The sequence below is a fragment of the Variovorax sp. Soil_C_33 genome (genome assembly GCF_057656935.1).
Window position 1 is genome coordinate 1 of the sequence record NZ_JBDGJK010000023.1, and the last position, 53,788, is coordinate 53,788.

Genomic DNA, 53,788 nt, shown 5'->3' on the forward strand with positions numbered 1-53,788 from the left:
ACCTGCAGCTGGCCGGGGCCGAGTTCGGGGGTCGCGACTTCTTCGACGCGCAGATCGCCGGGGGCGTGGATGACGAGTGCTTCCATACGGGCGCCCTACTTCTTGATCTCGACGGTCGCCAGCAGCGACTTGAAATAGGTCGATTGGCTGTTCATGAAGGCCTGGAACTGTTCGCCATCCATGTAGGCCGGCTGCAGGTTGGCCTTGGTCAAGGCTTCGCGAAACGCGGGGTCCTCGGAGGTCTTGCGCGCCGCCTCGCGCAGGTACCGCACCACCTCGGGCGGCGTGCCCGCGGGCACGCCCAGGCCGCGCCAGGTGCCCAGCACCAGGTCCACGCCCTTCTCCTTGAAGGTCGCGACCTTGTCGTAGGGGGCCGCGAGCCGGCCTTCGGCCATGGACACCAGGACCCGCACTTTGCCGGCTGCCATATGCGAACCGATCTCCGCCGGGCTCACGACGATCGCATCGACATGGCCGCCCGCCAGCGCGAGCACGCTCGGTGCGGCGCCCTGGTAGGGCACGTGGTTGAAGCGCACGCGTGTCTTCTGTTCGACGGCCGCGGCCGCGAGGTGCCAGATGGTGCCGGTGCCGGCGTTGCCCATCGACACGGCGCCATCCTGCCTTTTCGCGGCGGCCAACAGGTCGTCGATCGACTGCCATGGCGAGTCGGCGCGCACGGCGATCAGGCCCGGATCGCCATTGAGCCGCGCAACGGCGATGAAGTCGGCGGTCGTGACCTTGGTCATTCCGAGGTGGGGAATGATCGCCAGCTCGGAGATCAGCACGCCGATCTTGTAGCCGTCGGCTGGCGCGCGCTGCACCTCCGTCATGCCGATGCCACCGCCAGCGCCCGGCTTGTTGGTGACGATGAAGGGCTGCGGCACGTTCTTCTTGGCAGCCTCGGCGAAGAGCCGGGCCATTACGTCCGTGCCGCCGCCCGCCGACGAGGGTACTACCATCTCAATAGGCCGGCTCGGATAGTCCGCGGCCGGCGCGACAGGGGACCACAGCGCCGCCGCGATCGCGGCGATGGCGCCAAGGATGTTTCGGGCATTCACGGTCTTCACTTTCCGGAACGAATACGTTCGACCTCGGCCGTCATTTCCTTGCCCAGTTCGCCTGTTGTCTGGCGATGCTTATCGATCACCGGCTTGAGCTTGTCGCGCATCCGCGCACGTTCCTGCGCCGAGACTTCGGTGATCACCATGCCCCTGCTCTTGAGCGTGTCGAGCGCCTTGGCGTCCAGTTCGCGCGACACCTGGCGCTCGTAGCTCTTCACCTCGTTGGCTGCGTCCGTCAGAACCTTGCGCTCATCGGCCGACAGCTGGTCCCAGAACTTCTTGCTCATCAGCACGAGCAGCGGCGAGTACGCGTGGCGCGTGGTGGAGGCGTACTTCTGGACCTCGTAGAACTTGGTCACCTCGACCGAGATGAACGGGTTCTCCTGGCCGTCGACGGCTTTCTGCTCGAGGGCCGAATACAGCTCGGGGAAAGGCATCGGCACGGCATTGGCGCCCATCGCATTGAAGGACTCGATGAATACCGGGATCTGTTGCACCCGGATCTTCAGTCCCTGGATGTCCTCGAGCTTGGCGATCGGACGCTTGCTGTTGGTCAGGATTCGAAAACCATGGTCCCAGTAGGACAGGCCGACCAGCCCTTTGGCAGGCAGCTTGTCGAGCAGCTTCTTGCCGACCGGGCCGTCCAGTGCGGCATCGACCTCCTTGAAGGTGTCGAACAGGAAGGGCGTGTCGAAGACGCCGAACTCCTTGTCCATGCCGGTCAGGAGGCCCGGCCCCATCATCGACATCTCGATGGTGCCGCCCTGCATCGCCGAGGCGACCACGGCCTCACCGCCGAGCGTGCCGCTGCCGTAGAGCTTGACGTTCAGCTTGCCGCCGCTCTTGCTCGCGACCACCTCGGCAAAGCGCTTGGCGCCGATCCCGTGCGCCGAGTCCGCCGTATTGGCAAAGGCGAACTTGATGTTGCGCTCTTTGATGTCCTGGGCGAAGGCCGTGCCCGCCGCGCCAATACAGGCGCCGGCAACGGTCAACCCAGCAACGACCGCGCGAATGCTTCGTTTCATCGACTGTCTCCTGAATGGAATGTGTAGTTAGAGAACGGAAACCATGCCGCCATCGACGTAGATGATCTGGCCGCTGACGTAATCGGAAGCGCTGGATGCGAGGAAGACGGCCACGCCCACCAGTTCCTCCGGGCGGCCCCAGCGGCCAGCCGGCGTGCGGCCCTTGACCCAGGCATCGAAACTCGGGTTGTCGATCAGGGCCTGGTTCATGTCAGTCAGCATGTAGCCAGGCCCGATGGCGTTGGCTTGGATGTTGTGGCTGGCCCATTCGGCCGTCATGGCGCGCGTCAGCATCTTGATCCCGCCCTTGGCCACGGTGTAGGGCGCGACGGTCGCACGCGCGAGTTCGCTGGTGAGCGAACCGATGTTGATGACCTTGCCGCGGCCGCGCGGGATCATGCGGCGAGCCGCTTCGCGTCCAACCACGAAGGCACTGGTCAGATTGGTCTCGATCACGCGGCGCCAGTCTTCCGTGGCAAGCTCGACCATGGGCTTGCGGAACTGCACGCCGGCGTTGTTCACGAGGATGTCGACCTCGATGCGCGCCGCGTCCAACTGGTCGAACGCGCCGACCACTGCGCCCTCGTTGCAGACGTCGAAGGCGTACGCCTCGACCGCGTAGCCCTTGCTGCGCAGCGCGGCGGCCGAATCGGCCAGCCGTACCGCATCGATGCCATTGAGCACGATTCGTGCGCCAGCGGCGGCAAGGCCCTCGGCGATGGCAAAGCCCAGGCCGCGCGAGGAACCGGTGACGAGCGCGGTGCGGCCCGTCAGGTCGAAGAGTTGGATGGACATGGTCTCTGTTCCTAGGGCGTCTGAAGCGTTCCGTCGGCCAGGCGCGTTTGCGTCCATGTGGTCACGACGTTCTCGCATGGGTACTTCCTGGCCTGTGCTTCGTCGATGTCCACGCCGAGGCCCGGCTTGTCGTTGGCATAGACATAACCGTTCTCGAACGCCGGCAGTCCCGGAAAGACGTCGAGCAGGGCGTCACGCGGTCCCTTGAGTTCCTGGATGACGAAGTTGGGCGGCTCCGTGCCCGACCACTCCTGCACGCCGAAGTTGCGCGCAGCCAGGTCGATGTGGATGTTGGCCGCGTGGCCGAGCGGTGACATGTCGCCCGGCCCGTGCCATGCGGTCCGCACGCCAAACTGCTCGGCAAAGAGCTGCAGCTTCCTGCCGGGCGTTATGCCGCCGATCTGGCTCAGGTGCACGCGGATGTAGTCGATCAATTGCTCGGCGATCAGGGTCTTCCATTCAGACGGGTTGTTGAACAGCTCGCCCTGCGCCAGCGGGATGCGGGTCTTGTCGCGCAGCTGGCGCAACCACTTGCCCTCTTCGAGCGGGATCGCATCCTCGAGGAAGAACAGATCGAACCGCTCCATCTCGCAGGCGAACTGGATCGCCTCGATCGGCTTCAGCCGCTCGTGCACGTCGTGGCAGAGCGAAACATCGAAGCCCACCTTCGCCCGGATGCCTTCGAACAGCTTGATCGTGTCGCGCATGTACGTCCTGCTGTCCAGGTAGATGCCATCCGCCGCGCCCCTCGGCGCCGTCGCGGGGGCGGGCCCGAAGGCGCCGCCGCCGTAGCCGCCGCTCTGACAGCGGATGTGGGTGATGCCCTGCTCCCGATACTTCTGGATGTTGTCGCAGAGCTCAGCCAGGTCCCGGCCATCCGCATGCCGGTAGATGGGTACGCCCTCCCGACACTTGCCCCCGAACAGCTGGTAAAGGGGCATGCCAGCCATCTTCCCCTTGATGTCCCACAGCGCCATGTCGACGCCCGAGATCGCGTTGTTCTCGATCGGTCCGTTGCGCCAGTAGGCGTTCTGGTGCATCAGCTGCCACAACTCCTCGATCGCGCTCACGTCGCGCCCGATCAAGAGGGGGCGGAGGTATTCCTCGACCACGCATTGCACGGCCAGATGCCGGTAGGAGAAGGTGGCGCAGCCGAGCCCGTAAAGGCCGGGCTGGTTGGTCTCCACCTTGACGACGAGGAGGTTGATCCCCTCAGGGGCCGTGAGGATGACTTTGACGTCAGAGACCAGGGTTGCCATGACGCAAAGAATACTGTGATATTTCACAAAGGTTCTTCGTGTTTTCCCTATTGCTTGCCAGTGCCCGGCCTTCCGGCGTTCTCCTAAGGGAACCGCTAAGTCCGGGTTGAAGAATTGCTTGAATATCAGGCTATGCTTCGGCATGGAACGTGCAATGGGCACCGACCCCTCTGACTCACAAGCCGCATGCCTCCAACCACCCGTCCGCGACCGCGCCCGGTCGCAAAGAGCGCTTCGGCTCAGGACTCGTCTCGCCGGCGAAGTTCGGTGAGCCTCTCCGACCTGGCTTATGCGCGCATCGAAGAGCTGCTGGTCTGCTGCGAGCTCAGGCCGGGACTGTTCCTGGCGACGCACGATCTGCAAAGAATGGTCGGCTTCGGTCGTACGCCGGTTCTGCAGGCCGTCAATCGGCTGGCCGCCGATACGCTGGTGCATGTAACCCCACGGCATGGTTTGCAGATCGTGCCGGTCGATCTCACGCGCGATCGCGTTCTGCTGCGGCTTCGACGCGATATGGAGCGTTTCGTGATCCGGTTAGCCACCGAGCGATCCGGTTCTTCACAGCGCAACCAGATGCTGCATCTCAAGCGCCAGTTGGCTGAACACAGGGACGCGATCACTCTCGAGCAGTTCAACGTGGTGGACCGGCGCATCGACCAGCTCTTTCTCGCGGCCGCCGGCGAGCCTTTCGTCGAGAGCACGCTGCGGCCCTTGCACACCATCTTCCGCCGCATCGGCTGGATCTATCACACGCATGCGCAGCGTGGTGCCAACCTGCAGGACACGGTGGATGCGCACATTGCCGTCCTTGATGCAGTCGCCACCGGCAATGTGAATGATGCGATATCTGCATCCGATCGCCTGGTGGACTTTGTCGAAGGAATGTTCGACGTGCTTGAGCGCGAAGTCGAGCCGGCACTTCTGGACTGCCGGCTTGGCGAGCTGGATGAGACATTCTTGCGGTCTGACGCCCCGCTCGACGAAAGAGCAGATACGTAGGCTGCGGACGACTTTTTGCCTTTCAAGCGCGGCGCGAGCATGCTCATGAACGTGAGGGTATTGCCCCTCGTCTGAAACGCCGCATCAGATGGCCAGTTCGAGCAGTCGACCCGACAATGGCGCGCTCGCCAATGTGTCTAACGGCACACTATGACGCGCCGTGGTGATGACCCAATGTTCCCTTTCGCCCGAACGTGCAAAAGCCAGATCAGTCGCGCAGGGCGCGGGACCTTCCACCCAATCGCGCAGATCAACGAGCGCCAGCGACTCGCCGTCGCCCTGAGCTTGATGCAGCTCATGAAATGTCGGATCGACCGCGCCTAGACTGCGCTCAGACCCGCGCCGCGCGGCGCGCGATGGCCCAGGAGTCTTATTGCTGACCGCTTACATCACCCACCCCGACTGCGCACGCCATGAAATGGGCGCCGACCATCCGGAATGTCCGGAACGGCTTTCGGCTATCCACGACCGGCTTCTGATCAGCGGTCTGCTCGACTACATGGTCCCGTACGACGCTCCGCTCGCCACCGATGATCAACTGGGGCGGGCACACTCGCTCGCCCACGTGCGCGAACTCGCTGCGGCTTCGCCGGACGAAGGGCATCACCAGGTTGACCCCGACACCAGCATGAACCGATACACCATGCAGGCCGCACGGCGCGCGGCGGGCGCCTCGGTTCTGGCTTGCGAGCTGGTTCTTTCGGGCAAGGCGCCCGCGGCGTTCTGTTGCGTCCGGCCCCCCGGCCATCATGCCGAGCGCGCTGCCGCCATGGGCTTCTGCTTCTTCAACAACGTGGCCGTCGGCATCCGGCACGCGCTCGATGTGCACGGCCTGCAGCGCGTGGCGCTGATCGACTTCGACGTGCATCACGGCAATGGCAGCGCCGACATCTTCAAGGGCGACGACCGTGTGCTCATGTGTTCCATCTTCGAAAAAGGGATCTATCCTTTCTCGGGCGAGGAAGACGAGGGTCCGAACATGGTCAACGTCGGCCTGCGTTCGCGCTCGGGCAGCGACGCCTTCCGCGCAGCGGTCATCCACCAATGGCTGCCGGCGCTCGAGGCCCTCGCCCCCGAGCTCATCTACATCTCCGCCGGCTTCGATGGCCACCGGGAGGACGACATGGGAAATCTGGCGCTGGTGGAAGGCGACTACACATGGGTGACGCAGCAGATCATGGCCGTCGCGCAGCGCCACTGCCGGGGCCGGGTCATCTCCTGTCTCGAAGGCGGCTATGCGCTGAGCGCGCTGGCGCGCAGTGCCGCGGCGCATGTCAAGGTCCTGATGGGTGCAGACTAAGGTCATGGACAAGCACTACCTCACCCCGCTGCTCGCGCCGGGCTCAGTCGTTGTCTTCGCGGGCCAGGCCGATGACCCGGTCGGCCAGACTTCGCAGTCGCGGGCCGTACGCGAAGCGCTTCGCGCAGACCGGTTTGACGGAACGCTGCAGTTTCTGGACATCCGCACCAGCGGCACGCTGGGGGATCTGGCGCAGACGCGCTCCGATCTCGCGATCATCGCGCTGCCCCCTCAGGAGATCGCCTCTGCACTGGAGGTCGTCGGCCGCATCGGCTGCCGCGCCGCGCTCGTCATCTCCAACGGCATCGCTACCGAGCAGGCTGCGCAACTGCGAAAGATCGCGCGCCGCGACGGCGTTCACCTCCTCGGTCCGAACTCGCTCGGCTTTCAGCGCCCGCCGTTGACGCTCAATGCCAGCACGGCCGGCCCGCTGGCCAAGGCCGGCCCGCTCGCGCTGGTGTCGCAGTCCGGCGCGCTGACGGCGTCGATGCTCGATTGGGCGCGCAAGAACGCGGTCGGGTTCTCCAGCGTCGTGTCGCTCGGCCGCCATACAGCGGTGGACATTGCCCAGGTGCTGGACTTCCTCGCCAACGATGCCGCCACGCACAGCATCATCGTCTACCTCGAAGGGATCTCCAGCGCTCGCCGCTTCATGAGTGCACTGCGGTCGGCCTCGCATGCCAAGCCGGTGGTGGTGCTCAAGGCCGGTCGCAAACCCGCCGGCAACGAAGCTGCGCACACGCACAGTGGCTCGACCGTCGGCAGCGACGATGTCTTCGACGCTGCACTGCGACGCGCCGGTGCGGTGCGGGTGCGCTCGTTCGTCGAACTGTTCTCGGCCGCCAAATGCCTGGCCTCGCGCTATCGCCCGGTCGGCCGGCGCCTGGCCATCGTCACCAATGGCGGCGGCCCGGGTGTTCTGGCGGCGGACTGGGTCAATGAGATCGGCCTACAACTCGGGAAGCTGTCACCCGACTCGCTCAAGACGCTGCAGCCCCGGCTGCCCGCGTCGGCTTCGCTCACCGATCTGATCGACCTTTCGGAGGAAGCCGAGCCCGCTCACTTCCGGGCCGCGGTCGATGCGGCCGCCGCCGACCCGCAGATAGACGGCGTCCTGGCCATCTTCTCGCCTAAGACAGGCGCCGACGCGGTAGCGGCTGCGCGCGTGCTGGCCGATATCCCGCGGCCGATGAGCAAACCGCTGCTGTCATGCTGGATGGGCGACGCCTCGGTCGGCCCCGCACGTGCGGTGCTGGGGGAGGCCACCATCCCGAGCTTCCGCACGCCGGAAGCGGCGGTTGGCGCATTCGGCAACATCGCGGCCTTCTACCGCAACCAGGCGCTGCTCCAGCAGACCCCGCCGCCGCTGTCGGCTCTCGCCAAGCCGGATATCGAGGGTGCGCGGCTGCTGATCGAGAGCGTGCTGGCGGAACGGCGCAAGGTACTGACCGAGATGGAGTCGAAAACCCTGCTGTCATCGTTCCATATCCCGATCACCCGCACCTTGCTGGCGCGCAGCGCCAACGAAGCGATGATGATCGCCACCCAGCTGGGCTTCCCCGTCGCGCTCAAGATCGATTCGCCCGACATCAGCCACAAGTCGGATGTGGAGGGCGTGGCGCTGAACGTCATGAACGGCGCCGGTGCACGCGACACGTACAGCGACATGATGGAACGCGTGGTGCGGCTGGCACCGGATGCGCGCATCAACGGCGTGACCGTTCAGAAGATGGCCACGGCCCGGCGCGGGCGCGAAATCCATGTGGGCCTGGTGACCGACGACCCGTTCGGCCCCGTCATCGTGTTCGGCGCAGGCGGCACCATGATCGAGCTGCTGGACGACCGTGCCATGGAGCTGCCGCCGCTCAACCAGTTCCTGGCGCGCCGGCTGATCGAACGCTCGCGGGTCGCCGAAACCCTGCACGAATGGCGCGGGGCGGCAGCCGTGGACATGGAGGCGCTGGAGCAGGTGCTGCTGCGGGTTTCCGAGATGGTGTGCGAACTTCCCGAACTGCGGGAGATGGACATCAACCCGATCATCGTCGACGAAACGGGCGCAGTGGCGGTCGATGCTCGCATCGTCGTCGACAGCACGCCGCAGGGCGCAAGCGGCCTCATCAACAGCTACCAGCACCTGGCCATCCTGCCCTACCCTGCGCGCTACCAGCGCGAGTGGCCTTTGCCCGGTGGAGGCACCTACACCGTGCGAGCCGTTCATCCCGACGACGCGCAGATGCTTCAAGCCCTGGTGCAGCAGCTCTCGCCCGAAAGCCGCTGGTTCCGGTTTGTTTCGCGCTTCCACGAGTTGCCGCCGTCGATGCTTTCGCGCTTCACCTTGATCGACTACGACCGCGAAATGGCGCTCGTCGCAGTGGTGCGGGAGCGTGGCGTCGCAGACGATGGCGCCGTCCTCGAGACCGAACGTATCGTGGGCGTGTCGCGCTACATCACCAATCCGGATCAATCGAGTTGCGAGTTCTCATTGGTGATTGCAGACGACTACAGCGGCAAGGGACTGGGATCACGCTTGTTGGAGGCGATCATCGATGTGGCCCGCGACAAGGGCCTCTCGGAGATTGATGGGCTGGTGCTGAGCAACAACGCCGACATGTTGAAGCTCGTGAAGCGGTTGGGCTTTTCGATCAAGTCCTTTGCCGAAGATGCGGACTTCAAACTGGTGAGTCGCACCTTGTGACTCAAGTGCGCTGAGCATCAATGCGCCGAGGGCTGCTCCGGATCGGACCGCGCCGGAGTTTGCGCGGCGCTCGGCGATCGCGTCTGCGCGTTGCCGTTTGCGGGATCGAATCGCGAGTTCCGCAGATGCGACGCAGTTCGCGCGGACGCCTTCACCTGCCTTTCGTGCTGCGGTTGCGCGCCCGTGCGAAGTCCAGGCCGGAGCAGACTCGAAGGGGGCGGTCGCTTCTTTCCCCCTGCTTGCCGCACCATGCGCTCGCTGCATGCCTGGCAGTTCGCGGCATCGCGTCGCCATCCAACTTCGCCCTCCGTTCGAACGGCTGGCCCAAACTCTGTAAGCTCGGCCCTGTCCAGATGCACCCAGAGGCATCGATGCGTGCAACGGGATCAGGCCCCTTGGAGATTCGATGAACCCTCGAGAAGCCAAGGGGCGCAACCGGTCGACGCGGCTTGCGCTGCGTCGTAGGTGATGGACGCGGTGGGTACCGTCGAACTCGTCCTTCAAGCGGACTATCGATTTGCGGTCGACTTTGGGCAGCCTGAGGTGCGGTGCTTGTGACCGATGCAAGCCCGCCATTGGGAACCGGAGCTGGTCCTGATTCAGAGAAGCTACTGGTGGCCGCAGTCGCCAACTGCCTGTCTCCAGCCTCCGTTCTCGCTTCGGAAATTCAAGAACCATTCGATCCTCATGCGCACGACAGCCGATGCCAAGCAGTTGCGCAACGCGCAGGGTCGACTGCGCATGGACCGCATTGAGGTGGATATTCATCTTGGCGCTCCGGCTGCGACGATCCGGTTTCTGGACAGGGCGCTTGCGCAGTTCGAGGACTTTTGTGTCGTGACGCAGAGTGTGCGTACTGCAATCCCCGCCCGCGTTCGCGTTTTTGACAGCAGCGGCAGGTTGCTGACAGAGTGAATGAAGGTCGAGGGCTTGAGAAATTGACTGTGGCCACTGGGTGGCGCTTGACAGTCTGTACAAGCCGGGTTGTGAAGGAATGGCGGGCGGTCGCACCTCCACGGGAAACCGAAATTGACAAGCGCCGCCTCATGGACGCGCTCGCGATACGGACTTTCACCACCGTAGAGCACCACTTCGCCGATCTCGAGCCTGTAGACGCGTCCTGCGCGCACGCGGTTGCCAGACCACCGATGCTGCTGATGTCCGAGTGCGCGCGGGTTCTGAGCACTGCTCAGTGAAGGGCGGCGGCGCTCATCGGTGCGGCAAGGCTCTGCATGAAGCTCGTGAGCGCCTCCACCTGCGGAATGTGGATGTCGCGCCGACCCTTCTCGGTGAAGCGGATCACGTCGCCACGCGCCAGTCGGGAGAGCGCACGGTTCACGCTCTCCAGCGTCATGCCGAGGTAGTTGCCGATCTCGGCGCGCGTCATGCGCAGCGTGATCTGGTCGGTGCGCAGGCCGCGCTGTGCGAGCGCGTCGGCCCAGTAGCGCAGGAAACCGGCCACGCGGGCGTCGGCGGGCAAGGTGCACAAGAACAGCATCGAATCGAGATCGCGGGTGAGCTCGCGGCTCATGGCCTCATGCAGCGCGGTCAGCAGCGCGGGCGTGCGAAGGGCTGCCTGCAACAGCGCGTCATAGCGAATGGCCCAGGCGGTCGCCCCCGGTAACGGCGGGTGAATGCTTGGTATCCGGCCGGTATCGACGGCGGCAGGATGACGGATTGTTGACGGCGATCAAGGCCCCGATCGCAGCAGGCAATACCTTCGCTGATGTGAAATCCGTTCTCTCCATTCCATCTCACCGCGGGTCCGCCGGCGAGCCGCTGGCCGCGGAAGAGATCCTGGCGATCTTTGCGGCCGCCCGGCGCCTGCGTGAGGACGCCCGCGCTGGCACGATCGGCAAGCCGCTGCACGGCAAGAACCTGGCGCTGCTCCTCGACACCCCGCCCGGCGAGGAGACGTCGGCACTCCATCGCGCCGCGCAGGAACTGGGCGCCCGGGTTTCCGAGGTCCGATTCGACGATCCGGCTGGCTCGGCGTCGGCAAAGGACAAGCTTCGCGCCCTGGCCCGGATGCTCGGGCGCATGTACGACGCCATCGACTGCGGAACGCTGGCGCCGGCCTCCGTACGTCAGATCGAGCAGGAGGCGGGCGTCCCGGTCTACGAGGGACTGGGCCTAAACCACCACCCGGCAAGGGCGCTGGCGGATCTCATGACGCTCGTCGAGCATCGGCCGGCCCCAGGCGCATCGATCCGGTTCCTCGGCGACCCGACGACGGCGCGGGCACGCGCCTTCCTGCCGGCTGCGCGGGCGATGGGCTTCGAGATGGGTACCGAAGAACGCCCGCAGGCGGGATCGGAGGACGCGACCTTCGTGGTCGATGCGACCAAGGGCCCCCACTGGTCGCTATGCGGGCCAGCCGGCCCGCTGGACGCGCTTCGGTGTTCCGAAAACCATCGCTGCATGATGCAAGCCGAACTGCTCGAGACGATTGTCAAAGTCAATTCGGGCGCGCTCGCGGCGGCACGGACTCTGGGGTCCTCCCGCGCCGGTTCTTGCGCCATATCAGGGCACGAATCCTCGCTCCTTCGATACTGATAGCTCCTTCACCTCGCTCAAGAGCAACGCGCCATGCACAAACGGATTCTGGTTCTCCTCGACGGGAGTCCGGCTTCCAGCAGAAGCTTGGACGAGGCCATCGATATCGCAAGGACCACGAGGGGCCTGCTGCGGCTGCTTCACGTGGTGGATGATCTCTCGCTCGGGCGCAGATCCACCAATAAGGACACCTGGCTGGGTACGCTGCGCAATTGGGGGCGGGAGATCCTTGAAGCAGCCAGAAAAGCTGCCGAGGCTCGCGGCGTGCTTGCGGATGTGATGCTGTACAGCGACTTTGCCACTCCCCTCGCCGACGCTGTTGCATACGAAGCAAGAATGTGGCCGGCAGACCTCATTGTTCTGAGCACGCCTGGGCGTCGCGGGCGCTGGGCGATGGGAAGCGATGCAGAGCGCTTCCTGCGAACGTCAATAATTCCCGTGATGCTGGTTCCCGAGCCGGACGAAGAAGCTGCCGACAAGCGCTCCTCGACAAGGCAACAGGCCGCGCTCGCACCAGCGCTTGCATTCGAGTGACGAGACCGACGGCTGGCTCGACTGTCTCAGCCCCCGGCGTACCGCTTCACCTTCGCTGCCGTCAAGTTGCAGTTCCCGACGGGGCGACACTGCGCGTTGCAACCGCTCGCAGCGTCTGACCTTCGACTGCAAGGCCAAGGCCGAACTTCATCCCCTTCCGGAGCGAACGCCAGGCCATGAGCAGCGCGGCCTTACAACCTTCGATCCTTCTGATGTAGTCCATGATGTCAATCGCCGGCATCTGCAGCGCCTTCTGTCGATCGCGCTCGGGCAATGTGTCGCCCACAAAGTCGATCTGCTTCCATTTGGGAAATCTGCTTCGATTTGGAAAACGGCGTCTCTCGCCCCGGCACGGGCACGAACGGCGAACCTGAGACAGACCGCGCCACCGCTGCGGCCAATGAGTTCACGGCTCGGGTCGTTTCCACAGCCAGATCGCAATCACCGCCATGAGGAGCGGCGCCGCAACCTTCACGACGATCGGCGCGTTGGTGACGAGCAGCAAGGCCGCGCTGAAGATCATCATCCAACTCGCGGCCCACTTCGCGCGGCGCGACACCGCACCCCCCTGTCGCCAGCGCCGGATGGACTCGCCGTAGCGCGGGTGTTCGAGGAGCCAATGCTCCAGCGCAGGCCAGCCGCGTCCGCCCGCCCAGGCGGCCGCCAGCAGAAATGGCACCGTCGGCAGAACGGGTAGAAAGACGCCGAGCAGGCCCAGCGCGACAAGTACCAAGGCCAACACCCGCCAGAACAGCCTTGCGATGGGACCCTCGAGCCGCTTCAACAAGCGAGCCCTCTGAAGCGATCTGCCGGGAACTGCGAAGGAGGCATCTGCGAATGGTAGGTCAATCGCCCCTCGACATTGGCTGCTTGCCCGCCTCGGCGTGCAGCTAAGCGTGACCTGCCGCAGCGCTCACCGATCTGAGATGGCGCGATCCACCCATGGCCGATTCGATCCGCACAGTGGACGCCCGGCAGAAAGCTTGCTTCAGATCAAAGAGGCGGCGGCTTGGCTGCGCTAGGCTGGAGTGCCGGTGCTGAACAGCCCGCAAGGATTCAAGGAGGTGTGGAATGTGCATGGAAATGTTGCCGAAGCTTGCGAACGCGCAGCTTCCATTCACGACCTCCAGCCCGTCCAAGATCGGCAAGGTCCGACTGCTGGACGCGGCGGGCGACGTCAAGGCTTTCATTGCGCCAGTGCACATCGGCCCTGACGACTGCACAAGGCAGGACCAGGCCAAGATCTTTGAGGTCACGGCCCGCGGCTGCCAAGCGCTGAAACCGGGTTCCATCGCGCACGATCTCCCCTTCGAACGCGGCGAGTTCCATCATGCCGAATTCTGACCTCTGTACCGAAGAGGAGGTCGCCCGGCTCGTCCATACCTTCTATGCGAAGCTGCGCAACGACGCGTTGCTCGCTCCGATCTTCGAATCGCGTGTCGCCGACTGGGACCGGCACTTGGCGAAGATGGTGGACTTCTGGTCGTCTGCCTTGAGAGGCACGGCTCGCTACAGGGGCACGCCAATGCCCAAGCATGTTGCATTGCCGGGGCTCACGGCGCAGCTGTTCCACCGCTGGCTCGCACTGTTCCGCGATACCACGCAGGCATTGGGCAACGCAGATCTCCAGGAACGGGCCGACGACCTCGCACACCGCATTGCCGGGAGCCTCTGGTATGGATACCAGGCGCGGCATGGCGCCGATCACCCGGGCATAGGTTGCGAGCTCGCGGCAGAAACGCCACAGTGGAAACACCAGGGAGACCGCACCATGACGCACCCCAGCCTGACCATCATCCGCCACGAACACCGGGCGCTGTCCGCGATGCTGCGCTCGATCACCCTGCTCCTCGGTGAACATCGCCGACGCGGCACGCTGCCCGACTTCGATGCACTGCAGGCCATGCTGTTCTACGTCGACGAGTTCCCGGAAAAGCTGCACCATCCCAAGGAGAGCCGCCTGCTCTTTCCCAAGCTGCGCGGGCGCAACGCGCAGACCGACGCCGTGCTCGATCGCCTTGACCGGGACCATGCGTGGGGCGAGCAGGCGATTCGCGAGCTCGAACACGCGCTGCTCGGATTCCGGATGATGAGCGGGACCGATCAGGGTGAAGCCCGCCGGGACAACTTCGAGACCTTGATGAAGCAGTACGCCGACTTCTATCTCGATCACATGCACGTCGAGGAAGCCGAGATCTTGCCGCTGGCCGAAACCGTGCTCAGCGCCGACGAATGGGCCGAACTCGACGCGGCGTTCCTGATGAACCGCGATCCGCTCGCAGGCTACGAGGCCGATGAGGCCTACCGCCCGCTTTTCAAGAAGATCATCGGCGCGCTGCAGAACTCGGGCGGTGTCGGCTCGGTGCTCGAAGCCTTCGCAGGCGCCGCGCTGCCGACGTTCTCGTCGCGCCATTGACAACACACCATGCGCCCGTGAGGAGATCCCATGGCCCTTCCCCATGCCCAAGCCCTCGACGTGATCGACATCAGACCGCTGGGCGACGAATTGCCCAGGGCCGTCACGACCAGCCTGATCAAGACACCCGCCTTGCAGCTCATGCGCATGGTCTTGCGCGCTGGCGCGGACGTACCGCAGCACAGTGTGTCCGGCGCGATCACCGTGCAGTGCCTGGAAGGCGAAGCGACAGTCAGGACGCACTCGCGCACTTGCCATCTCGCCGCCGGCCGCCTGGTGGTGCTCGAGGGAGGCGAACCGCACGCGGTGCACGCGTTGACAGACGTTTCGCTGCTAGTCACGATCCTCCTGCACGCGGGGCAACCGGCCGTCCCGGGCCAGCGCCTCACCCATTTCCCCGACACCCAAAGCCCACCATGATTTCAAGCTTCGACGACCTGCTGCGTTTTGCGCGCGCACAGGCACAGCCGCAGCGCCTGCTGTTCGTCTTCGCAGCCGCAGGCCTGCCGGACGACGCGACGCCCGAGCAGCGCGAGCGCTTCCAGTCCGGTCAGGGCGGCACGCTCACGCCGCTGATGTGCGTGGACAAGACGCCCGACGAGCTGGGCTCTTTCGAGGCGCTGCGCGAAGAGTCGCAACAGTTCGGCCAGGCCTGGGACCTCGTATTCGCCGCCGCGATGTCGGGCAGCGCGGGCCGCGGGCCGACCCAGCGCCCAGGCCGAAGCGCCGTTGCAGCGCATCGTCGAGTCGATCAAGTCCGGCGGTATCGACGGCTTCATCGCCTTTGACGGCGCAGGCCAGCCCGTGCAGCTCGAATGAGAGCGCGCTGTCGCGCTCCGTCGACTCGGGACGCGTTGACGCCGAGCGAGGGCGCGGCCTCGTGCGGCGTCAACAGCCGAGCCAGCAGCTCGCGCACGCTGCGGATCTGGTCGCCGAACGGCAGCGCGCCCACGCCGCGGAAGAACAAGCCCTTCTTCACGTCGCCGCGCAGGGCGGCAGCCAACTGGGTGTCGATGCAGAACTGGCCCCAGCCGGCCAGCCCGTCGCGCAACCCGCATTGCGCCAGGCAGTCGAAGGCGAGCGTGCAGCGCGGCTTGACGTGCGCCACGCTCTGCAGCTTCACCTCGGCCTTCAGGTAGCCTTTCAGCCACCGGGTTGCCACGGCACGCGCGGGCAGGCCGGCCACGCTGGTGAACTCGACCATGTCCTCCTCGCGCGCCTGCGCCAGCACGCGCTTGAATTCGGGGTGCGCGTCGCACTCTTGCGTGACGGCAAAGGGCGTGCCGAGCTGCACGGCGGCGGCGCCCAGCGCCTGCACGCGCGCGATATCTTCGAAGCGGCGAATGCCTCCGGCCGCGATCAACGGGATCTCCTTCTCGATTCCCGCCGCGCGCAGGAATGCGAGCGATTGCGGGATGACGTTCTCGAAGTCGAAGCGCGGGTCGGCCAGGTCGGCGATCTTCGCGGCGCCGAGGTGGCCGCCAGCGAGCCGCGGGTGTTCGATCACGATCGCGTCGGGCAGGCGCTTCCTGCGCTCCCACTTGCGAACCAGCAGCTGCACGCCGCGCGCATCCGACAGGATAGGCACGAGCAACGCGCGGGGGTGGTCCTGCGCGAGCTCGGGCAGGTCGAGCGGCAAGCCGGCGCCGACCACCACCGCATCGATCCCGCATTCGAGCGCGCGCGTTACCGAGGGAGCGTACTCGCCCACCGCGCGCATCACGTTGATGGCGAGCAGACCGCGCCCGCCCGAGCGCTCGCGCGCGGCACGGATCTCGCGCGCCAGCGCTTCCAGATTGGCTGCGTTGATATCTTCCTTGGCACGGCGCGTGGCGGCCTCTCCCGGCTGCAGGTCGCGCGTGCGCTCCATCAGGTCCGGATGATGGCGGCGCAGGTCGACGGACGAGATCGTGCCCATCGCGCCGAGCGCAGCGACGCTGCCGGCGAGGCGATGCGCCGAGATGCCGACGCCCATGCCGCCCTGGACGATTGGCAGCAGGGTTTGCTCGCCCAGGCGCAGCGGTCTCAGGCCGCATTCGCGCAGCAACGAGATCAGTTGAGCGGCGGCGTCGCCGGTATCAGGGATGGGGTCGAAGTTGGTGGCAGTAGTCATTGCGGCCGCGGCAAAGCGCGTGCGCGCCGCGTGTGTGTTGAACCCCTGCACGGTAGTGCTTCGCTGCGAACGTTGTGTTGACGAAGGTCAACCTTGCACCGCGCCGGCCCCAGTGCTTCGTCAATCTCGTTGAAGATGCTGGTGGCGCTGCCATCGTCGACCGGTGCATGGTCGAACGGCCCGGTTCCGCTGTGGTCGGCGTCGGACGCCGGCACGAAGCTTCCGCTGCGCAGGTCGAAGACATGGACTTCGCCCTCCTCGATCACATAGTGCCAACCGTGCAGCGTTCGATGCAGATCCAGCCAGCCGACGAGTCGACGCGCGTAGGCCTTCGAGACAGCAAGGCCCAAGTGGGAAATGCTGCGTATCGCGTCGCTCAACGGGTGACGAACCGATCTCGGCCTTGTGCCTGGGATCCATAGGGGCAGGCGGGCTCACGAAATCGGTCAGTCATCGGGATCGGCTCCTCGTTCGGATGCAGCTGAATCTTTACGTTGCGCTCGGCTGCCGCATTCTCCGTCTGAAACCGGGTGCATGGTTGATCTGGATCAACTACCAAAGACCCCACAGAACTACGCTGCAGAAACTCAACCTCCGAGGAGACGATTCATGTTCAAGCGCATTCTTGTTGCCACTGATGGTTCCGCGCTGGCGGAAAAGGCCGTCTCGAAAGCCATCGACCTGGCTACGGAACACAAGGCCGAGCTCAGGGCCTTTACCGTGGTGCGACGGCAAGCCAAGAGCTACATGGACGGCAGCATCGCGTTCGAAGCCGAGGAGAGCAACCGCATCGGGTGCCGGCGCGCTGAGCAGGCCAAGACAATGCTCGAGGCGGTCGAGAAGCGCGCCGAAGCATGCGGCGTAAGGGTCAGTACGGCTTCTGTCAAATCGAATCGAGTGGCCGATTCAATCATTGGTGCCGCCAAAAAGCACGGCAGCGATCTCATCGTGATGGCCTCGCACGGACGGAAAGGGCTGACTCGCGCTTTCCTGGGCAGCGAAACCGCGCACGTGCTTGCGAACTCCGACGTGCCCGTGCTCGTGCTGCGCTGACCCTGGTCCGCGCTCTTTCGTGTTAAGCGCCAAAGGCGCGCCGCGCGCTGATCCATTTGCTGCCGACCCGGCCCGAACCCCCTGTGGATGCCCTTGCGAACGAGCGCTCAAGCTGAGGTCTCCGGGACCGTATTGATCCGGACCACCTGCTGCTAGTACGCAGCACGCAGCGTGAGCGCTTCAGATTGCAAGCTCCGCGCACAACTCAACGCCGCCTCCTGACCGTCGCAGCATTCATTGCCTCTACGCCGCATCCGACCCCTCCTGCCAGCGTCTCGCCGGGAGCCGAGTCGCTCGGCGTCATCGTCGTCGTGGGCGCTAGTCCAGATCGTTGTTCAGATGTCTCCTGCCGAGCGGTCCGGCTGCTTATGTTGACAAGCATCAACCAACGACCGGCGCGACGAAGGCACAGTGAAGATCTGCTTTTCCTTGGTTGAACGCAATGATGTCCACTGTCCTGGCTCCGCCCCACGAAACCTCACCGTCTTCGGTCTCGGCCGACGTGCTGGCCCGCTTCGATGTGGCCGGGCCTCGCTACACGTCCTACCCGACGGCAGATCGCTTTGTCGAGGCCTTCGGCCCTGACGACTACGGTGCCGCGGCGCGGCAGCGAAGGCTGGGCATCAGCGCAGTCATGACCCCCGCTTCCCTCTACGTCCACATTCCGTTCTGTGCATCGCTGTGCTACTACTGCGCGTGCAACAAGATCATCACGCGGCATGCCTCCCGTGCGCGTGAGTACCTGCGATACCTAGAGAAGGAGATCGCCCTGCACGCGGCGCAATTGAGCGCACGGACGGCGGTGAGCCAGCTTCACCTTGGCGGCGGGACGCCGACCTTCCTGAGCGATGACGGCCTGACCGACCTGATCCGGATGCTGCGCGAAGCTTTTTCATTCGCGCCGGGCGCCGAATGTTCCATCGAGATCGATCCACGCACGGTCGACGCCGACCGCCTTGCCCACCTGGCCCGCCTGGGCTTCAATCGTTTGAGCTTCGGCGTCCAGGACTTCGACCCCGACGTCCAGCAAGCGGTACATCGCATCCAGCCCGCACAACAAGTATTCGATCTCGTCGCGTCGGCGCGCGAGTTGCAGTTCCAGTCCATCAACGTCGACCTGATCTATGGGCTGCCGCGCCAAAGCGCCGCCTCGTTCGACCGCACATTGGCGCAGATCTGCCAACTGCGTCCGGACCGCATCGCCCTCTATGCCTACGCGCACCTGCCCGAGAGGTTCAAACCGCAGCGCAGGATCGCCGCCGACGAGTTGCCCTACGCGGCCACGAAGATCGAGATGCTGTCGCGCTCCATCGCCGCCCTCACCTCCGCTGGCTATGTCTACATCGGCATGGACCACTTCGCGTTGCCGGACGACAGCCTGGCTGTCGCGAAACGCCAAGGTCGGCTGCACCGCAATTTCCAGGGCTACAGCACGCAGCCGGACTGCGACCTTGTCGCCCTTGGCGTATCGGCAATCGGAAGGGTTGGCGGCACCTACAGCCAGAACGCAAAGACCCTGGAGGAGTACTACGACCACCTCAACCAGGGACGGCTGCCGGTGGTGCGCGGGCTCGCGCTGTCGCGCGACGACGTGCTGCGCCGCGCGGTGATCATGGCCATCATGTGCCAGGGCCACGTCGACTTCGAGTCGATCGACATCGCCCACCTGATCACCTTCCGTGACTACTTCGCGTCCGAACTGACCGCCCTCGGCCAGCTGGAGGCGGACGGCCTGATTTGCCTCACGGACCGCGATCTGACGGTCACCGACAAAGGCTGGTTCTTCGTACGTGCCGTGGCGATGGTCTTTGACCGCTATCTGCAAACGGATCGCAAGCGCGCTCGCTTCTCCCGAATCATCTAGCCACTTCGCCGCATCTCCCCGTGGCCTCAACTGCAACTCGCAATCGTCGACGCCCAGCTTTCTCTCACTGGACATGGTTCACGGGCAGCTCGAGGCGTCTGATCCCCAAGCTCAAGCACCCTTCAGGAGAGACCATCGTGCACAGCACACAAGCATAGCCAGCCCAACCCTTTCGCAGCAGCCCGCCGCGCGCGGCGATGCCCGCTCAAGCGCTCACGACGCGCACCGCTTGTTCGACCAGGGCGCCGGCTCGTGCCGTTCGAGCGCCAAATCCAAGAAGTTCGTCGTATGAAGCGTGATGACGTTGGTTTGAGTTCGTTGCTGCCGGTGCAGCCCATCAGCCGCGACGTGCTGATGGAAAATTACCTCAAGCCCGGAGAGCAGGAGGCCGAGGACCTGTTTGCGCGCGTCGCGCACGGCTGGTGTCGGTCGAGGCCGAAGGGGAACGCGCCCAGTGGCAGGCGCGCTTCCTCGCCAACCTGCGCGCAGGGGCCATCGGGGCCGGGCGCATCATGAGTGACTGCATTCAAGGCCAGGATGAAGCCGGCTACGCCGGCATCTACGAGGCATTGCGCGAGGCCGCTGAGACCATGCGCCGTGGCGGCGGCGTCGGCTATGACTTTTCCCGTATCCGACCACGCGGCGCGGAGGTGCGTGCCACCGCTTCGCTGGCCTCAGGCCCGTGCAGCTACATCGACGTGTTCGACCGGTCCTCCCGCGGCCGGCCATCTGGCCATGATGGAAGCGGTGCAGCCCTTCGTCGACACCGCCATCTCAAAGACGGTCAACGTGCCGGTCGATTGCCCCTATGAGGACTTCTAGAGACTCTACCAGCACGCCTGGACAGCCAACCTGAATGGACTGGCCACCTACCGACCCAACAGCATCCTGGGGTCGGTGCTGGATGTCGCGCCGACAGCGCGCGAGGGCGCGCCCTCGCGCGGACAACGCCGCGGCCGACTCGATTCGCGCGATGATCGAGAGCCGTCCGACGGGTGCCTTGAATGCCAGCGCGGAGAAGATCGAGTACTGGACACAGCAGGGCCGGCAGACGCTCTATTTGGTGGTGTCCTTCCTGCCCCTGGCCGACGGGCGGGAACGGGCCATCGAATTCTTCATGCCCGTCGGCCAGAGCGGCGAATCGCAGCAGTGGATCACCGCGAGCATGCGGCTGCTGTCGCTGGCCGCGCGCGGGGCTTTCTCGAACGCGCGCTCGCCGACATGCGCAAGGTGGCATGGGACCGTGGTCCCGTGCATCTGGGCCATCACGTGAAGGCCGACGGTAGCCAGGTGCCCATGTGGCACGACTCCGAAGTCGGTGCCATCGCGTACGCGATTCAGAAGTTGATCGCCAAGCGAAGCGGCTCCGCGCCGACGGCACCGGACGTTTCGACCCCGACGGGTGCTGCCTCCCCAGCCTTGATGGGCGCCAAGTGCCCGGAATGCGGCGCCCACGCCATGATCCGAAAGGACGGTTGCGACTACTGCACCCAGTGCGGGCACCTCGGGAGTTGCGGATGAATCCGGCCCGGCGGCCGCGACGCTGCTGCGTGTTTCCGCCATCTTGACCTTCCGGCTCGGGCGGACCATGCTGACCCCGCCCTCTTGCGGACCGCTCTCATGCTCATTTGGGGAATTCGACATGCCTCCTGATACGGACGCCTGCGCTACGACGGCCGTCCTGGCCGATCCGCCTGTCACTGAACGGCAGTTGGCAGCACTCCTGCACACGCGCCGCACAGTGCTGCCCAAGCGGCTTGGCACGCCGGGACCTGAGCGGTCCGAACTCGAGCAGATCCTCGGCGCCGCGGCCGCGGCCCCGGATCACGGCGGCCTGGTTCCGTGGCGCTTTGTCGTCGTGCCGCCGCCGCAACGCGGGCGCCTCGCTGATGTATTCGCGCAGTCCCTGCAGCAAGCCACGCCTGACGAGCGGGGCATGGCGCGCGAGAAGGCCTTTCGCGCTCCGGTCCTGATGCTGGCGATCGTGCGGCTGGGCCCCGACAACGAGGAGATTCCGGCCGCCGAGAGGATCGTGTCGGCCGGATGCGCCATCCAGAACATGCTTCTGACCGCGACGGTCCTCGGCTACGGCTCGGCACTGACCTCCGGCAAGGCGCTGCAATCCGCCGGACTGCGCGCGCTGTTCGCTCTGGACCCCCAAGAGGAACCGCTGTGCTTCATCAGCGTGGGTACCGTCCTGGCCCACGTTGCCGGTGCGGCGCGGCCGGACCTTGAGCGCTATGTTTCCGAACTGGTCCCCGCGCCATGACCCGCTCTTCGCGCCTGGCCTCTCTCATCGCATCGCCAGCGGCCGGATTCGAGCAACCCTTCGAGATGATGGAAGCCTGCCACGAGCGCATGCAGCGCACGCTCGGGCTCCTCGCTCGGCTGCGCGCCCATGTCGCGCGTCACGGTGCAGATGCACAGGCACGGCAGGCCGCCCGCGACGTCATGCGCTACTTCGATATGGCCGCGCCGCAGCACCATCTCGACGAGGAGAATCACGTGTTCCCGACCCTGGCCGGGCGCGGCGATCCTTCCATGCTCGCGCTGGTCGCGCGCCTGCAGCAGGACCATCTTCAGATGGAGGCGCGCTGGCGCACGGTGCGCGCGATCCTCGAACAGCTCCAGCGTGCAGAGATCCAGGCGATCCCGGCGGACAGCGCAGCGCAGATCGATGCATTCACGCGCCTTTATGGAGCTCACATCGAAGCCGAAGAGCAGCTCGCCTATCCGGCTGCGGCCGCGCTGCTCGACGATTGCGCGCGCGACGCGATGGGCGCGGAGATGCGGCGTCGCCGCGGTGCGGCCTCCTGACGGCAGCGACAGTGGGCTCGATCGCCCTGCCGCGCGAGGCGCCCCCCTCGATGCCCGTCAAGCCATGGAAGGTTGTTCGGGATCAACAAGTCAACGGTGAAGCCCACGCAGAATGACTCAAAGTCTGCGCAAGCGTGCCCTGGTTGCGGTGCTGCAAGAGCAGCAAAAGCATGGAACGCAGCATGGCCGCCAGGGCCGAGTGTTCCTCGCGAATGATCCTTGACGTGATGTGGGTCATGGCAGTCTCTCCGGTATCGAGTTGCGCGTGACACACGGCCGATCGGATGGACTTGACCTGCCGCAAGTGCGCGCGCTGTAGGCGCAACGATCACTTCCATTAACGCCGCCTTGCTGCCGACAGGCGGTTGGGGGACTCAAAGCTGGCAGCTGCGCGCAGTTTCGGGGGGCGACGCGGAAGTTGACGCGGATCAAATCCCGTGCGGATGGACCTCCGGATACTGGCGGCCCGTCAACCTCATCCCGGACCACCACCATGAACCACATAAAGCCGGAAGATCTGCAGTCCTTCATCGAGCGTCTGGACATCATGAAGCGGTGGGCGCTCAGCGAGCGCGCCCAGCTGAACGGCGAGCGTCCTGCGCACGGGCCAGCCGCGCAGGGCTCCGGGCCCTGCCCTTCGTCGGCTGGGGAAGTCCACGATGTCACGCCCTTCGCTGCCGTCAAAGTTCGTCGGCCATCGCTGCAGGATATCGAACAGGCGCTCCAACGCATCTCGCTGGGGCGCTACGCGCTCTGCCTCGATTGCGAGCGCGTCATCGCGCGCGAACGCATGCTGATCGAACCGGCGGCCATCCGGTGCCACGCCTGTCAGTTCACGCTGCCCCGCTGAACGCTGGAGCATTGCCGCCGCCCCATCGCCCACGGCGCTCGATCTGACGCGCCACATGTTGACCTTCGGGCGCCAAGGCCCGTCTCGCCAACCCTTGACCTCCGTCAAGGCGAGCGCTGTTGCTCCGTCCACAATTCGGCTCCTCATCCAGGGAGGAAACTGAATGCAGCAGGGACGGCAGCTGATCCTTCGCGGCGCCCAGCATCTGCCACCGCTGAAGGCGGCGATCACTGCACGCCTCACCGGCCGCGGCGGCCTGCAGCTGCCCGGGACCGCCATCTAGCGCTCAGGGCGAGGAAGCGTGCTCCACCGCTGCACGCAAGGCCGACCACACGGGGGGCGTGATCTGCGCCTGCACGTCGGCCTTCGCCGGCACGAACCGCGCACTGCGCAGATGGAGGGCGAGCGCAGCGTCCATTGTCTGCACATGCTTCGCATACCAGTCTCTCAGCTGACGCGCCATATCTCGCACCTGCAACAGTCGACCCTCCTCGGCCTGCAGCACACCTTCGCGCATCACCGAGAGCACAACGCGGTGCTGGATCGCGTGATCCTTGTGCGATGCATAGCCGGTCGTCCGCATCCAGATGTCCTCGCGCGCGAAGTGCTCCGCGGCACACTCGACCAGGTTGCGCCAGGCTGACGGCAGCTGGGTGTTGTCGGCCTCGTCCACCAAGTCCAGGAGCGCGATGAACTCCTTGCGGGCCTGGTCCATGAAGGGCAAGTCGAGCAAGAATGCGCCGGATCGGTCCAGGGCAGCCATGTGATCTCCTTAGTAGAAAGACACAAGGCTATCGGCGCTTGGCGAGTGGCCCCTTGATATGGCTCAACGACCGATCAATCGATTCGCCCAAATCACCTGCATGACCTGCAACACCTCTCAACGACCTCCGTGCTCGAGGGCTGGCAGCTCGGTAGGGCCGGTTGCCCGAGCCGGGCGGTCGGTCCTGCGCCAGGTGATGGCGCATGCTGGTCTCGGCCGCCTCACCGGCGGCGTGAGCCTTGTCCACATGAGCCTGGCCGAACGGCGCTTCGCGTGGCGCGGGTGAGCTCCGTGGCGGCAGACCTTGTTGGCCCGGTCGATGATTCCACACCAGAACCAGATTCACCATCACGGCCGACACGATGGAGTAGGCGACACGGCTCGGTTCGACGAGAGTGAATGCGGCAGCAACGATCGCGGCGTCGCACGCCATTTGCACCGCTCCAGCGCTCCAGCCACGCCGCCGCTGCAGAAACAGTGCCAGCACGCCAAATCCACCCAGGCTGGCACCATGACGGAACAGCACGAGCAAACCGACACCGATCAGCAAGCCCCCGACAATCGCTGCGAACAACGGGTGCGCCGAGTGCACGCTGAGAGCTCTGCCCATTCCTTCGACGCCGAGCGACAAACTGGCGACGACGATGATGGTTTTCCAGGTGAATCGCACTCCGAATACGCGCCAGGCGAATGCGATGAACGGCAGGTTCACGATGAGCAAGGTCCAGCCGAGCGGCCAGCCTGTCGCATAGCTCATCAAGAAGGCCAGACCAGGAATGCCGCCAGTCAACAACTGCGCGCTGCGAAGCATGGCAAGCCCCAGGGCAACCAACAGGATCGCGGTCGCGAAACCCTGCGCGTCGTTCAGCAGTGGGTGTGGTCTTGCGACTTGGACTCGCCAGATTTGATCCATGAAGCAGTGTCGCCCGTGCGGTGAACACAGATCTTGCGCCAGGACAAGGTCTTGGGCTGCGGCCATTCCGCGGGCCGTCGCCGATCTGGACCTGTGCCCGAAGACAGACGCTTCGGACTTTGCGAACGACGCTGTGCGGGTGTCCGAGGGAGCTTTGCCGCCGGATCGAAGCGCCGTCATCTTGCCGCAAGCAACTCGCGCAGCCTCCCATAGGCCTGACTCGGCGCTTCACCGAACAATGGATCCGAACCGGATGGAGCCGCCTGGGCGACGATCTCCCAGTCCTGCGCCTTAAGCAGGCGCGCCGCGCGCGGCAAGATGTTCCTTTCCTCGGACGCAAGGTGGTGCCGGTAGTAAACCAGATAAAGTGCTGCCGCCGCTTCCACGGTCGCGCGCAGGATCAGTGCATCGGCGACGATCTCCTGCAGCCGCGTCACAAGCTCCTCGCCGGCGGCGGCGATTGCGCGGTGCTCCTGCAGCAGGCGATTAATAGGGAGCCGCAGCGCCGGATCGCGCTCGATAAGGAGCGCGAATGCGACGTCCTCGCGCGGATGGTGAAAGCGGTCCCCAAACTCCCGCAGATACGAGACGATCTCGAGCATGAGGTCGACATCCGGATCTTCGCCTTCGTGGAACCTGCTGACCTGCTCTTCAAAGACATCGAGGAGCCGCGAGAAGTTGACATGCTCGGCATGCCATAGCGCGATCGGGTTTGCCATACTGAACCTCCGAAATCCGGTGGAATCCAGGGGCAGTCTAGCCAGCCAAGCGCCGAGCTCCATGATCTGTGTCAGGCAAACTGCTTGACACGTGAAGATGCGGCGTTCTCGGCGTTCTCGGCGTTCCCTCGCGGCGTGCCCTCGTGTCGCGCCCGAGCAAACTAGTGATGGATGGGCAAGGCGTTCAGCGGGATGCGCAGATAGGCAACGCCGTTGTCCTCTGCAGGCGGCAGTTGCCCGGCCCGCACGTTGACTTGAATGGACGGAAGGATGAGCGTTGGCACATCAAGCGTCGCGTCGCGGGCCATCCGCATCGACACGAACTCCTCTTCGCTGATGCCATCGCGCGCATGAATGTTGTGGGCGCGCTGCTCAGCGACAGTGGTCTGCCATTGTGGCTGACGCGTCGCCGGCGGATAGTCGTGACAGACATACATCCTCGTCTCAAGCGGTAGGCCCAACAGGCGCCGCATCGAAGCGTAGAGTTGATGCGCATCCCCACCGGGAAAGTCAGCGCGCGCACTACCGACGTCCGGCATGAACAAGGTGTCGCCGACGAACACCGAGCCGTCCACCAGGTAGGCCATGTCAGCCGGCGTATGGCCAGGTACCAGTAGCGCTGTGGCCTCGACCTCACCAATCTTGAACGATTCGCCGTCCTTGAACAGGTGGTCGAACTGACTGCCATCCGGCAGGAAGCCGCGTTCGAGGTTGAAGAGCTTCTTGAACGTTGCCTGCACAGTGCGGATGTTCTCGCCGATGGCGATGCGTCCACCTACCTGATCCTGCAGGTATCGCGCACCAGACAAGTGGTCAGCATGCGCATGAGTCTCCAGAATCCATTCGACCTGAAGCCCCTTGTCTCGGACATAGGCAAGAAGCCGATCGGCCGCGGCGGTGCTCGTGTGCCCAGACTTGAAGTCATAGTCCAGCACCGCGTCAATGAGCGCGGCACGCCTGGTCGCGTGGTCCCAAACGACATAGGAGACCGTCCACGTGTTGGGATCGAAGAAGCCTTGGGTCGTCGTGCGGGTCGTCATCGGGTGCTCCGTCAATGGGCCAATCAATCTATTGACATATATTATATCTACTAATATACTATGTCAACCGCAACCATTCCACTCTGCCCGTGATGCGCACTTCCCTCGTCATCGATCCCGAAGCCCTGCGTGGTGCCGCTGCAAAGGCGGTCGCCGCTCTCAAGGTGCTTGCCAATGAAGACCGCATGCTCCTGCTGTGCCAGCTCTCGCAAGGCGAGATGTGTGTGAGCGCCCTGGAACAGGAACTGGGCATTCACCAGCCGACCTTGTCACAGCAGCTCGGCGTGCTGCGCGGCGAAGGTGTGGTTCAAACGCGCCGCGAGGGCAAGAGCATCTTCTACAGCGTGGCCGACCCGGCGATGCTGAAGATCCTCGAGGTTCTCTATCGTCTTTACTGTCCGAAGGAAAAATGATGTCCATCGACTGGAACCACTTCACGCCGCTCGCCGCGCTGGCCGGGGGCGCGCTTATCGGCATCGCCGCGGCGATGTTCGCGCTGCTCAACGGGCGCGTCGCGGGCATCAGCGGGGTGCTCGGGGGTCTGCTCAGGCCTGCCAAGGGCGACATCGCCTGGCGTGCCGCCTTTGTCCTGGGGCTGGTCGGAGCACCGTTGGTCTACCTGCTGTTTGCGGCTTTGCCCAAGCCACAGATCGACGCAGGGTACGGCGCGCTGATCCTGGCGGGGCTGCTCGTGGGCCTGGGTACGCGCTATGGTTCCGGTTGTACCAGCGGCCACGGTGTCTGCGGCCTCTCTCGCCTATCGCCACGCTCGCTCGTCGCCACGGCCGCCTTCATGGGCGCCGGTTTTGTCACGGTGTTCGTGACGCGTCACCTGCTCGGTATCTGAGGAGATCGTCATGATTGTTTTCGCTTCGCTGCTCGCAGGGGTGGTCTTCGGACTCGGCCTCATCGTGTCCGGCATGGCAAATCCAGCCAAGGTGCTGGGCTTCCTGGACCTCGCAGGCGCATGGGACCCCTCCCTGGCCTTCGTGATGGCGGGAGCGATCGCCGTGGGCATGGTCGCCTTCTTCGTGGCCAGGCGGCGCATGGTGTCGTTCATCGGTGCAGAGATGCGCCTGCCCACCTCGCGCCATATCGACCACCGCCTGGTCGGAGGAAGTGTCCTGTTTGGCGTCGGCTGGGGGGTCGCAGGGTTCTGCCCCGGCCCGGGCCTCGTGTCGCTCGGGATGGGCGAAATCAAGGCACTCGTGTTCGTGGCGGCGATGCTGGCCGGCATGGGTGTGTTCGAGCTCTTGGAGCGTCGCGGACGCGCGCCGGCGACGCGCGCTGCGTGAGGTCGAGCGATGACGAGCATTGCGGCCTGGCTTGCAGCACTGGCCACGGTGGCCATTCTCCTATCCTACGAGGTCGCCCTTGCCATCGGGCACCGTCGAAGACCCGAGCGCCTGTCCCGTACAGCGCATGCGGCGCTGCGCCAGGAATGGTTTGCAGCAATCTCAGCGCAGAAGGGCTCGGAGATCCTCGCGGTGCAGACGCTGCGCAACTCGTTGATGGCGGCCACGATGACCGCCTCGACCGCGGCGCTGGCATTGATGGGCGTTGCAACCCTGGCCGCACCGTCGCTTCATTCGACGATCGGCCAGGGACCCGATTCACCAGCCTTCACAGCGCGTCTGGCGTTGGAACTGGTGCTCATGACACTGCTCTTCGCCTCGCTCGTGTCATCGGCGATGGCGGTGCGCTACTACAACCATGCGGGATTCATCAGCGCGATGCCGGTCGACTCCGAGGCGCGCCGTCGCTGGGGCGATGCCGGCAAGGCCTATGTGCGGCAAGCTGGAATCCTCTACAGCTGGGGGCTCAGGCATCTCGTCCTCATTGCACCTATCCTCGCCTCCATCGTTCACCCGGCAGCAGGTCCTTTTGCAGCGCTCTGTGTTGTTGCGGTGCTGGGCAGCTTCGACCGCTCTGGCAGCAGCAAGGACGGCCTGATGAGCGCCCCTCGGCTCGATGGCTAGGCCGCAATTGGCGCAGCCTGCCATGAGCAAGGTTGCCCCGGTTCCCCAGTTCGCTCACTTCGTCATTGGTCGCTCCATTCATTTCGCGGCGCAGTACAACGCACAGTCCGTCAGCTGTGGTGTTCGCCGCCGATCATGTTTGCCGAACGCACGCGCGACGAAAGGTCGACTTGCAGATCTAACATGGCGATGCTGTCGATGGCCGCAGGAGTTCGGTCAGTTTCGGCCGGCCGTTCGCGGGTAAAGGAAAGAGGCTGCAATGACTGTTTTGCTCGATGAACTCATCCAAGAGCCACGCGTCGCCTATTTCTCGATGGAGATCGCGCTGCGCAACGAGATACCGACCTACAGCGGTGGCCTCGGCGTGCTGGCGGGCGATACGATGCGCAGTGCGGCGGACCTGGAACTTCCCATGATCGGCGTCACGCTCATCAGTCGTACCGGCTACTTCCGCCAGGGAATCATCGGCGGAAGCCAGATCGAAAATCCCGACGTGTGGCAGCCTGAGAGGTGGTGCCGATCCTTGCCGGCCAGGGTGGCGGTGTCCATTGGCGGCCGCGACGTCTGGATCGGCGCCTGGCTGCATATCGTGGAAGGACATGGCGGCGGTGCCATTCCGGTTGTGCTGCTCGACACCGATCTTGCCGACAACAGCCCGGAGGATCGCGAAATCACACACCATCTCTACGGAGGTGATGAAGCCTATCGGCTAAAGCAGGAGATTGTGCTCGGCATCGGCGGCGTACGGATGCTGGGCGCCCTCGGCGTAGAGGTGCGCAAGTACCATCTCAATGAAGGGCACGCAGCTTTCCTCACTCTGGAACTGCTGCGCCGCCACTCGCATACGGCGCAGGAAGCCGGCACCGCTGGATCGCATCACGATACGGCAGCCGTGCGAAGCCGTTGTGTGTTCACGACCCATACGCCGGTGGACGCCGGCCACGACCAGTTCCCGTATGCGCTCGCCGAGCCGTTGCTGGGCGAATTCAACTACGGCGCCGAGCTGCGCGTGCTCGCTGGCGAAGACCGGCTGAACATGACCAGGCTCGCCTTGAACCTGAGCGAGCACGTCAACGGCGTCGCGCGGCGGCACGCGGAAGTCTCTCGCCGCATGTTCCCTGGTTATGAGATCCGAGCCATCACGAACGGAGTGCATCCGTGGACGTGGGCCTGCGACAGCTTTCGGCGGCTCTACGACAGTCGCATGCCACGCTGGTGTCACGAACCAGAACTCCTCATGCGCGCCGATGGCATCGCCGACGAAGAGATTCGCGCGGCACACGCTGAAGCCAAGGCCGCGCTTGCCGACGAGATCGTCCGCTCACGCGGCCGTGCCCCCGATCCCGAGGTGGCTACCATTGGTTTCGGGCGGCGCATGACGCAGTACAAGCGACCGGACCTGCTCTTCTCGGATCTCGATCGCTTGCGCGCAATCGCCCGGCGGCATCCATTCCAGATCGTGCTCGCCGGTAAGGCGCATCCCCGCGACAGCAGCGGCAAGGAGCTGATCCAGCGCCTGCACGAATACGCGAGGCAGCTGCAGGGCGTCGTCCCGGTCGCGTTCCTCGTTGGCTACGACATGCGCATCGCACGCCTGCTCGTCTCAGGAGTCGATCTTTGGCTGAACACGCCACAGCGCCCGCTTGAAGCCTCAGGCACCAGCGGGATGAAGGCGGCCTTGAACGGCGTGCCGAACCTCAGCGTCCTGGATGGCTGGTGGCTCGAAGGGTGGATTGAAGGCGTCACCGGGTGGGCAATCGGTGGCGACAGCGACGGCGACGACGCGAGCGACAGGAGCTCTCTTTATGACCAGCTCGAGAACGTGGTGCTTCCGCTCTATTACAACGATTCTGCGGGATGGACAAAGGTGATGAAAGGCGCGATTTCACGCAACGCCTCGTACTTCAACAGCCACCGAATGATGCGTCGCTACGCCTCGGAGGCTTACCTGCGGTGAGTCAAACTTCATCAAGCATCCGGCGGACCTGCAGCCTGGTGTGCCATGAGAGGCATCAGTTTGCCCACCGCCAGTTCAGGATCTCTGGCATGTCCTCGCCGCGGGAAGTGATCCAAGCGCGGTGCGCCATCAGACGGTCGCGCAGGTGCTGCTTCACATGGCCCGCGGCATCCCGAATCCGTGGCACGCGGTCGATCGCATCGGCCGCCAGGTGAAAGCGGTCCAGCCGGTTCAGCACCGTCATGTCGAACGGCGTCGTTGTCGTACCCTCTTCCTGGTAGCCGTGCACGTGGAAGTTGTCGTGGTTGGTGCGTTTGTAGGTGAGCCGGTGAATCAGCCACGGGTACCCGTGGAAGGCGAAGATCACCGGCTTGTCTTCCGTGAAGATGGAGTCGAACTCGGAATCGGCCAGCCCGTGCGGGTGCGCAGACGGAGACTGGAGAGCCATGAGGTTGACCACGTTGACCACGCGGACCTTCAAATCAGGCAACTGCTGCCGGAGCAGATCGACCGCGGCAAGCGTCTCCAGGGTCGGCACGTCGCCGGCGCAGGCCATGACCACATCGGGCGTTTCGCCCTCGTCGTTGCTGGCCCAGGTCCAGATGCCCATGCCGACGCTGCAATGCCGAATCGCGGATGCCATGTCCAGCCATTGGGACTCGCGCTGCTTGCCGGCCACGATCACGTTCACATAGTTGCGGCTTCGCAGGCAGTGGTCGACGACCGACAGCAATGTGTTCGCATCGGGCGGCAGGTAGATGCGCACCACCTCGGCTTTCTTGCTGGTGACGTGGTCGATGAACCCCGGGTCCTGGTGACTGAAGCCGTTGTGGTCCTGTTGCCAGACGTGGCTGGTCAGCAGGTAGTTGAGTGACGCGACCGGCCGCCGCCACGGGATCTGGCGCGACACCTTCAGCCACTTCGCGTGCTGGTTGAACATGGAATCGATGATGTGGATGAAGGCCTCGTAGCATGAGAACAAGCCGTGGCGCCCGGTGAGCAGATAGCCTTCGAGCCAGCCTTGGCACAGGTGCTCGCTGAGCACCTCCATGACACGCCCGTCCGGCGCGACATGGTCATCGCTTGGGAGAATTTCGGCGGTCGACGTGCGTTTGCTGACTTCGAAGATCGCGCCCAAGCGGTTTGAAGTCGTTTCGTCCGGTCCCATCACCCGAAAATTGCCGTCATGCGCGTTGAGCCGCATCACGTCGCGCAGGAATTCACCTGCGACGCGTGTGGCCTCGGCCATCACGGCGCCCGGGGTGGACACGGCAACCGCGTAGTCACGGAAGTCCGGCAGCCGCAGGTCTTTGAGCAGCAGGCCGCCATTGGCGTGCGGATTGGCGCTCATGCGGCGCCTTCCGAGGGGCGCGAGATCCGCAATATCTGCACGCAACGCGCCGTCTGCATCGAACAGTTCCTCGGGCCGGTAGCTGCGCATCCAGTCCTCAAGCAGGCCGACGTGCGCCGGCTTGTCGGCAAACCCGGTCAGCGGCACCTGATGTGCGCGCTGCGTGCCTTCGATGGGCACCCCGTCCACCACTTTCGGCCCTGTCCAGCCTTTGGGCGAGCGCAGAACGATCATCGGCCAGTGGTGGCGCCGGCCGAAGCCGTCGGCGCGCGCTTCCACCTGAATGGCGTGAATCACGTCGAGCGAGGCATCGAGCGCGGCGGCCATCATCCGGTGCATCGCTTCGGGCTCGTGCCCCGAAACGAAATGAGGCTCGTAGCCGTAGCCGCGCATGAGTTGGGTCAACTCCTCGTCGCCAATTCGCGCGAGCACCGTGGGGCCGGCGATCTTGTAGCCGTTGAGATGCAGGATCGGCAGCACCGCGCCGTCATGCGCCGGGTTCAGGAACTTGTTCGAATGCCAGCTCGCGGCCAGGGCGCCGGTTTCCGCCTCGCCGTCACCCACCACGCAGCAGGCCAGCAGCTCCGGGTTGTCGAAGACAGCGCCGTAAGCGTGCAGCAACGAGTAGCCGAGCTCGCCGCCCTCGTGGATCGAGCCCGGTGTTTCGGCCCCCACGTGACTCGAAATGCCACCGGGAAATGAGAACTGCTTGAAGAGGCGCTTCATCCCCTCCGCGTCCTGCCCTACGTTCGGATAGACCTCGCTGTAGGTACCTTCCAGCCAGGTATTGGCCACGACGCCCGGGCCGCCATGACCGGGCCCCGCGACGAAGATCGCATCCAGATCGCGCGCCCTGATCGCGCGGTTCATATGTGCGTAGATGAAGTTCAGGCCCGGCGTCGTACCCCAATGGCCGAGCAGGCGTGGCTTGATGTGCTCCAGCGCGAGCGGTTCACGCAACAACGGATTGTCCATCAGGTAGATCTGGCCCACGGAAAGATAGTTCGCGGCCCGCCACCACGCATCCAGGAGGGAAAGGTCGTCGGCCGGATGGCGGCTGGTCGTGTGAGATCTCATACGCACCTCGTCAGTTACTCGCCTGATATTCATGCCCGGGCCATGGCGCAGGCTTGCGGCAGATCAAGGCGCGGCGCTCCAGCGTTCGGATCGCGCGGTTTGAGGCCGAACGATCTCTCTTCGCTATCCACCGCTCTTTCCGGCTCGCAGCCTCAGCGAGTTGGCGATCACGCTGACTGACGACAATGCCATCGCCGCTGCAGCCACGACCGGCGACAACAGAAGACCGAAGAACGGATACAGAACACCTGCAGCGATCGGAATGCCGGCAACGTTGTAGGCGAATGACAAGAAGAGGTTCTGGCGGATGTTCCTCATCGTCGCCTTGGAAAGCAGGCGAGCCCGAACGATGCCCATCAGATCGCCCTTCAGCAGCGTTACGCCGGAACTTTCCATAGCCACGTCGGTGCCGGTCCCCATCGCGATACCGACGTCTGCCGCGGCCAGGGCGGGTGCGTCGTTGACCCCATCGCCCGCCATGGCGACCACTCTACCCTCCGCCTTCAGCCGCTGGACAACAGAGGCCTTGTCCTCAGGAAACACGTCCGCGATGACTTCGTCGATGTCCAGCTCTCGCCCCACGGCCTCTGCCGTCGTCTTGCCATCGCCGGTCAGCATGACGATGCGCACGCCCGCATCGCGCAGGGCCTTCAGGGCCTGCGGCGTTGTGGCCTTGATGGGGTCGGCGATGGCGACGAAACCGGCAAGACGACCATCGAGTCCCACGAAGATGACCGTCGCCGACCTCGAACGCTGGGACTCTGCCTGCGCGGCCAGCGGGGCCGCATCGATGCCCTGCTCTGCGAGAAACTTGGCGCTCCCACAAACCACGCGTGAACCGTCGACGACCCCGACCACGCCCTTGCCGACGGGCGAGTCGAAGTCGCTCACGGACGACAGCGTCAGCTTGCGGTCCCGGGCTTCGGCCACGATGGCGGCGGCCAGCGGATGCTCGCTCGCACGCTCGACGCTCGCGAGCTTCTGCATCACCGCGGCCGCATCGAACCCGGCCGCCGGCGCGACGTCGACGACCTTCGGGCGGCCAACGGTTAAGGTACCTGTCTTGTCGACCACCAGCGTGTCGACCTTCTCCATGCGCTCAAGCGCCTCCGCATCCCGGATGAGCACGCCTTGTTGGGCGCCGCGGCCCACGCCCACCATGATCGACATCGGCGTCGCCAGGCCCAGCGCACACGGGCAGGCAATGATGAGCACCGCCACAGCCGCAATGAGCGCATAGGAGAACGCTGGGCTCGGACCCCAGACGAGCCAGGCGATGAATGTCAGCGCAGCGACCGCCATCACCGCCGGAACGAACCACCCTGCCACTTGGTCGGCCATGCGCTGAATCGGCGCGCGGCTTCTCTGCGCGGCAGCCACCATGTGGACGATTTGCGAGAGCAACGTGTCGGCGCCCACCTTCTGCGCGCGCATGACGAAACCACCGGTCTGGTTGAGCGTTCCCGCGGTGACCTTGGAGCCAGGCGCTTTTGCGACCGGCATCGGCTCCCCGGTGACCATCGACTCGTCGACCGTGCCCCTGCCCTGCGTCAGCTCGCCGTCGACCGGCACACCTTCTCGCCCGGGCGAACGCGCAGGAGCTCACCGACCTGGACGATGTCGAGCTGAACCGTCTCGTCGGAGCCATCCTGCTTCACTCGAACGGCCGTCTTGGGAGCAAGGTCGAGCAAGGCGCGAATGGCCCCCGAGGTCTTCTCGCGAGCGCGCAGCTCCAGGACTTGCCCCAGCAACACCAGCACTGTGATCACCGCCGCTGCCTCGAAGTAGATGGCCACGGCACCATCCTGCAGGCGAAACTGCGAAGGAAACAGCTGTGGCGCGAGCGTGCCGGCGATGCTGTAGACCCAGGCCGCGCCGGTCCCGAGCGCGATGAGGGTGAACATGTTCAGGCTTCGGTTCTTGACGGAGATCCATGCGCGCACGAAGAAGGGCCAACCGGCCCACAGCACCACCGGCGTTCCGAACAGCAGCTGCACCCAGTTCGAGGTCTGCTGTCCGGTCAGGTGATGGATATCGACCAGGTGCGCGCCCATCTCCAGCACGAGCACCGGGAGGGTGAGCACCAGGCCGCCCCAGAAGCGCCGCATCATGTCGCACAGCTCGGGGCTGTCGCCCGCCTGTGCCGTGGCCAGCACCGGCTCGAGCGCCATACCGCAGATGGGACAGTTCCCCGGCCCTATCTGGCGCACTTGCGGATGCATGGGACACGTGTACTCGACGTCCTTTGCGTCCGCCTTTGGCGTCATCGTCGATGGAGAAGGCGCTCTGCCTGGGTGCGCGCCGTGATCGTGATGGCCCAGACGTGCTGCGTGGTCGTGAGCGTGGTGCGCGTAGAGGTCGGCCGAGGTGTCGGAGGTCGATGGCATGTTTTCTTCCCGCAGGTTTGATGCAGTCTGTGCCTTCCCACGGGGGGGGAAAGTCAAGCCGCTCCTGAGCGCTTGCTTCAGCCCGAAGGTGGCGCAACGAGCAGGTAAGCGACCCATCCGAGAGTTGCCAGCAAGCCAACCCAACATGCCCAGAACAGGCTGAGCTCCCACCATTGCAGTTGGCGTTCGCCGACCTCCAGCCGATGCTTGAGCGTCATACCGGCGCCATGCAGCAGCACGCCGGTGCCGAACAAGGGCAGCGCAAATCGCTGCATCGGCATCGGCGCGAGCAACCCCAAACCCAGTCCAAGGGCGACAGCGCCGATGCCAGACAGCAGCTCGGCACTCTTGATGCGAGCCGAAACGCTAGGCATTCCGATGGCGAGCACGCCCCCATGAGGGAAGAAAGCGCGGTGTCACCGCTGCGTACACCCGCCAGGGGTCTCCGAACTCGTGCTCCGAATCGCGCTCTTCGGACATCGCCAGCCGAACGTACATCACGACCAGGACCGGGAACATGGCGAGCGTCAGCACCGTCGGCCACTGAAGCAGAAATCCGAACATGATGAGAACGAACGCAACGTACTGCGGATGCCGGATGAAGCGATATGGGCCGGCTGTCGCGAGTTCGTGTCGCCGCTGCGCGTAATACAACACCTGCCACGCCTTGGACAACAGCGCGAAGCCGGCGAAGATGGCTACGAAGCTCAGGATATGCAACACGCCGCTGTGCGGATTGCCGTGCTGGCCGGTGAACAGCCACCACAGGTGTCCCGCCTCGTGCCCGAACAGGTTGACATTGGGAAACTTGACGCTGAGCCAGCCGGACAACAGGAAAATCGTCAGCGGGAAGCCGTACATCTCTGCAAAGAGCGCCACGATGAAGGCCGAGTACGCACCGAAGCTCCTCCAGTCCCGAAGCGTGGTCGGCTTGAAGAAGCTGTAGGCGAATCCCACGAAGACGAAGGAGTTCAGCAATACCAGGCCCCAGAGGCCGTAGTCATTGTTGGCGCTGTTCATTGTCCTGCTCCCGTGGGGTGTGGCCTCGAGAATGCCCGCCCTGGCGGTGCCCGTGATGCATGAAGACGTGCATCAACGGACAGGCAAGCACGAGAAGGAACGGAAGCACCCCGAGCAAGTGCGCCCGGTGCTCCGTGTACAGGAAGAAGCCGCCGACGAGTGCGACGACAAGCAGGGCGATTCCGCCGGGCGAGCGCCAGAATGCCGGCGATCCGTTGCTTCGCGCATCCATCTCAATGCCTCCACGACCGAGGACGCTACCTGGCTGCCGGAGGCTTTGCCGCTTCCCGGTCCATCATCATCTGCATCATCATTTCCATCATGTCCATGCGGCGCTCCATCATGTTCTTCTGCATGGGCGGGTCCGCCGGCATCGAGGACTTGCCACCTGCTTGCCCCGGCATGCTGCTCCTCATCTGGCCCATCATGTTCATGCCGCCCTGCATCGCGCTCATATGGTCCTTCATCAGCGCCGAACGCTCGGCGGGCGTCTTGGCGGCCTTCATCTTCTGATGCATGTCCTGCATCAGCTTCATTTGCTCGTCGACCTTGGCGGTGTCGGCCTTCGCTGCGGTGGTTGCGGGGTGATGCGCGGCATGTTCATCAGCCTTTTTGGCTCCCGCGCCTGGGAACGATGAACAACCGGCAAGCGACATCAGCGCTGCGGTGATCAGGATCATCTTCTTCATTTCAGTTCCTTTCGATGCGAATGCAAAATCGGCGGCAATCGCTTAAGAGCATGCTCGCTGCAGTTGCTTGCTTCCTTGACGAATATCAATCGCGCGGCCTGATGCAACGCTGTGCGGAGCTTCCGCTCGCCACCGCCCGGATCAATTGCCGGACGCTTAACATCTGGATTTCGCCAACGAAATGCCCATCAACTACGCCAGACGCCTTACAGGTCGAAAACGAACCGCGAATGCGAATCGCCACCTGGGTTTCGCATTGGCATTCGTGGCCGGGGCCATCAATGCCGGCGGGTTCCTGGCCGTACAGCAGTACACCTCTCACATGACGGGCATCGTCTCCTCGATGGCCGACAACCTTGTCCTGGGCGTATACGACGTGGTGCTCAGCGGGGCGGGTGGGCTGTTGTCGTTCCTCGCAGGCGCTGCAAGCTCCGCGGTCATGGTCAACTACGCCCGGCGCCGCCGAATGCACAGCGAGTACGCGCTGCCGCTGTTGACGGAGGCCTCCTTGCTGATCTGCTTCGGCGTCCTTGGCGCCCGACTGTCCGACATGCGGGGCCTTTTTGTTCCAGTGACGGTGATGCTTCTCTGTTTCATCATGGGACTGCAGAACGCGGTGATCACCAAGCTGTCGCACGCCGAAATTCGAACCACCCACCTCACCGGCATCGTGACCGACATCGGCATCGAGCTTGGGAAGTTGTTCTATCGAAATGCCGCCGGCCCGCCCTCGCATCTGCGCGTCATTGCCAACCGAGACCGCCTGCGCGTTCTCACGCTTCTCGCTGTCTTCTTTTTTGCCGGTGGTGTGCTTGGCGCTGTCGGCTTCAAGTACGTCGGCTACGTCTCGACCGTGCCTCTCGCCCTGGTACTGCTGGGGCTTGCAATCGTTCCGGCGGCCGACGATCTGACGACTCTTGCGCGCCGCTGGGGCCGCGCGGCCAGGTCGCGAAAGAGGAACTGATTGACGCCTCTTCACGCGAGCGCTGGCGACTCGTGCAAGGCGTCCTGGGCATCGGACTTCCTACTTCACCAGCCAGTTCGGCAGGGCAACCCGAGGGTCGGGGCAAGCAGCGCACCGATCGCTTACCGCCGACAGGGCGCGATGGAAGTGCGCTCTCCCTCCGAGGCGGTCCAGTCGCATCGCCCGCGGCGACGGACGACTTCCGGGCCCACCGGTCGATGGACGACGTCAACTGGCTGCGCCCAACCCGATCGGTGCAGGCACTGCGTTGACAATGCGCGTGAAGAGCGCGTGGTAGTCCGCTTCGGGTTCGCATCCGGTCAACGGATCCCGGTTGGCGCTGAATGCCTCGTCGAGGTCCGCCCAATCGTCATCGGTGAGCACCCTTTCGGCTAATGGCAGTACCTCCCTCTCTTCCATCGCCATGTGCGCAAGATAGAAATCAACATAGCGCTCTGCCGCCTGCTCGAAGGCCTGCCGGCGTGGCTCGCCGATCATCTCGAAGCCGAGCAAGGCGTGTTCGAGCTCGCGGATTCTTCGCTCGCCACGCGCATGGTCGTCGTCCAGGCGATCGAGAAGTTCACGCGAAAGCGGCGTCCGCGCACGCAGCTTCGGAAACAACAACTCCGACTCCTTGCGATGGTGCCGTTTCTCGGGAAACTCGTCGACATAGAACAGCATCGCGCGCAGCGCGCCGAAGTCAGGCAGCGTACCTTGCCGCCGATGCTGCGCCAAGAGCAACAGAACGGAGCGCAGCATGGCCGACAGGGCCGAATGCTCATCACGGATGATTCGGGTGGTGGTGTGGACCATACAAATTCCAGTTGGAAAACTCTAGCCTCCCATGTCGGTCGTAGCGCGGCCTTGCTGCAGATCAAATGAACGTCGCTTTGGCCTGCGCATGATCCGGCGCGTGGCCCCAATGCGCCCAGATGGCGAAGCGAAGTGCTGGACTGCTCATGTATCGTCGCAGTGACGGCGTGCTCGAGGTGCTGCTGGTGCACCCCGTTGGGCCGTTCTGGGCGTGGCGCGACGAGGGCGCCTGGTCCTTTCCGAAGCGCGAGTACGACAGTGACGTCGAGAGCGCCCTTGACGCCGCCAAACGGGAGTTCGCCGAGGAGACCGGCTTTGTGCGCGGCACGCGCCACTTGAGCCTGGGAGAGGCTCGCCAGCGTAGCGGCAAGCTCGTGTCGGCCTGGTCCTTCGAAGACGATTGCGATCCCGAGGCGCGCTCGAATCCGGCAGCTTCGAGCTCGAATGGCCGCCGCGATCGGGCAAGCTCAGGACGTGCGCGAAAGCAGACCGGACTGCCTGGTGGTTCACGACGGCTGCAGCACGCAAAAACATCCTTCCCGGGCTGGTCGTTTTCATCGACCGCCTGGAAGCGCTCAGCGTGTAAGCCCGACGGGCGGTGTCACCGGCACGAAGGTGGTGATCGAACCGCGCCTGATCAGCAGGGCCACGGTCTCGCCCTGGCGGATCGATTCAAGCGCTCGGTCCAGATCGCTGATGCCGGAGACGCCGACATCGTTGACGGCCAGGATCACGTCGCCGAGGCGAAGACCTGCCCGCTGGGCGGATCCCGAGGTGGATCTCACATAGAGTCCCGGCTCGAGCAGCCCGCCCGCCTGCTTGGCTGTGCGCTCGACCAGGTCGAGCCCAAGACGCGGTTCGCGCCCGTCCCGGGAGGCGACGCGCTGCGGAAGATCGGGTGCGCTTTGCGCAACGGTGAGTTGCACCGTTAGCGGCGCCTTGCGCCGCCAGATGTTCAGCGTGATCGAAGTGTCTGGGCGGGCAGCCGCCACGCGTTGCTGGATCTCCGGGTAGGTCATGGCCGTGTTGCCGTCGACGCCCAGCACGACATCACCGCTGCGAAGGCCCGCATTCGCCGCCGGTCCGCCGGTATCGACACGCACAATCAGTGCCCCCAACGGAGCATCGAGCCCGAACGCGAGCGCAAGATCCGCGGTGAGCGCCTGAGTCCGGGCGCCAATCTGCCCGCGCGTCACGCGACCCGTCGACCGGAGATCGGCGGCAACCCGCATGGCCGTGTCGATCGGCAAGCTGAACGACACCCCCAGATATCCGCCACTATCCGAATAGATCATCGAGTTCATCCCGACGACTTCGCCGCGCTTGTTAAATAGAGGCCCCCCCGAATTGCCGGGATTGAGCGCGACGTCGGTCTGGATCATGGGCTCGCCGGTGCCGCCCGGCAGGAAGCGCGGATTGGCGCTCACCAAGCCGGCGGTCACGCTTTGCTCGAATCCGAATGGCGCTCCCAGCGCTGCCACCCATTCTCCGGCGCACAGGCGCGCGCTGCTGCCGATGGCAGCGACCGGCAGGTTCGTCGCGGCGATCCTCAGGAGCGCCACGTCTGTGCGCCGGTCGAGCCCGACGACGTCGGCCGGCCAACGACGCTGCCCCCCGACGAGGACCGATGTCTCCTGGGCCCCGCGCACCACGTGCGCGCTAGTCAGCACGTACCCATCAGCGCTCACGACAATGCCCGACGCAGACGCGCGCTCCGATCCCGGTCGGGATCGGGCCAGCATCCCGTTCTCATCGTTGTCGCCCCACTCTGTGCCTTGCCCGATCGCCAGCACGCTCACCACAGCCGGTGCCTGCCGTGCCACCGCCGCCACGAAGTCGGCACCCTGCCTCGGCGCGTCGACCTGGTCAAGACAGGGGCCATCGCGAGACCACGCATGCGTGGTGCCCAGAAACGCCAGTGCACCGAGCATCGCCGCCACGACACCGCGTGCGAACGGCTTGCGCAGCATCTCAGCGCACCAGCAGGACCGGCACCGTGCATTGCGCCAACACCTTCGTGGCGACAGAGCCGAGCACGAGATTCTTCAACGCACCGGCGCCGTGCGAGCCCATGACCAGCAGATCGAACTTGCCAGCTTGCGCGTACGCGGCGATCTCGTCGGCCGGATGGCCCACCTTGTGAACGAAGGAAGCCTCGATACCGTGCTCCGAGAGGAACGCCCGAATCGGCTCAAGCACCAGCCGCGCGTCATCTTCGTAGTAGCCATGAACGAGCTCAGGCCCCGCGAAGGCAGCCGCCCGGTGTGGTACAGGGAGAACCGAATAGAAAACCGTATAGGTATGACCTGCGCCCAGCCCATCCTTGTGCGCTGCCAGGTAGGAGAGCATGCGCTTCGTGTAGTCGCTGCCATCCACCGCGAGAAGAATCTTCATGATGTTCCTTCGATTGAAAGTCTCGGATCGCCTGATGTTCGTCGCGAGTTCATCGATCTCCTTTGCGCCAAATCAATATGTGCAGCGCCACCATTCCGATACTGACCGCCCCAACCTGCACCGAAGGAGCGCGTCATGTACCAGCAGATCCTTGTTCCCATCGACGGCAGTCCGACATCTCGCCGCGGCCTGGACGAAGCCATTCGCGTCGCCAAACTCACGCACGGACGGCTGCGGCTGCTCCATGTGATCGACGAACTGTCCTTCGCCCTTGCCATGGACGCCTACGCCGGATATGCCGGCGACTGGCTGAACGTGCTGCGCGAGAACGGCAAGCGCCTCCTCGATGAGGCCGCGGCCACCACACAGGCCGCCGGCATCGAAGCCGACGAGGTGTTGTGCGACAGTTTTGCGGGCTCGGTCCACGAGGTGGTCAATGCCGAAGCCGCCAAGTGGCCCGCAGACTTGATCGTCCTCGGCACCCACGGCCGCCGCGGGGTTGGCCGCGCCGTCATGGGCAGTAGCGCGGAGCACATCCTGCGCTATGCCTGCGTGCCGGTTCTGCTGGTCCGTGCGCCGGAGAGCGAATCGAAGGCCGATGCGATTCAGGCGCCAACGCATGTCAGCTTGCCGACCGGCGCCCTGGCCTTCGAGTGACTGGCCGCGCGCGTCGCCTCACCATCACACGAAGGACGGGTCATGTATCAGCGCATTCTTGTTCCCATCGATAGCAGTCCGCCATCCAATCGTGGACTCGAGGAGGCCATCCGCGTCGCCAAGCTGACCGGTGGACGGCTTCGCCTGATCCCTGTGGTCGATGAGCTTTCCATGGAGCTTTACACCTCGGCCCGTGCGGGCGGGTGGCTGGATGCGCTGCGCGCCAGCGGCGAGCGGATCCTCGAAAGAGCCAAGGCCGATGCACTGGGAAACGGCGTCGAGGTCGACACCGTGCTGCACAGCGACTTCTCCGGCCCGCTCGACCAAAAGGTGGCGTCCGAAGCAAGGAGATGGCCCGCAGACCTGATCGTCCTCGGCACTCATGGCCCGAGGAATCGGGCGCTGGATGTTGGGCAGCGATGCGCAGCGCATTCTGCGCACCTCGACGGCGCCCGTCCTGCTGGTGCGTGCGCAGGAGATCGATTCGTCGGCAGCGCGGGACCCGAATCGGGAACTTGCGGGCCGCTCGCCCGCCGCGGCGTTCGAATCGTGAGACGCGCGGTTCACGCAATGTTTCCTACGGATGCACTGCGTTGACGGTACCGTTAAGCGGGCGATCTAGATTGAGGCCGTGCCGGATCGCTTGTCTACCCTCTTCCAGCAGCAGCGAGGCGCACCAAGGAGAATGTGATGAACGCCTCGCATGCATCCAGCGGCTACGAACTGCGCTTCCAGCCACTCTTCGCCGGCCGACGCGCCTACGCCTTTCCGTGCGACCCGACAGGCCATGTGGACATGGATTCGCTCGGCGAGCGAATGCTGAACAACTATCTCTATGCGCGCGCCATGATCGGACGCGAACTTTCGTGGCCGGACGTGATTCCGAGCCTTCCAAACTGAGCGCCACCGCCAGCGGGAACTGGCGCCCCAGCCTCTCCACGCCGAATGAGAGTCCGGTACACCCCGACTCCGGTGCGCCGCCGGCTTGACTCATGGGGACAGCGCAAGCCAACGCGCGCTCAGTGCGACCGTATCCACCGGCTCGTCCGTGATGACCTCAAGCGCGAGAGCACACTCGCCCGGATCCAGTGGCTCGTGGGTGGCGAGCTGCCGCTCCAGCACGGCCAGGGTCGCCTCCGACGCATCGCGTCCCTCGGCTTCACGCGCCACCACCCGCCGCCGCAGCTGCGTATCGGCCGCGCGGCAACGAAGAATCGAAAACGGCACACGCAGCTCAGCCGCCAGCGCCCGGAACGCCAGCCGCTCGTCGCGACGCAGGAAGGCCGCGTCGACGATCACCGGGTAGCCGGCCTGCAGCGCTGCGCGCGCGCACTCGGCCAGCCGGGCCAAGGTGCGCCGCGTCGCATCCTGCGTGTAGATCTCGGCACCCTGCTCGGCTGAACGTTGCTGCGCCCCGAGCCCGAAGAGGCGTTTGCGCTCGACATCTGACCGGATGCGGATCGCGCCGGCGGCCGCGAGCAGCGCCGCGGCCATGGTCGACTTTCCCGAGCCCGACAGCCCGTGCGTGATCATCAGGCGCGGCGCGGCGCCTGAGGTCTGCTGTTCCGCACAGGCCAGGTAGTCCGGCTCGAGAGGCGGCGCAGCATCAGCGCCGGCGCGCACACGCAGCCGGCCGACCAGCGCACGCACCAGGGCTCTATACACCTCGTAGAAGCGCAACACCGGCACACCGGCGTAGTCGCCGCTGTGCTGCAGGTACGCGTCGAGAAAGCGGAACGCGAGATCCTTTCGACCATGCGCCTTGAGGTCCATCGTGAGGAAGGCGACGTCGCTCATCACGTCGATCCAACGCAGAGCAGGATCGAATTCGATGCAGTCGAAGGCGGTCAGGTGGTCATCGACCAGCACCACATTGGCCAGATGAAGATCGCCGTGGCATTCGCGCACCGCACCGCTGCGCTGCCGCGCAAACCAGGCCGTGCGCAACGCCTTCCTTTGCTCGAAAATCCATGCCTGCAGATTCCTTGTGCGCTTCGCGCCATCATCGGCGCGCAGACGTGCCAAGGCATCGACTGCCGAGCGCCCCACCCGGGTCGGAGCACCGAACGCGGACGCCGGCGCCGCAACCTGTGCCTGGGCGTGGAAGGCGGCCAGCCGCTGCGCAAACTGTTCAAGACGGCCATCCGCCAGCCGCCCGGCCGGCAGCAAGCGTTGCAGCAATGCATCCTCGGGAAAGCGCCGCATGCAGACGACGAAGTCGATGGCTTCGCCTTCACCCAGGCGCGGAGCCTGCCTGGTGCCGGTCACCGGCACCACGCCGAGGTACAGCGAAGGCGCAAGCCGCCGGTTGAGGCGCACTTCCTCCTCGCAATAATGCTTGCGTGCCGCGAGCGTGCTGAAGTCGAGGAAACCCAAGGAGACAGGCCTTTTCAGCTTGTAGGCCACCTGCGCGGTCAGCAGCACCCAGGAGATGTGGGTCTCCACCAGCGCGACCGCTTGGCCGGTGTCCGACCGCAGGCGATCGCGCAGGGCCGTCACCAGCGTACGGTCTGCCGCGACGGCCGCGGAATCCGTCAACTTCATGCCCACAGTCTCCATGGCCTGGGTCCACTCGTTCCGAGCGCGGGATCGGACGAGACTACTTCGCCTTGCGCTTCTTGCCGCGTCTGGCCTTCTCCTTGACCTGCTGCTGGTTGGCCTTGTGCAACAACTGCTTCTTGAACTCCCCGACCGCCGACCGGTCATGCGCGTAGCTGACGACTCGGTAGACATGGCGGGCGACGTTGCCGCTTCCCACATTGCAGACCACCGTGTCATTCTCGCCGTCGAAATCGGGGGCCTCCTGGCCGAGCCAGTCGTGGTTTTCTATGGTGGTTTCGATGCGGCAATCGGCCGGCAGCCCGATGCCCATCCTCCTGAGAAACTCCCGCGGCCTGCCGAGATAGGCCTTGAATTCCAGGGGCGTGCACTCCCAGAAATGGGCATTGAAGGGTTCTGCCCGAAGGATCTTGGACCGGGCGGAGAAATCGACGATCTTTGTGGGCATGCTCAGACTCCTGGACGGCGTGGAGGAACAAGACGGAGGCGGTCGCCCCGATGACAAGCTGTTAGCTCAACGTCGACGCGGGAAAGTCTCATCGCCCAGTTTCTGCGCAACACCGGATGGCAGGCTTGACGCGCATCAAGATCCACATCGATCGCGACTACGCCGCATCGGGCTCGTCGCATCAGGCTGGCCGCTTGAGGCAGCCAGATTCTCGACCGTCGTTGCCAGCCGCTGCGCTACCCGCCACCCCGCCAGGCCAGTCTGAGGGCCATCACCGCGCGCAAGGCCGGCATTGCGCGGAATGCAGCTGCGCGTTGTCCATCGCAACACCTGGGCGCCCCCCGAGCGCTGGCTAGCGCAGCAGCCTCGCCTCACACCTGGGCCGTCGCGGGCGCTGACGCTGCGCGGCTTGGTTCGGCATCTGGCTGATGGGCGTTGACCACCAGTACGGGGACCGGTGAGATGCGCAGGACCTGTTCCGCATCGCTGCCCAGCAGCACGCGCCCGACGCCATGGCGACCGTGCGTGCCGATCACGATGAGCTCGGCGTTCCACGCCCTCGCCTGCTCGACGACGAGTTCCGATACGCGACCCGCAAGCGAGGTGAAAAGCACCGTTTCCGCCTTGATCCCGGCGCGCTCCGCAAGCTCCCTCCCCTGCCGGAGAACCTGCTCGCCGGCTGCTTCCATCAACGGGACCACGTCCGAACTGTAGACCGCGAAGGTCTCGAAGCCGGTCACATACTTCAATTCGTCCACGACGTGCACGAGCCTCAGTGTCGCGCCCGTGAGCTTGGCCAGGCGAAGAGCCTCATCCAGGCCACGCAGAGAGGTCGGGCTGCCATCGACGGGAACCAGAATACGTTGGTACATGACTATCCTTCGAGTGAGACGGTAAAAGTTCGCTCAATTTCAGCGGCCGGAGGCCCTTCGACCTTGCTGCACGTCAACTCAGGGCGCGTTGCCGCACGCGCCTAGTTCAATGCGCCATCAAGACCGGAAAGGTCATGTGCGCGAGGATCTGCTGCGTGACGCCGCCAAGCACCACCTCGCGCAGGCGCGAGTGCTCATAGCCGCCCATCACCATCAGGTCGGCGCCGAGATCGCAGGCCCGCGAAAGCAGCGCGGCTGCGATGTCGATCTCGATCACGTCCTCCTCGGCCGTTGCTTTGACGCCGTGCCGCTGGAGCCACTGGAGTGTTTCGGCAACAAGCAATCGCGCCGGCTCGTGAGGCTGACCGAGTCTGCGGCAGAAAACGAGCTTCACCTGGCGCGCCTTGGCCAGCAGCGGCAACGCAGCGCGCATCGCCACCCCCGACGCGCGGGATCCATCCCACGCGACGAACACGTTCCTCGCTTCCGGCTGGGCGATTCCCGCGTAGGGAACGACCAGCACAGGACGGCCGGCCTGCAGCATCACGCGCGGCACGAGGCCGTGCGCCGGTGTGTCCGACCTCGCCGAGCGATCCTCCTGGCCTAGCACAATCAGGTCGCTCGAGCGACCATGCTGCACGATGGCATCGACTGCCGTCCCATCGGTCAGTCGAATCTCGTGCGACACGGGATTCGGCCCGGACACCCGGACCTTGAAACTTTCACTGATCGCTTCCGCGCGCCGGCGCAGATGGTCCGCCGATTCGGCGATGAAGTCGGTGACACCCGTCGGGATCGCATCCGCGGGAATGACGCCGTCATACAAACCCGTCGGCACGAGGCCTATCAGGTGACTGCCGTGCGCCCTGGCGAGCCCCGCCGCGAGCGCGACGCGGGCGGAACACCTGTCCGTGTGGTCCAGGTGAACCAGGATGGTCTTGAAGTCCATAGGTCATCCTTTCGAAGAAGTTCGCATCCTCGACCACCTCACCTCCAATCAACTTGACGGCGATCAAATGCGCAGCACGCCCAGATCGATGGCTCGAACACTGGAAGCTTGATCCAGCGCAACAACCTGCGCGCCACAACGATGGAATATGTCAAGCATTCGGGGCGAAACAGGAAGGCGCCCATGTCGCTCACTCGACATGACAGCCGAACCCTCCCTTTTGTTCGCTCCTTGGCTTCAAGACTGAAGGAGACCCAGCGATGTGCATGAATCTCTTGGGGAAGCTCGCCGGGGCGAAGCTCCCCCTCACCATTTCCGACAAAGCCCTGATTGACCGGTTGCGGGTGCTTGACGCCATGGGATACGTCAAGGCATTCATTCCAGCCGTCCACGTCGATTGCGACAACTGCGCGCGCCAGGATCCCGCCATCGCCTTGGAGGTCACGCCACGCGGTCGAAAGGCGTTGGGCGATGAGCAGGATCGGGAGGCGACGCAGGTGCAGCAGCCGGCGCGGATGCCGCCGCAGGAGGAGCGCTCGCGCGGCGCCCATCTGGCCTGGTGGCACGGCGGCAGGAGACTTCGATCCGGCACCTGACGAGGGGCAACGAGTGGCGCCGACTGCGTCGCGCTCATGCCTTGATTCAGCGCAGGGCATCGGCACTGATTGACTCCTACATTGATTGCGCATCAACGCAGCGGAGATCGCATGACCAAGGTTCTTGTCGTCATCTATTCCTATACGGGCACGTCCCGTCGCGTGGCGCAGCTACTGCGCGACGGGCAAGGCTGGGAAGTCGCCGAGATCGCGGAAGTGCGGCCGCGCAGCGGCGCCTTGGGGAACATGCGCTGTCTGCTCGATTCCCTGTTCCGACGGTGTCCGGCGATTCGGTATGACGGCCCGCTGCCCAGGGGGTTCGATACGGTGGTGCTGGTGTCTCCCGTCTGGGGACAGCAACTTGCCGGACCGATGCGCAGCTTCGTCACGAGGCGGCGCGATCATCTTCCCGATGTGGCCGTGGTGTCGGTCATGGGCGGCAGCGGTGCGCCCAATGCCATTGCCGAGATCGGCCGGATCATCGGTCGCGCTCCCATCCTGAGCATCGCGCTCACCACGCGAGAGGTCCAAGACGGCAGCTGCGCCGAGCGCCTGCAGAGGTTCGGCACAGCGATAAGGCTCTCCAGTGTGCAACGCAATGGACGCACAGCCGCTCACGCGCACGATCATCGTGTCACCTCAGGCCCTCCGATGGGCGCGATCGAACCCGGCCCGGCAACCCCAACTCCTCGAGATACTCCATGTACGGCTTCACCATCACGCTGAGCCATACCCCTTTCGACGAGGTCGTGGCCAAGGTCATTGACGCGCTCAGGGGCGAAGGCTTCGGCGTTCTCAGCGACATCGACATGCAGCGCACGATGAAGGACAAGCTCGACATCGACACGCGCCCGTATCGCATCCTTGGCGCCTGCCACCCGCGGCTCGCGCACCGGGCCCTGCAAGCCGAGCCCGACATCGGTCTGCTGCTGCCCTGCAATGTGGTGGTGCGCGAGGATGGGCCTGAACGCGTGATCGTCGGTTTCCTGAATCCGCAGACCATGGTCGGGCTGACAAGCGCCAAGGAGATCCAGGCGATCGCCGACGATGCAGAGCAGCGCCTGCGTCGCGCAGGCGCACGCCTGAGCGCCTAGAAAATTGATCTGGCGCAAAGGTCCAGGCGAACTCCCGGCCAAGAATGGATCGCTCGCCGGCATGGCCGGCGGCGAGCACCCTTCTGATGCGGCCGACAAGGAACACCTCATGTACCAAAACATCCTGGTCCCCCTGGACGGCAGTGAAACTGCGCAGCGCGGCTTGCGCGAAGCGATACGGCTCGCCGCCGATCAGAAGGGGAAACTGCGTCTGCTACATGTCATCGACAACCTGCCGATGCTGATGGATATGGCGGCAGCTTCCAGCTTCGACGCAACGATGCGCGAAGTTCGTGCGTATGGCGAGGCGCTGCTGGCCAAGAGCCGCAAGACCGCCACCGAGGCAGGCGTGGAGGCCGAAACCGTCCTGCGCGAAGTCATGCAGGGCCGCGTCGCAAATGTCGTGGTGGACGAGGCCGGGAAATCCGGTTGCGACCTGATCGTCATGGGCACCCACGGACGCCGCGGCTTCAGCCGCCTGGCCCTGGGCAGCGATGCAGACCTGGTGGTACGCAACAGCCCCGTGCCAGTTCTCCTAGTGCGCAACGAGCCCGTCGACGCCTGAGCCAGCGGTCCCCGTGCTTCGGATCACCGCCCTTCTTGGCGCCGCCGGACTCGCGCTCGTTCTCGGCGCGTGTGCCGCGAGCCCTGGGCAAACGCCTGGAGCAAGCGCCGGCGTCGATGTCGCCGCGCCGGTCGCGCCTGGCTTCTCGGCGCTCGTGGCGAGCCGCAGCGCCACCGTGGTGGACATCAATACCCTGCGCATCGGGCGCGACGAAGGTCGCGACGATATCGAGCTGGAATTCGCTCCCGAGAACGATTTCGCCGACCGGCTGGCCTGGCCGCTGCCTGCGAGCGTGCGGCTTAGCGAGATCCGCGACCTCGCCTCGGGCGTGATTCTCACGAGCGACGGACTGATTCTCACCAGCGCGCACGTGATCGCCAATGTCGACGAGGCGCAGGTCCGCCTCGACGACGGCCGTCGCTTCTCGGCCCGCGTGGTCGGTGTCGACAGGCGCACCGACGTCGGGCTGCTGAAGATCGACGCCGCCGGCCTGCCGGCCGCGGTCATCGGCGACTCCTCACATCTGGCGCCGGGCGACTGGGTGGCCGCGATCGGTGCGCCGTTCGGATTCCACAGCAGCGTGACGACGGGCGTGGTCAGCGCCACGAACCGCTTCATCGGCGGCGGCGGCGAGGTTCCCTTCATCCAGACCGACGTCGCCATCAATCCCGGCAGTTCAGGCAGTCCCTTGTTCAACGGCCGCGGCGAGGTCGTCGCCATCAACTCGATGATCTACAGCGGAAGCGGCGGCTACATGGGCCTGTCCTTTGCCGTACCGATCAACCTGGCGATGAGGATCGTTACCCAGCTGCGCAAGGACGGCGTGGTTCAGCGCGCGCAACTCGGCGCCGAGTTCCAGGAAATTACGCCCGCGCTGGCGCAGTCTTTCGCGCTGCCCGACGTGGCCGGCGCCCTGGTGGTGCGGGTGAACGCAGACAGCCCCGCCCAGGCGGCTGGCCTGCTCCGAGGCGACATCGTCAGGGCGCTTGACGGCGTGCGGATCGTGCATTTCTCCGAGTTGCTGCAGCAAGTATCGAACCGGCCAGCCGGCGCCCAAACCAGACTGGATGTGTGGCGCCATGGAGCAAAGCGCACGCTCTGGGCCATCCTTGGCCACCAGGCCCCGATCAGGACTTTCGCGCGCGACGACGTCGAGCGTGAACGCAGCGGCGCCCTGGGGCTGAGCCTGAGCGAAATTCCGGCAGCACTGCGCCACCAGCTGCGTATCGACGGCGGCTTGCTGGTCCGCGAAGCCACCGGCGCTGCACGCAGCGAAGGCATCCGCTCAGGCGACCTTATCGTCGCCATCAACGACACTCGGCTCGAGGGCGTCGACGATTTCGCCCGCGCGCTGGCGCGGATGCCGCCCGGCCAGACGATCGCGCTGCTGGTCATGCGCGACAGAAGGCTGGCCTACGTGCCTGTCCAGCTCCCCGCGCAGCGCCAACGCAGCCAGCCGTTGCGTTGAGAGACCTCAGGCGGCCCGACTTCCCAGATCGTGCAGCCGCTCGATCCATTGCGCGCGGCGGCCGGCGTCCATCGTTTCGACGGCGCCGACCAGTGTGTTGCGCACCGGCGCGACTCCGACGAAGCCGAGGATGCTGCGCTTCAGTGCCTTGAGGCTATGGGCACGGAAGTACCAGCGATAGAGGGTGGCCGGCATCCCCATCGTGATCACGATTCGAGCGCTGCGACCGCTCAGCGGCCTGCCGGGCCTGGTCTCCCCATCGGCGAACAAGCCGACAGCCGGCCGCATGATCTGCTCAAGAAAACCCTTCAGAAGCGCCGGCATGCCACCGAGCCAGAGCGGGAAGAAGAAGACAAGATGCTCGGCATTCTTGATGGCCAACTGGGGAGCCATCAGACTCTGCGGCAGCTTGCCTTTGTCCCAGTCGCTCTTGCTGCGCAACAGCGGAAAGTCGAGCTGGCCGACATCAATCGTCTCGACCACATGCCCCGCGCTGCGAGCCCCTCGCGCATACGCCTCGCTCAAGGCATGGCACAGATGGGAGGAGGAGCCATCGGGATGGCCCTGAATGATGAGGATGCGTTTCGCCATCTGCAATGCCTCGCGCCGCCGGGCCGGTTCACCGCCGCTCTCGCGCGGCTCTGTCGCGGCTCCCGTGTGCCGCCGGGACCAGCACGCCCACCGTATTGGATGCCGGCGTGAAGCCATAGAAGCTGTCGTTCAGGTGCCGCGTGACCTCAAGCACATCCTCTTCACTCCAATCCAGCGCCGCCACCGCTTGCCAGCGCCGCACCTGCAGCTTGAGGCTGTTCCAGTCGGTGGCCAGCTTCTTGTCGCGCCAGTGCACCTGCGTGGTGTGGCATGCAATGCAGTGGGTTGCGTAGAGCAGCTCGCCGCGCGATTGAGCGCTTGCAGCGGGCGCGCCGGCCAGAGCGCCGGCCAGCACGCACGCTGCCAGCAGCGCCGATGCGGGGCTTCTTGTTCCCGTCATGGCACGCCGCTCAATGCGCCTCCGACAACTGGTCCAGGATGGCCGGGTTCTCCAGCGTGGAGATGTCCTGGGTGATGGCCTCGCCCTTCGCCACCGAACGCAGCAGGCGGCGCATGATCTTGCCGCTGCGCGTCTTCGGCAGGTTGTCGGCGAAGCGGATGTCCTTGGGCTTGGCGATCGGCCCGATCTCCTTGCCGACCCAGTTACGCAACTCGGTGGCCAGCTTCCTCGCCTCTTCGCCCGTCGGCCTCGGGCGCTTCAGCACGACGAAAGCGCAGATGGCCTCACCGCTCGTATCGTCCGGCCGGCCAACCACCGCCGCCTCGGCAACGAGATCGGTGCACGACACCAGCGCCGACTCGATTTCCATCGTTCCCATGCGATGGCCGCTGACGTTCAGCACGTCGTCGATGCGCCCTCCGATCGTGAAGTAGCCGGTCTCGGGATCGCGCGCCGCGCCGTCGCCCGCAAGGTAGTAGCCGCGCAGCTCGGACGGGTAGTAGCTTGCTCGGTAGCGCGCGTCGTCGCCCCAGATCGTGCGGATCATGCCGGGCCAGGGCTTCTGGATGACAAGGAGGCCGCTCTGCCCGTTCGGCAGGTCGGCGCCGGTCTCGTCGACGATCGCCGCCATGATGCCGGGAAACGGCAGCGTGCAGGAGCCCGGCACCAGCGCCGTGGCGCCCGGCAGCGGGGTGATCATCTGGCCGCCGGTTTCGGTCTGCCACCAGGTGTCGACAATCGGACAGCGGCCGCCCCCCACGTGCTTGTGATACCACTCCCAGGCCGCCGGGTTGATCGGCTCGCCGACCGACCCGAGGATGCGAAGGCTCGTCAGGTCGTGCCTGTCCGGATGCACGGCGGCGTTAGCCTCCGCCGCCTTGATCAGCGAACGGATGGCGGTCGGCGCGGTATAGAAAACCGTCACCTTGTGCCGCTCGATCATCTTCCAGAAGCGGGCGGCATCGGGATAGGTCGGCACGCCTTCGAACACCACTTCGGTCGCGCCGACGGCCAGCGGCCCATAAGTGATGTAGGTGTGGCCGGTGACCCAGCCGATGTCGGCCGTGCACCAGAACACATCGTCGTCGTGGATGTCGAAGGTCCACTTCATTGTCGCCGCGGCCTGCACCAGGTAGCCGCCGCTGCTGTGCTGCACGCCCTTGGGCTTGCCGGTGGAGCCCGAGGTGTAGAGCAGGAACAGCGGGTGCTCGGCACCTACCCATTCGGGTTCGCAGGTGTCGGACTGCGCATCCATGATCTCGTGCATCCACAGGTCGCGCGCCTGCCAGGCGATCGCGCCGCCGGTGCGGCGGTAGACGATCACCTCGCGCACCGTCTCGCAGCCGCCGAGCGCCAGGGCTTCATCGGCCAGCGCCTTCAACGGCAGTGCCTTCCCTCCGCGCATCTGCTCATCGGCGGTGACCAGGACCACCGCACCGGTATCGGCAATGCGGTCGCGCAGCGAATGCGCCGAAAAGCCGCCGAAGACCACGGAATGCACCGCCCCCAGCCGCGCGCAGGCCTGCATGGCCACCACGGCCTCGACCGACATCGGCATATAGATGACCACGCGGTCACCCTTCTTCACGCCCAGGCTCTTCAGCCCATTGGCCATGCGGCAGGTCCGCGCCAGCATTTCAGCGTAGCTCGTGCGCGTGACCTTGCCGTCGTCGGCTTCAAAGATGATCGCGGTCTTCTCGCCCAGGCCGGCGGCGACCTGCCGGTCCAGGCAGTTGTACGAGACGTTCAAAGTGCCGTCACCGAACCATTCGTAATGCGGCGCCTTCGTGCTGTCGAGCACCGTCGTGAAGGGTGTCCTCCACTGCACGAACTCGCGCGCCAGGCGCGCCCAGTAGCCCTCATAGTCGGCTTGCGCCTCGGCCACGAGCGCGTCGTAGGCGGCGCGCCCCGCGACGTGGGCCGAACGCGCCAGGGCCTCGGGCGGCGGATATTGCTTGGAATGCTGGGCGTTGTCCTGCGTACTCATGCGTAACTCCTGTTGGATTCGGGCGGGTCCCGCATCGTCGACGACATGGCGATCGCAAACCTTGCGCTAGCGCAACTGCACGTGCCGTCGCACAGCGTCCAATCGCCGAAGCCATCCCCACCCCCTTCGAGGAGACCCCCATGGAAGACAACCTGGTCGCACGCATCGCCGGCCACCCCCAATACCAGGAGTTGAGGGC

The 53,788-nt window shown here is 65.0% G+C and carries 59 protein-coding genes and 7 pseudogenes (1 of these 66 cut by a window edge); 34 read left to right on the top strand and 32 right to left on the bottom strand.

Annotated elements, in window-relative coordinates; genetic code table 11:
* Positions 1 to 95: 95 nt before the first annotated feature.
* From AC3A6B_RS26730 to AC3A6B_RS26745, 4 genes are read right to left on the bottom strand one after another with little or no spacing between them, the layout of a single operon-like run.
* The gene (locus tag AC3A6B_RS26730) at positions 96 to 1,058 is read right to left on the bottom strand and encodes a tripartite tricarboxylate transporter substrate binding protein (RefSeq protein WP_487839671.1); all 963 of its coding nucleotides are present in this window, start codon (positions 1,056 to 1,058) and stop codon (positions 96 to 98) included.
* A 5-nt stretch (positions 1,059 to 1,063) separates the two neighbouring features.
* Positions 1,064 to 2,086, bottom strand: coding sequence for a TRAP transporter substrate-binding protein (locus AC3A6B_RS26735; protein WP_487839672.1), 1,023 nt, complete (start codon positions 2,084 to 2,086; stop codon positions 1,064 to 1,066).
* 27 nt (positions 2,087 to 2,113) lie between these two features.
* Positions 2,114 to 2,881: an SDR family oxidoreductase gene (locus AC3A6B_RS26740; RefSeq protein ID WP_487839673.1), complete on the bottom strand. Its 768-nt coding sequence runs from the start codon at positions 2,879 to 2,881 to the stop codon at positions 2,114 to 2,116.
* Positions 2,882 to 2,892: 11 nt separating this feature from the next.
* Positions 2,893 to 4,140, bottom strand: a complete 1,248-nt coding sequence (locus AC3A6B_RS26745; RefSeq protein WP_487839751.1) for an enolase C-terminal domain-like protein — start codon at positions 4,138 to 4,140, stop codon at positions 2,893 to 2,895.
* Between the two features lie 267 nt (positions 4,141 to 4,407).
* Here AC3A6B_RS26745 and AC3A6B_RS26750 point away from each other — a divergent pair, with 267 nt between their 5' ends.
* From AC3A6B_RS26750 to AC3A6B_RS26765, 4 genes are all read left to right on the top strand, one after another.
* Entirely contained in the window at positions 4,408 to 5,139 is a 732-nt protein-coding gene (locus tag AC3A6B_RS26750) for a GntR family transcriptional regulator (protein ID WP_487839674.1), read from the top strand.
* A 373-nt stretch (positions 5,140 to 5,512) separates the two neighbouring features.
* Positions 5,513 to 6,439, top strand: coding sequence for a histone deacetylase family protein (locus AC3A6B_RS26755; protein WP_487839675.1), 927 nt, complete (start codon positions 5,513 to 5,515; stop codon positions 6,437 to 6,439).
* A gap of 4 nt (positions 6,440 to 6,443) precedes the next feature.
* Entirely contained in the window at positions 6,444 to 9,134 is a 2,691-nt protein-coding gene (locus AC3A6B_RS26760; protein ID WP_487839676.1) for a bifunctional acetate--CoA ligase family protein/GNAT family N-acetyltransferase, read from the top strand.
* A gap of 687 nt (positions 9,135 to 9,821) precedes the next feature.
* Positions 9,822 to 10,049, top strand: a complete 228-nt coding sequence (locus AC3A6B_RS26765) for a hypothetical protein (RefSeq protein ID WP_487839677.1) — start codon at positions 9,822 to 9,824, stop codon at positions 10,047 to 10,049.
* Positions 10,050 to 10,323: 274 nt separating this feature from the next.
* Here AC3A6B_RS26765 and AC3A6B_RS26770 read toward each other — a convergent pair whose 3' ends face one another.
* On the bottom strand, positions 10,324 to 10,716 hold the full coding sequence (locus tag AC3A6B_RS26770; RefSeq protein ID WP_487839678.1) for a Crp/Fnr family transcriptional regulator: 393 nt from the start codon (positions 10,714 to 10,716) through the stop codon (positions 10,324 to 10,326).
* A 98-nt stretch (positions 10,717 to 10,814) separates the two neighbouring features.
* On the opposite strand from AC3A6B_RS26770, the gene AC3A6B_RS26775 reads away from it, so the two are divergent.
* Both AC3A6B_RS26775 and AC3A6B_RS26780 read left to right on the top strand, forming a co-directional pair.
* Entirely contained in the window at positions 10,815 to 11,690 is an 876-nt protein-coding gene (locus AC3A6B_RS26775) for a Rossmann-fold NAD(P)-binding domain-containing protein (RefSeq protein WP_487839679.1), read from the top strand.
* A gap of 33 nt (positions 11,691 to 11,723) precedes the next feature.
* On the top strand, positions 11,724 to 12,224 hold the full coding sequence (locus AC3A6B_RS26780; RefSeq protein ID WP_487839680.1) for a universal stress protein: 501 nt from the start codon (positions 11,724 to 11,726) through the stop codon (positions 12,222 to 12,224).
* Positions 12,225 to 12,285: 61 nt separating this feature from the next.
* Here the strand turns inward: AC3A6B_RS26780 and AC3A6B_RS26785 are convergent, their stop codons facing one another.
* Positions 12,286 to 12,510, bottom strand: coding sequence for a hypothetical protein (locus AC3A6B_RS26785; protein ID WP_487839681.1), 225 nt, complete (start codon positions 12,508 to 12,510; stop codon positions 12,286 to 12,288).
* A 120-nt stretch (positions 12,511 to 12,630) separates the two neighbouring features.
* A complete protein-coding gene (locus AC3A6B_RS26790; RefSeq protein WP_487839682.1) occupies positions 12,631 to 13,011 on the bottom strand; it encodes a YbaN family protein in 381 nt (126 codons plus the stop codon).
* A 290-nt stretch (positions 13,012 to 13,301) separates the two neighbouring features.
* Here AC3A6B_RS26790 and AC3A6B_RS26795 point away from each other — a divergent pair, with 290 nt between their 5' ends.
* From AC3A6B_RS26795 to AC3A6B_RS26815, 5 genes and pseudogenes are all read left to right on the top strand, one after another.
* On the top strand, positions 13,302 to 13,568 hold the full coding sequence (locus AC3A6B_RS26795) for a hypothetical protein (protein ID WP_487839683.1): 267 nt from the start codon (positions 13,302 to 13,304) through the stop codon (positions 13,566 to 13,568).
* Positions 13,555 to 13,929, top strand: a pseudogene (locus tag AC3A6B_RS26800) (group III truncated hemoglobin); the annotation flags it as partial. The gene AC3A6B_RS26795 and the pseudogene AC3A6B_RS26800, both read left to right, overlap by 14 nt.
* A 96-nt stretch (positions 13,930 to 14,025) precedes the next feature.
* Positions 14,026 to 14,640, top strand: a pseudogene (locus AC3A6B_RS26805) (hemerythrin domain-containing protein); the annotation flags it as partial.
* A gap of 30 nt (positions 14,641 to 14,670) precedes the next feature.
* Positions 14,671 to 15,060 carry a cupin domain-containing protein gene (locus AC3A6B_RS26810; protein ID WP_487839684.1) on the top strand — a complete coding sequence of 130 codons (390 nt, stop codon included), beginning with the start codon at positions 14,671 to 14,673 and terminating at the stop codon, positions 15,058 to 15,060.
* Positions 15,057 to 15,459, top strand: a pseudogene (locus AC3A6B_RS26815) (ribonucleotide reductase subunit alpha). Before AC3A6B_RS26810 ends, AC3A6B_RS26815 begins: the two are co-directional and overlap by 4 nt.
* Here the strand turns inward: AC3A6B_RS26815 and AC3A6B_RS26820 are convergent.
* Both AC3A6B_RS26820 and AC3A6B_RS26825 read right to left on the bottom strand, forming a co-directional pair.
* Positions 15,416 to 16,753, bottom strand: coding sequence for an NAD(P)H-dependent flavin oxidoreductase (locus AC3A6B_RS26820; protein ID WP_487839685.1), 1,338 nt, complete (start codon positions 16,751 to 16,753; stop codon positions 15,416 to 15,418). The pseudogene AC3A6B_RS26815 and the gene AC3A6B_RS26820 overlap by 44 nt on opposite strands.
* A gap of 149 nt (positions 16,754 to 16,902) precedes the next feature.
* Positions 16,903 to 17,040, bottom strand: a pseudogene (locus AC3A6B_RS26825) (carbonic anhydrase); the annotation flags it as partial.
* A 322-nt stretch (positions 17,041 to 17,362) separates the two neighbouring features.
* Here AC3A6B_RS26825 and AC3A6B_RS26830 point away from each other — a divergent pair.
* Positions 17,363 to 17,806 carry a universal stress protein gene (locus tag AC3A6B_RS26830; protein WP_487839686.1) on the top strand — a complete coding sequence of 148 codons (444 nt, stop codon included), beginning with the start codon at positions 17,363 to 17,365 and terminating at the stop codon, positions 17,804 to 17,806.
* A gap of 445 nt (positions 17,807 to 18,251) precedes the next feature.
* A complete protein-coding gene (hemN, locus tag AC3A6B_RS26835) occupies positions 18,252 to 19,670 on the top strand; it encodes an oxygen-independent coproporphyrinogen III oxidase (protein WP_487839752.1) in 1,419 nt (472 codons plus the stop codon).
* Between the two features lie 213 nt (positions 19,671 to 19,883).
* Here hemN and AC3A6B_RS26840 read toward each other — a convergent pair whose 3' ends face one another.
* The gene (locus AC3A6B_RS26840; protein WP_487839687.1) at positions 19,884 to 20,087 is read right to left on the bottom strand and encodes a hypothetical protein; all 204 of its coding nucleotides are present in this window, start codon (positions 20,085 to 20,087) and stop codon (positions 19,884 to 19,886) included.
* 173 nt (positions 20,088 to 20,260) lie between these two features.
* Here AC3A6B_RS26840 and AC3A6B_RS26845 point away from each other — a divergent pair, with 173 nt between their 5' ends.
* The 4 genes and pseudogenes from AC3A6B_RS26845 (at position 20,261) to AC3A6B_RS26860 (ending at position 22,487) form a co-directional block, all read left to right on the top strand.
* Positions 20,261 to 20,482, top strand: a complete 222-nt coding sequence (locus tag AC3A6B_RS26845) for a hypothetical protein (RefSeq protein WP_487839753.1) — start codon at positions 20,261 to 20,263, stop codon at positions 20,480 to 20,482.
* Positions 20,385 to 21,191, top strand: a pseudogene (locus AC3A6B_RS26850) (adenosylcobalamin-dependent ribonucleoside-diphosphate reductase); the annotation flags it as partial. The gene AC3A6B_RS26845 and the pseudogene AC3A6B_RS26850, both read left to right, overlap by 98 nt.
* Before the next feature lie 190 nt (positions 21,192 to 21,381).
* Positions 21,382 to 21,939, top strand: a complete 558-nt coding sequence (locus tag AC3A6B_RS26855) for a nitroreductase family protein (RefSeq protein WP_487839688.1) — start codon at positions 21,382 to 21,384, stop codon at positions 21,937 to 21,939.
* Complete coding sequence (locus AC3A6B_RS26860) at positions 21,936 to 22,487, top strand: hemerythrin domain-containing protein (RefSeq protein WP_487839689.1); 552 nt, start codon at positions 21,936 to 21,938, stop codon at positions 22,485 to 22,487. Before AC3A6B_RS26855 ends, AC3A6B_RS26860 begins: the two co-directional genes overlap by 4 nt.
* A gap of 82 nt (positions 22,488 to 22,569) precedes the next feature.
* Here AC3A6B_RS26860 and AC3A6B_RS26865 read toward each other — a convergent pair whose 3' ends face one another.
* Positions 22,570 to 22,725, bottom strand: coding sequence for a hypothetical protein (locus AC3A6B_RS26865; protein ID WP_487839690.1), 156 nt, complete (start codon positions 22,723 to 22,725; stop codon positions 22,570 to 22,572).
* A 255-nt stretch (positions 22,726 to 22,980) separates the two neighbouring features.
* Between AC3A6B_RS26865 and AC3A6B_RS26870 the strand changes: the two genes are divergently transcribed.
* Positions 22,981 to 23,337, top strand: a complete 357-nt coding sequence (locus AC3A6B_RS26870) for a TraR/DksA family transcriptional regulator (protein WP_487839691.1) — start codon at positions 22,981 to 22,983, stop codon at positions 23,335 to 23,337.
* A 286-nt stretch (positions 23,338 to 23,623) separates the two neighbouring features.
* Here the strand turns inward: AC3A6B_RS26870 and AC3A6B_RS26875 are convergent, their stop codons facing one another.
* The 4 genes from AC3A6B_RS26875 to AC3A6B_RS26890 form a co-directional block, all read right to left on the bottom strand.
* Complete coding sequence (locus AC3A6B_RS26875) at positions 23,624 to 24,100, bottom strand: bacteriohemerythrin (protein WP_487839692.1); 477 nt, start codon at positions 24,098 to 24,100, stop codon at positions 23,624 to 23,626.
* Positions 24,101 to 24,128: 28 nt separating this feature from the next.
* The gene (locus tag AC3A6B_RS26880) at positions 24,129 to 25,013 is read right to left on the bottom strand and encodes a YitT family protein (protein WP_487839693.1); all 885 of its coding nucleotides are present in this window, start codon (positions 25,011 to 25,013) and stop codon (positions 24,129 to 24,131) included.
* Between the two features lie 176 nt (positions 25,014 to 25,189).
* On the bottom strand, positions 25,190 to 25,732 hold the full coding sequence (locus AC3A6B_RS26885; protein WP_487839694.1) for a hemerythrin domain-containing protein: 543 nt from the start codon (positions 25,730 to 25,732) through the stop codon (positions 25,190 to 25,192).
* A 161-nt stretch (positions 25,733 to 25,893) separates the two neighbouring features.
* Positions 25,894 to 26,772: an MBL fold metallo-hydrolase gene (locus tag AC3A6B_RS26890; protein WP_487839695.1), complete on the bottom strand. Its 879-nt coding sequence runs from the start codon at positions 26,770 to 26,772 to the stop codon at positions 25,894 to 25,896.
* A gap of 92 nt (positions 26,773 to 26,864) precedes the next feature.
* Between AC3A6B_RS26890 and AC3A6B_RS26895 the strand changes: the two genes are divergently transcribed.
* Genes AC3A6B_RS26895 through AC3A6B_RS26910 form a run of 4 tightly spaced genes read left to right on the top strand, consistent with a single transcriptional unit; the run spans position 26,865 to position 28,751 of the window.
* Positions 26,865 to 27,185 carry a metalloregulator ArsR/SmtB family transcription factor gene (locus AC3A6B_RS26895; RefSeq protein ID WP_487839696.1) on the top strand — a complete coding sequence of 107 codons (321 nt, stop codon included), beginning with the start codon at positions 26,865 to 26,867 and terminating at the stop codon, positions 27,183 to 27,185.
* Positions 27,185 to 27,619: a YeeE/YedE family protein gene (locus tag AC3A6B_RS26900; protein WP_487839697.1), complete on the top strand. Its 435-nt coding sequence runs from the start codon at positions 27,185 to 27,187 to the stop codon at positions 27,617 to 27,619. The genes AC3A6B_RS26895 and AC3A6B_RS26900 overlap by 1 nt, the downstream gene beginning before the upstream one ends.
* A 10-nt stretch (positions 27,620 to 27,629) precedes the next feature.
* Entirely contained in the window at positions 27,630 to 28,067 is a 438-nt protein-coding gene (locus AC3A6B_RS26905; RefSeq protein WP_487839698.1) for a DUF6691 family protein, read from the top strand.
* A 9-nt stretch (positions 28,068 to 28,076) separates the two neighbouring features.
* Positions 28,077 to 28,751 (top strand): DUF599 domain-containing protein, encoded by a 675-nt coding sequence (locus AC3A6B_RS26910; RefSeq protein ID WP_487839699.1) that lies wholly within the window; start codon positions 28,077 to 28,079, stop codon positions 28,749 to 28,751.
* A 110-nt stretch (positions 28,752 to 28,861) separates the two neighbouring features.
* On the opposite strand, the gene AC3A6B_RS26915 is transcribed toward AC3A6B_RS26910, so the two are convergent.
* A complete protein-coding gene (locus AC3A6B_RS26915) occupies positions 28,862 to 29,011 on the bottom strand; it encodes a hypothetical protein (RefSeq protein ID WP_487839700.1) in 150 nt (49 codons plus the stop codon).
* On the opposite strand from AC3A6B_RS26915, the gene glgP reads away from it, so the two are divergent.
* Positions 29,011 to 30,708, top strand: coding sequence for an alpha-glucan family phosphorylase (glgP, locus tag AC3A6B_RS26920; RefSeq protein WP_487839701.1), 1,698 nt, complete (start codon positions 29,011 to 29,013; stop codon positions 30,706 to 30,708). The two genes, AC3A6B_RS26915 and glgP, sit on opposite strands and share 1 nt — an antisense overlap.
* 55 nt (positions 30,709 to 30,763) lie before the next feature.
* Here glgP and AC3A6B_RS26925 read toward each other — a convergent pair whose 3' ends face one another.
* The 6 genes and pseudogenes from AC3A6B_RS26925 to AC3A6B_RS26950 form a co-directional block, all read right to left on the bottom strand.
* Positions 30,764 to 33,136, bottom strand: coding sequence for a phosphoketolase family protein (locus AC3A6B_RS26925; RefSeq protein ID WP_487839702.1), 2,373 nt, complete (start codon positions 33,134 to 33,136; stop codon positions 30,764 to 30,766).
* A gap of 123 nt (positions 33,137 to 33,259) precedes the next feature.
* Positions 33,260 to 35,403, bottom strand: a pseudogene (locus AC3A6B_RS26930) (copper-transporting P-type ATPase).
* 197 nt (positions 35,404 to 35,600) lie between these two features.
* Positions 35,601 to 35,912 carry a hypothetical protein gene (locus AC3A6B_RS26935; protein ID WP_487839703.1) on the bottom strand — a complete coding sequence of 104 codons (312 nt, stop codon included), beginning with the start codon at positions 35,910 to 35,912 and terminating at the stop codon, positions 35,601 to 35,603.
* Positions 35,890 to 36,543 carry a methyltransferase family protein gene (locus tag AC3A6B_RS26940; protein WP_487839704.1) on the bottom strand — a complete coding sequence of 218 codons (654 nt, stop codon included), beginning with the start codon at positions 36,541 to 36,543 and terminating at the stop codon, positions 35,890 to 35,892. The genes AC3A6B_RS26935 and AC3A6B_RS26940 overlap by 23 nt, the downstream gene beginning before the upstream one ends.
* Positions 36,524 to 36,775: a DUF2933 domain-containing protein gene (locus tag AC3A6B_RS26945; protein ID WP_487839705.1), complete on the bottom strand. Its 252-nt coding sequence runs from the start codon at positions 36,773 to 36,775 to the stop codon at positions 36,524 to 36,526. The genes AC3A6B_RS26940 and AC3A6B_RS26945 overlap by 20 nt, the downstream gene beginning before the upstream one ends.
* Before the next feature lie 25 nt (positions 36,776 to 36,800).
* Positions 36,801 to 37,232: a hypothetical protein gene (locus tag AC3A6B_RS26950; RefSeq protein ID WP_487839706.1), complete on the bottom strand. Its 432-nt coding sequence runs from the start codon at positions 37,230 to 37,232 to the stop codon at positions 36,801 to 36,803.
* Between the two features lie 181 nt (positions 37,233 to 37,413).
* Here AC3A6B_RS26950 and AC3A6B_RS26955 point away from each other — a divergent pair, with 181 nt between their 5' ends.
* A complete protein-coding gene (locus AC3A6B_RS26955; RefSeq protein ID WP_487839707.1) occupies positions 37,414 to 38,196 on the top strand; it encodes a YoaK family protein in 783 nt (260 codons plus the stop codon).
* A gap of 228 nt (positions 38,197 to 38,424) precedes the next feature.
* Here the strand turns inward: AC3A6B_RS26955 and AC3A6B_RS26960 are convergent, their stop codons facing one another.
* A complete protein-coding gene (locus AC3A6B_RS26960; protein WP_487839708.1) occupies positions 38,425 to 39,009 on the bottom strand; it encodes a hemerythrin domain-containing protein in 585 nt (194 codons plus the stop codon).
* 146 nt (positions 39,010 to 39,155) lie between these two features.
* Here AC3A6B_RS26960 and AC3A6B_RS26965 point away from each other — a divergent pair.
* A pseudogene (locus tag AC3A6B_RS26965) lies at positions 39,156 to 39,296 on the top strand (hypothetical protein); the annotation flags it as partial.
* 288 nt (positions 39,297 to 39,584) lie between these two features.
* Here AC3A6B_RS26965 and AC3A6B_RS26970 read toward each other — a convergent pair.
* A complete protein-coding gene (locus AC3A6B_RS26970; RefSeq protein ID WP_487839709.1) occupies positions 39,585 to 40,979 on the bottom strand; it encodes a trypsin-like peptidase domain-containing protein in 1,395 nt (464 codons plus the stop codon).
* Between the two features lies 1 nt (position 40,980).
* The gene (locus AC3A6B_RS26975) at positions 40,981 to 41,403 is read right to left on the bottom strand and encodes a universal stress protein (protein WP_487839710.1); all 423 of its coding nucleotides are present in this window, start codon (positions 41,401 to 41,403) and stop codon (positions 40,981 to 40,983) included.
* A gap of 135 nt (positions 41,404 to 41,538) precedes the next feature.
* Between AC3A6B_RS26975 and AC3A6B_RS26980 the strand changes: the two genes are divergently transcribed.
* The 3 genes from AC3A6B_RS26980 (at position 41,539) to AC3A6B_RS26990 (ending at position 42,960) form a co-directional block, all read left to right on the top strand.
* Positions 41,539 to 42,060, top strand: a complete 522-nt coding sequence (locus tag AC3A6B_RS26980) for a universal stress protein (RefSeq protein WP_487839711.1) — start codon at positions 41,539 to 41,541, stop codon at positions 42,058 to 42,060.
* A 42-nt stretch (positions 42,061 to 42,102) separates the two neighbouring features.
* Positions 42,103 to 42,657 carry a universal stress protein gene (locus AC3A6B_RS26985; protein WP_487839712.1) on the top strand — a complete coding sequence of 185 codons (555 nt, stop codon included), beginning with the start codon at positions 42,103 to 42,105 and terminating at the stop codon, positions 42,655 to 42,657.
* Positions 42,658 to 42,750: 93 nt separating this feature from the next.
* Entirely contained in the window at positions 42,751 to 42,960 is a 210-nt protein-coding gene (locus AC3A6B_RS26990) for a hypothetical protein (RefSeq protein WP_487839713.1), read from the top strand.
* A 90-nt stretch (positions 42,961 to 43,050) separates the two neighbouring features.
* Here the strand turns inward: AC3A6B_RS26990 and AC3A6B_RS26995 are convergent, their stop codons facing one another.
* From AC3A6B_RS26995 to AC3A6B_RS27010, 4 genes are all read right to left on the bottom strand, one after another.
* Positions 43,051 to 44,604, bottom strand: a complete 1,554-nt coding sequence (locus AC3A6B_RS26995) for a bifunctional aminoglycoside phosphotransferase/ATP-binding protein (protein WP_487839714.1) — start codon at positions 44,602 to 44,604, stop codon at positions 43,051 to 43,053.
* Between the two features lie 55 nt (positions 44,605 to 44,659).
* Positions 44,660 to 45,067, bottom strand: coding sequence for a hypothetical protein (locus AC3A6B_RS27000; RefSeq protein WP_487839715.1), 408 nt, complete (start codon positions 45,065 to 45,067; stop codon positions 44,660 to 44,662).
* 371 nt (positions 45,068 to 45,438) lie between these two features.
* Positions 45,439 to 45,939: a universal stress protein gene (locus AC3A6B_RS27005; RefSeq protein WP_487839716.1), complete on the bottom strand. Its 501-nt coding sequence runs from the start codon at positions 45,937 to 45,939 to the stop codon at positions 45,439 to 45,441.
* 106 nt (positions 45,940 to 46,045) lie between these two features.
* A complete protein-coding gene (locus tag AC3A6B_RS27010; protein ID WP_487839717.1) occupies positions 46,046 to 46,888 on the bottom strand; it encodes a universal stress protein in 843 nt (280 codons plus the stop codon).
* Positions 46,889 to 47,148: 260 nt separating this feature from the next.
* Between AC3A6B_RS27010 and AC3A6B_RS27015 the strand changes: the two genes are divergently transcribed.
* From AC3A6B_RS27015 to AC3A6B_RS27035, 5 genes are all read left to right on the top strand, one after another.
* Positions 47,149 to 47,484, top strand: coding sequence for a hypothetical protein (locus AC3A6B_RS27015; protein ID WP_487839718.1), 336 nt, complete (start codon positions 47,149 to 47,151; stop codon positions 47,482 to 47,484).
* A 111-nt stretch (positions 47,485 to 47,595) separates the two neighbouring features.
* The gene (locus AC3A6B_RS27020) at positions 47,596 to 48,210 is read left to right on the top strand and encodes a flavodoxin family protein (protein WP_487839719.1); all 615 of its coding nucleotides are present in this window, start codon (positions 47,596 to 47,598) and stop codon (positions 48,208 to 48,210) included.
* Positions 48,186 to 48,578 (top strand): DUF302 domain-containing protein, encoded by a 393-nt coding sequence (locus AC3A6B_RS27025; protein WP_487839720.1) that lies wholly within the window; start codon positions 48,186 to 48,188, stop codon positions 48,576 to 48,578. Before AC3A6B_RS27020 ends, AC3A6B_RS27025 begins: the two co-directional genes overlap by 25 nt.
* Positions 48,579 to 48,687: 109 nt before the next feature.
* Complete coding sequence (locus AC3A6B_RS27030) at positions 48,688 to 49,143, top strand: universal stress protein (RefSeq protein ID WP_487839721.1); 456 nt, start codon at positions 48,688 to 48,690, stop codon at positions 49,141 to 49,143.
* A gap of 13 nt (positions 49,144 to 49,156) precedes the next feature.
* Positions 49,157 to 50,611 carry a trypsin-like peptidase domain-containing protein gene (locus AC3A6B_RS27035; protein ID WP_487839722.1) on the top strand — a complete coding sequence of 485 codons (1,455 nt, stop codon included), beginning with the start codon at positions 49,157 to 49,159 and terminating at the stop codon, positions 50,609 to 50,611.
* A 6-nt stretch (positions 50,612 to 50,617) separates the two neighbouring features.
* Here AC3A6B_RS27035 and AC3A6B_RS27040 read toward each other — a convergent pair whose 3' ends face one another.
* From AC3A6B_RS27040 to acs, 3 genes are read right to left on the bottom strand one after another with little or no spacing between them, the layout of a single operon-like run.
* Positions 50,618 to 51,202: an NAD(P)H-dependent oxidoreductase gene (locus AC3A6B_RS27040; protein WP_487839723.1), complete on the bottom strand. Its 585-nt coding sequence runs from the start codon at positions 51,200 to 51,202 to the stop codon at positions 50,618 to 50,620.
* A gap of 28 nt (positions 51,203 to 51,230) precedes the next feature.
* On the bottom strand, positions 51,231 to 51,602 hold the full coding sequence (locus AC3A6B_RS27045) for a cytochrome C (protein ID WP_487839724.1): 372 nt from the start codon (positions 51,600 to 51,602) through the stop codon (positions 51,231 to 51,233).
* Between the two features lie 10 nt (positions 51,603 to 51,612).
* A complete protein-coding gene (gene acs / locus AC3A6B_RS27050) occupies positions 51,613 to 53,589 on the bottom strand; it encodes an acetate--CoA ligase (protein ID WP_487839725.1) in 1,977 nt (658 codons plus the stop codon).
* Between the two features lie 140 nt (positions 53,590 to 53,729).
* On the opposite strand from acs, the gene AC3A6B_RS27055 reads away from it, so the two are divergent.
* Positions 53,730 to 53,788: the start of a DUF485 domain-containing protein gene (locus AC3A6B_RS27055; RefSeq protein ID WP_487839726.1), read on the top strand. 250 nt of this gene lie beyond the right edge of the window; 59 of the gene's 309 nt are visible here — the first part of the coding sequence; it begins with the start codon at positions 53,730 to 53,732; its stop codon lies off the right edge, out of view.

Coding starts and splice junctions, on each gene's coding strand:
- AC3A6B_RS27025 (WP_487839720.1), top strand. CDS start 48,186: ATGTACGGCTTCACCATCACGCTGAGCCATACCCCTTTCGACGAGGTC.
- AC3A6B_RS27045 (WP_487839724.1), bottom strand. CDS start 51,602: ATGACGGGAACAAGAAGCCCCGCATCGGCGCTGCTGGCAGCGTGCGTG.
- AC3A6B_RS26865 (WP_487839690.1), bottom strand. CDS start 22,725: ATGACCCACATCACGTCAAGGATCATTCGCGAGGAACACTCGGCCCTG.
- AC3A6B_RS26955 (WP_487839707.1), top strand. CDS start 37,414: ATGCCCATCAACTACGCCAGACGCCTTACAGGTCGAAAACGAACCGCG.
- AC3A6B_RS26960 (WP_487839708.1), bottom strand. CDS start 39,009: ATGGTCCACACCACCACCCGAATCATCCGTGATGAGCATTCGGCCCTG.
- glgP (WP_487839701.1), top strand. CDS start 29,011: ATGACTGTTTTGCTCGATGAACTCATCCAAGAGCCACGCGTCGCCTAT.
- AC3A6B_RS26995 (WP_487839714.1), bottom strand. CDS start 44,604: ATGAAGTTGACGGATTCCGCGGCCGTCGCGGCAGACCGTACGCTGGTG.
- AC3A6B_RS26895 (WP_487839696.1), top strand. CDS start 26,865: ATGCGCACTTCCCTCGTCATCGATCCCGAAGCCCTGCGTGGTGCCGCT.
- AC3A6B_RS26885 (WP_487839694.1), bottom strand. CDS start 25,732: ATGGCAAACCCGATCGCGCTATGGCATGCCGAGCATGTCAACTTCTCG.
- AC3A6B_RS27040 (WP_487839723.1), bottom strand. CDS start 51,202: ATGGCGAAACGCATCCTCATCATTCAGGGCCATCCCGATGGCTCCTCC.
- AC3A6B_RS26845 (WP_487839753.1), top strand. CDS start 20,261: ATGCGCCGTGGCGGCGGCGTCGGCTATGACTTTTCCCGTATCCGACCA.
- AC3A6B_RS26925 (WP_487839702.1), bottom strand. CDS start 33,136: ATGAGATCTCACACGACCAGCCGCCATCCGGCCGACGACCTTTCCCTC.
- AC3A6B_RS27005 (WP_487839716.1), bottom strand. CDS start 45,939: ATGTACCAACGTATTCTGGTTCCCGTCGATGGCAGCCCGACCTCTCTG.
- AC3A6B_RS26990 (WP_487839713.1), top strand. CDS start 42,751: ATGAACGCCTCGCATGCATCCAGCGGCTACGAACTGCGCTTCCAGCCA.
- AC3A6B_RS26950 (WP_487839706.1), bottom strand. CDS start 37,232: ATGAAGAAGATGATCCTGATCACCGCAGCGCTGATGTCGCTTGCCGGT.
- hemN (WP_487839752.1), top strand. CDS start 18,252: ATGTCCACTGTCCTGGCTCCGCCCCACGAAACCTCACCGTCTTCGGTC.
- AC3A6B_RS26910 (WP_487839699.1), top strand. CDS start 28,077: ATGACGAGCATTGCGGCCTGGCTTGCAGCACTGGCCACGGTGGCCATT.
- AC3A6B_RS27000 (WP_487839715.1), bottom strand. CDS start 45,067: ATGCCCACAAAGATCGTCGATTTCTCCGCCCGGTCCAAGATCCTTCGG.
- AC3A6B_RS26905 (WP_487839698.1), top strand. CDS start 27,630: ATGATTGTTTTCGCTTCGCTGCTCGCAGGGGTGGTCTTCGGACTCGGC.
- AC3A6B_RS26780 (WP_487839680.1), top strand. CDS start 11,724: ATGCACAAACGGATTCTGGTTCTCCTCGACGGGAGTCCGGCTTCCAGC.
- AC3A6B_RS26975 (WP_487839710.1), bottom strand. CDS start 41,403: ATGAAGATTCTTCTCGCGGTGGATGGCAGCGACTACACGAAGCGCATG.
- AC3A6B_RS26735 (WP_487839672.1), bottom strand. CDS start 2,086: ATGAAACGAAGCATTCGCGCGGTCGTTGCTGGGTTGACCGTTGCCGGC.
- AC3A6B_RS26940 (WP_487839704.1), bottom strand. CDS start 36,543: ATGAACAGCGCCAACAATGACTACGGCCTCTGGGGCCTGGTATTGCTG.
- AC3A6B_RS26760 (WP_487839676.1), top strand. CDS start 6,444: ATGGACAAGCACTACCTCACCCCGCTGCTCGCGCCGGGCTCAGTCGTT.
- AC3A6B_RS26745 (WP_487839751.1), bottom strand. CDS start 4,140: ATGGCAACCCTGGTCTCTGACGTCAAAGTCATCCTCACGGCCCCTGAG.
- AC3A6B_RS26890 (WP_487839695.1), bottom strand. CDS start 26,772: ATGACGACCCGCACGACGACCCAAGGCTTCTTCGATCCCAACACGTGG.
- AC3A6B_RS26875 (WP_487839692.1), bottom strand. CDS start 24,100: ATGGCTGCCCTGGACCGATCCGGCGCATTCTTGCTCGACTTGCCCTTC.
- AC3A6B_RS27020 (WP_487839719.1), top strand. CDS start 47,596: ATGACCAAGGTTCTTGTCGTCATCTATTCCTATACGGGCACGTCCCGT.
- AC3A6B_RS26820 (WP_487839685.1), bottom strand. CDS start 16,753: ATGACTACTGCCACCAACTTCGACCCCATCCCTGATACCGGCGACGCC.
- AC3A6B_RS26795 (WP_487839683.1), top strand. CDS start 13,302: ATGGAAATGTTGCCGAAGCTTGCGAACGCGCAGCTTCCATTCACGACC.
- AC3A6B_RS26830 (WP_487839686.1), top strand. CDS start 17,363: ATGTTCAAGCGCATTCTTGTTGCCACTGATGGTTCCGCGCTGGCGGAA.
- AC3A6B_RS26945 (WP_487839705.1), bottom strand. CDS start 36,775: ATGGATGCGCGAAGCAACGGATCGCCGGCATTCTGGCGCTCGCCCGGC.
- AC3A6B_RS26880 (WP_487839693.1), bottom strand. CDS start 25,013: ATGGATCAAATCTGGCGAGTCCAAGTCGCAAGACCACACCCACTGCTG.
- AC3A6B_RS26985 (WP_487839712.1), top strand. CDS start 42,103: ATGTATCAGCGCATTCTTGTTCCCATCGATAGCAGTCCGCCATCCAAT.
- acs (WP_487839725.1), bottom strand. CDS start 53,589: ATGAGTACGCAGGACAACGCCCAGCATTCCAAGCAATATCCGCCGCCC.
- AC3A6B_RS27015 (WP_487839718.1), top strand. CDS start 47,149: ATGTGCATGAATCTCTTGGGGAAGCTCGCCGGGGCGAAGCTCCCCCTC.
- AC3A6B_RS26870 (WP_487839691.1), top strand. CDS start 22,981: ATGAACCACATAAAGCCGGAAGATCTGCAGTCCTTCATCGAGCGTCTG.
- AC3A6B_RS26970 (WP_487839709.1), bottom strand. CDS start 40,979: ATGCTGCGCAAGCCGTTCGCACGCGGTGTCGTGGCGGCGATGCTCGGT.
- AC3A6B_RS27010 (WP_487839717.1), bottom strand. CDS start 46,888: ATGGACTTCAAGACCATCCTGGTTCACCTGGACCACACGGACAGGTGT.
- AC3A6B_RS26900 (WP_487839697.1), top strand. CDS start 27,185: ATGTCCATCGACTGGAACCACTTCACGCCGCTCGCCGCGCTGGCCGGG.
- AC3A6B_RS26860 (WP_487839689.1), top strand. CDS start 21,936: ATGACCCGCTCTTCGCGCCTGGCCTCTCTCATCGCATCGCCAGCGGCC.
- AC3A6B_RS26980 (WP_487839711.1), top strand. CDS start 41,539: ATGTACCAGCAGATCCTTGTTCCCATCGACGGCAGTCCGACATCTCGC.
- AC3A6B_RS26810 (WP_487839684.1), top strand. CDS start 14,671: ATGGCCCTTCCCCATGCCCAAGCCCTCGACGTGATCGACATCAGACCG.
- AC3A6B_RS27030 (WP_487839721.1), top strand. CDS start 48,688: ATGTACCAAAACATCCTGGTCCCCCTGGACGGCAGTGAAACTGCGCAG.
- AC3A6B_RS26765 (WP_487839677.1), top strand. CDS start 9,822: ATGCGCACGACAGCCGATGCCAAGCAGTTGCGCAACGCGCAGGGTCGA.
- AC3A6B_RS26740 (WP_487839673.1), bottom strand. CDS start 2,881: ATGTCCATCCAACTCTTCGACCTGACGGGCCGCACCGCGCTCGTCACC.